The organism is Syntrophomonas sp. (genome assembly GCF_028707975.1).
GTDB lineage: Bacteria > Bacillota > Syntrophomonadia > Syntrophomonadales > Syntrophomonadaceae > Syntrophomonas.
This window is the reverse complement of record NZ_JAQVZX010000004.1, coordinates 1-57,671: the sequence shown is the minus strand read 5'-3', so window position 1 is coordinate 57,671 and position 57,671 is coordinate 1. Positions and strand designations below refer to the sequence as shown.

Annotated in this window: 50 protein-coding genes, 1 other RNA gene and 1 other annotated feature; of the genes, 50 read left to right on the top strand and 1 reads right to left on the bottom strand. The window is 46.1% G+C overall.

The window, feature by feature from the left end:
• Positions 1-32 precede the first annotated feature (32 nt).
• The 36 genes from recJ to PHP87_RS01110 all read left to right on the top strand — a co-directional run bounded on the left by recJ (position 33) and on the right by PHP87_RS01110 (position 42,209).
• Complete coding sequence (recJ, locus tag PHP87_RS01285; RefSeq protein WP_299917544.1) at positions 33-2,912, top strand: single-stranded-DNA-specific exonuclease RecJ; 2,880 nt, start codon at positions 33-35, stop codon at positions 2,910-2,912.
• Between the two features lie 5 nt (positions 2,913-2,917).
• A complete protein-coding gene (locus PHP87_RS01280) occupies positions 2,918-5,122 on the top strand; it encodes a bifunctional (p)ppGpp synthetase/guanosine-3',5'-bis(diphosphate) 3'-pyrophosphohydrolase (RefSeq protein WP_299917541.1) in 2,205 nt (734 codons plus the stop codon).
• Positions 5,097-5,546 carry a D-aminoacyl-tRNA deacylase gene (gene dtd / locus PHP87_RS01275; protein ID WP_299917560.1) on the top strand — a complete coding sequence of 150 codons (450 nt, stop codon included), beginning with the start codon at positions 5,097-5,099 and terminating at the stop codon, positions 5,544-5,546. Before PHP87_RS01280 ends, dtd begins: the two co-directional genes overlap by 26 nt.
• Before the next feature lie 226 nt (positions 5,547-5,772).
• The gene (locus tag PHP87_RS01270; protein ID WP_299917538.1) at positions 5,773-6,396 is read left to right on the top strand and encodes an MBL fold metallo-hydrolase; all 624 of its coding nucleotides are present in this window, start codon (positions 5,773-5,775) and stop codon (positions 6,394-6,396) included.
• Positions 6,397-6,581: 185 nt separating this feature from the next.
• Positions 6,582-6,835: a binding site (T-box leader), on the top strand.
• Between the two features lie 350 nt (positions 6,836-7,185).
• Entirely contained in the window at positions 7,186-8,028 is an 843-nt protein-coding gene (gene aroF, locus PHP87_RS01265; protein WP_299917534.1) for a 3-deoxy-7-phosphoheptulonate synthase, read from the top strand.
• Positions 8,028-8,861: a prephenate dehydratase gene (gene pheA / locus PHP87_RS01260; RefSeq protein ID WP_299917531.1), complete on the top strand. Its 834-nt coding sequence runs from the start codon at positions 8,028-8,030 to the stop codon at positions 8,859-8,861. Before aroF ends, pheA begins: the two co-directional genes overlap by 1 nt.
• 206 nt (positions 8,862-9,067) lie before the next feature.
• Positions 9,068-9,496 carry a radical SAM protein gene (locus tag PHP87_RS01255; protein WP_299917528.1) on the top strand — a complete coding sequence of 143 codons (429 nt, stop codon included), beginning with the start codon at positions 9,068-9,070 and terminating at the stop codon, positions 9,494-9,496.
• Between the two features lie 296 nt (positions 9,497-9,792).
• Positions 9,793-11,061 (top strand): histidine--tRNA ligase, encoded by a 1,269-nt coding sequence (gene hisS / locus PHP87_RS01250; RefSeq protein WP_299917525.1) that lies wholly within the window; start codon positions 9,793-9,795, stop codon positions 11,059-11,061.
• 14 nt (positions 11,062-11,075) lie between these two features.
• The gene (gene aspS, locus PHP87_RS01245; RefSeq protein WP_299917522.1) at positions 11,076-12,836 is read left to right on the top strand and encodes an aspartate--tRNA ligase; all 1,761 of its coding nucleotides are present in this window, start codon (positions 11,076-11,078) and stop codon (positions 12,834-12,836) included.
• Positions 12,837-12,932: 96 nt separating this feature from the next.
• Positions 12,933-13,107, top strand: a non-coding RNA gene (ssrS, locus tag PHP87_RS01240) — 6S RNA.
• 5 nt (positions 13,108-13,112) lie between these two features.
• Positions 13,113-13,835 carry a tRNA threonylcarbamoyladenosine dehydratase gene (locus tag PHP87_RS01235; protein ID WP_299917519.1) on the top strand — a complete coding sequence of 241 codons (723 nt, stop codon included), beginning with the start codon at positions 13,113-13,115 and terminating at the stop codon, positions 13,833-13,835.
• 368 nt (positions 13,836-14,203) lie between these two features.
• A complete protein-coding gene (locus PHP87_RS01230) occupies positions 14,204-15,523 on the top strand; it encodes a phenylacetate--CoA ligase family protein (protein ID WP_299917517.1) in 1,320 nt (439 codons plus the stop codon).
• 11 nt (positions 15,524-15,534) lie between these two features.
• The gene (locus PHP87_RS01225) at positions 15,535-15,963 is read left to right on the top strand and encodes an ACT domain-containing protein (protein ID WP_299917514.1); all 429 of its coding nucleotides are present in this window, start codon (positions 15,535-15,537) and stop codon (positions 15,961-15,963) included.
• A 316-nt stretch (positions 15,964-16,279) separates the two neighbouring features.
• Positions 16,280-16,711, top strand: coding sequence for a division/cell wall cluster transcriptional repressor MraZ (mraZ, locus tag PHP87_RS01220; RefSeq protein WP_299917513.1), 432 nt, complete (start codon positions 16,280-16,282; stop codon positions 16,709-16,711).
• A 13-nt stretch (positions 16,712-16,724) separates the two neighbouring features.
• Positions 16,725-17,684, top strand: a complete 960-nt coding sequence (rsmH, locus tag PHP87_RS01215) for a 16S rRNA (cytosine(1402)-N(4))-methyltransferase RsmH (RefSeq protein ID WP_299917510.1) — start codon at positions 16,725-16,727, stop codon at positions 17,682-17,684.
• Between the two features lie 87 nt (positions 17,685-17,771).
• Positions 17,772-18,272 carry a hypothetical protein gene (locus PHP87_RS01210; protein ID WP_299917507.1) on the top strand — a complete coding sequence of 167 codons (501 nt, stop codon included), beginning with the start codon at positions 17,772-17,774 and terminating at the stop codon, positions 18,270-18,272.
• An 18-nt stretch (positions 18,273-18,290) separates the two neighbouring features.
• On the top strand, positions 18,291-20,408 hold the full coding sequence (locus PHP87_RS01205; RefSeq protein WP_299917504.1) for a stage V sporulation protein D: 2,118 nt from the start codon (positions 18,291-18,293) through the stop codon (positions 20,406-20,408).
• An 86-nt stretch (positions 20,409-20,494) separates the two neighbouring features.
• On the top strand, positions 20,495-21,955 hold the full coding sequence (locus PHP87_RS01200) for a UDP-N-acetylmuramoyl-L-alanyl-D-glutamate--2,6-diaminopimelate ligase (RefSeq protein ID WP_299917557.1): 1,461 nt from the start codon (positions 20,495-20,497) through the stop codon (positions 21,953-21,955).
• Positions 21,955-23,388, top strand: a complete 1,434-nt coding sequence (gene murF, locus PHP87_RS01195) for a UDP-N-acetylmuramoyl-tripeptide--D-alanyl-D-alanine ligase (protein ID WP_299917501.1) — start codon at positions 21,955-21,957, stop codon at positions 23,386-23,388. The genes PHP87_RS01200 and murF overlap by 1 nt, the downstream gene beginning before the upstream one ends.
• 76 nt (positions 23,389-23,464) lie before the next feature.
• The gene (mraY, locus tag PHP87_RS01190) at positions 23,465-24,439 is read left to right on the top strand and encodes a phospho-N-acetylmuramoyl-pentapeptide-transferase (protein ID WP_299917499.1); all 975 of its coding nucleotides are present in this window, start codon (positions 23,465-23,467) and stop codon (positions 24,437-24,439) included.
• A gap of 13 nt (positions 24,440-24,452) precedes the next feature.
• Positions 24,453-25,814, top strand: coding sequence for a UDP-N-acetylmuramoyl-L-alanine--D-glutamate ligase (murD, locus tag PHP87_RS01185; RefSeq protein ID WP_299917497.1), 1,362 nt, complete (start codon positions 24,453-24,455; stop codon positions 25,812-25,814).
• 35 nt (positions 25,815-25,849) lie between these two features.
• A complete protein-coding gene (gene spoVE / locus PHP87_RS01180) occupies positions 25,850-26,944 on the top strand; it encodes a stage V sporulation protein E (protein ID WP_299917494.1) in 1,095 nt (364 codons plus the stop codon).
• Positions 26,945-27,107: 163 nt separating this feature from the next.
• Positions 27,108-28,199, top strand: a complete 1,092-nt coding sequence (gene murG, locus PHP87_RS01175) for an undecaprenyldiphospho-muramoylpentapeptide beta-N-acetylglucosaminyltransferase (RefSeq protein ID WP_299917491.1) — start codon at positions 27,108-27,110, stop codon at positions 28,197-28,199.
• Between the two features lie 192 nt (positions 28,200-28,391).
• Positions 28,392-29,789 (top strand): UDP-N-acetylmuramate--L-alanine ligase, encoded by a 1,398-nt coding sequence (murC, locus tag PHP87_RS01170; RefSeq protein ID WP_299917490.1) that lies wholly within the window; start codon positions 28,392-28,394, stop codon positions 29,787-29,789.
• Between the two features lie 19 nt (positions 29,790-29,808).
• Positions 29,809-31,074 carry a UDP-N-acetylglucosamine 1-carboxyvinyltransferase gene (murA, locus tag PHP87_RS01165; RefSeq protein WP_299917488.1) on the top strand — a complete coding sequence of 422 codons (1,266 nt, stop codon included), beginning with the start codon at positions 29,809-29,811 and terminating at the stop codon, positions 31,072-31,074.
• 373 nt (positions 31,075-31,447) lie between these two features.
• Positions 31,448-32,191, top strand: a complete 744-nt coding sequence (locus PHP87_RS01160; RefSeq protein ID WP_299917485.1) for an FtsQ-type POTRA domain-containing protein — start codon at positions 31,448-31,450, stop codon at positions 32,189-32,191.
• A gap of 18 nt (positions 32,192-32,209) precedes the next feature.
• The gene (locus PHP87_RS01155) at positions 32,210-32,929 is read left to right on the top strand and encodes a DUF881 domain-containing protein (RefSeq protein ID WP_299917483.1); all 720 of its coding nucleotides are present in this window, start codon (positions 32,210-32,212) and stop codon (positions 32,927-32,929) included.
• A gap of 2 nt (positions 32,930-32,931) precedes the next feature.
• Positions 32,932-33,267: a small basic family protein gene (locus tag PHP87_RS01150; RefSeq protein WP_299917481.1), complete on the top strand. Its 336-nt coding sequence runs from the start codon at positions 32,932-32,934 to the stop codon at positions 33,265-33,267.
• Positions 33,268-33,340: 73 nt separating this feature from the next.
• Positions 33,341-34,573, top strand: a complete 1,233-nt coding sequence (ftsA, locus tag PHP87_RS01145; protein ID WP_299917479.1) for a cell division protein FtsA — start codon at positions 33,341-33,343, stop codon at positions 34,571-34,573.
• 19 nt (positions 34,574-34,592) lie between these two features.
• Entirely contained in the window at positions 34,593-35,657 is a 1,065-nt protein-coding gene (gene ftsZ / locus PHP87_RS01140; RefSeq protein ID WP_299917476.1) for a cell division protein FtsZ, read from the top strand.
• Between the two features lie 283 nt (positions 35,658-35,940).
• The gene (spoIIGA, locus tag PHP87_RS01135; RefSeq protein WP_299917473.1) at positions 35,941-36,822 is read left to right on the top strand and encodes a sigma-E processing peptidase SpoIIGA; all 882 of its coding nucleotides are present in this window, start codon (positions 35,941-35,943) and stop codon (positions 36,820-36,822) included.
• Between the two features lie 336 nt (positions 36,823-37,158).
• Complete coding sequence (sigE, locus tag PHP87_RS01130) at positions 37,159-37,881, top strand: RNA polymerase sporulation sigma factor SigE (protein ID WP_299917470.1); 723 nt, start codon at positions 37,159-37,161, stop codon at positions 37,879-37,881.
• Between the two features lie 227 nt (positions 37,882-38,108).
• Positions 38,109-39,011, top strand: coding sequence for an Rpn family recombination-promoting nuclease/putative transposase (locus PHP87_RS01125; RefSeq protein ID WP_299917467.1), 903 nt, complete (start codon positions 38,109-38,111; stop codon positions 39,009-39,011).
• Positions 39,012-39,729: 718 nt separating this feature from the next.
• Positions 39,730-40,503, top strand: coding sequence for an RNA polymerase sporulation sigma factor SigG (gene sigG, locus PHP87_RS01120; protein WP_299917555.1), 774 nt, complete (start codon positions 39,730-39,732; stop codon positions 40,501-40,503).
• Between the two features lie 14 nt (positions 40,504-40,517).
• Positions 40,518-40,655 carry a hypothetical protein gene (locus tag PHP87_RS01115; protein WP_299917465.1) on the top strand — a complete coding sequence of 46 codons (138 nt, stop codon included), beginning with the start codon at positions 40,518-40,520 and terminating at the stop codon, positions 40,653-40,655.
• Between the two features lie 162 nt (positions 40,656-40,817).
• Positions 40,818-42,209 (top strand): site-specific DNA-methyltransferase, encoded by a 1,392-nt coding sequence (locus tag PHP87_RS01110; RefSeq protein WP_299917462.1) that lies wholly within the window; start codon positions 40,818-40,820, stop codon positions 42,207-42,209.
• A gap of 196 nt (positions 42,210-42,405) precedes the next feature.
• Here the strand turns inward: PHP87_RS01110 and PHP87_RS01105 are convergent, their stop codons facing one another.
• Positions 42,406-42,600, bottom strand: coding sequence for a hypothetical protein (locus PHP87_RS01105; protein ID WP_299917459.1), 195 nt, complete (start codon positions 42,598-42,600; stop codon positions 42,406-42,408).
• Between the two features lie 522 nt (positions 42,601-43,122).
• On the opposite strand from PHP87_RS01105, the gene dprA reads away from it, so the two are divergent.
• The 14 genes from dprA to PHP87_RS01035 form a co-directional block, all read left to right on the top strand.
• Entirely contained in the window at positions 43,123-44,211 is a 1,089-nt protein-coding gene (gene dprA, locus PHP87_RS01100; RefSeq protein ID WP_299917455.1) for a DNA-processing protein DprA, read from the top strand.
• A 47-nt stretch (positions 44,212-44,258) separates the two neighbouring features.
• The gene (topA, locus tag PHP87_RS01095) at positions 44,259-46,337 is read left to right on the top strand and encodes a type I DNA topoisomerase (protein ID WP_299917452.1); all 2,079 of its coding nucleotides are present in this window, start codon (positions 44,259-44,261) and stop codon (positions 46,335-46,337) included.
• 1 nt (position 46,338) lies between these two features.
• Positions 46,339-47,649: a methylenetetrahydrofolate--tRNA-(uracil(54)-C(5))-methyltransferase (FADH(2)-oxidizing) TrmFO gene (gene trmFO, locus PHP87_RS01090; protein WP_366942870.1), complete on the top strand. Its 1,311-nt coding sequence runs from the start codon at positions 46,339-46,341 to the stop codon at positions 47,647-47,649.
• 60 nt (positions 47,650-47,709) lie between these two features.
• Entirely contained in the window at positions 47,710-48,621 is a 912-nt protein-coding gene (xerC, locus tag PHP87_RS01085; protein WP_299917554.1) for a tyrosine recombinase XerC, read from the top strand.
• A 65-nt stretch (positions 48,622-48,686) separates the two neighbouring features.
• Positions 48,687-49,223 carry an ATP-dependent protease subunit HslV gene (gene hslV / locus PHP87_RS01080; RefSeq protein ID WP_299917449.1) on the top strand — a complete coding sequence of 179 codons (537 nt, stop codon included), beginning with the start codon at positions 48,687-48,689 and terminating at the stop codon, positions 49,221-49,223.
• 19 nt (positions 49,224-49,242) lie between these two features.
• Positions 49,243-50,643: an ATP-dependent protease ATPase subunit HslU gene (gene hslU, locus PHP87_RS01075; RefSeq protein WP_299917447.1), complete on the top strand. Its 1,401-nt coding sequence runs from the start codon at positions 49,243-49,245 to the stop codon at positions 50,641-50,643.
• Between the two features lie 159 nt (positions 50,644-50,802).
• Complete coding sequence (gene codY / locus PHP87_RS01070) at positions 50,803-51,591, top strand: GTP-sensing pleiotropic transcriptional regulator CodY (protein WP_299917444.1); 789 nt, start codon at positions 50,803-50,805, stop codon at positions 51,589-51,591.
• 162 nt (positions 51,592-51,753) lie between these two features.
• Entirely contained in the window at positions 51,754-52,170 is a 417-nt protein-coding gene (gene flgB, locus PHP87_RS01065) for a flagellar basal body rod protein FlgB (protein ID WP_299917441.1), read from the top strand.
• A 6-nt stretch (positions 52,171-52,176) separates the two neighbouring features.
• On the top strand, positions 52,177-52,644 hold the full coding sequence (gene flgC / locus PHP87_RS01060) for a flagellar basal body rod protein FlgC (protein ID WP_299917438.1): 468 nt from the start codon (positions 52,177-52,179) through the stop codon (positions 52,642-52,644).
• Between the two features lie 14 nt (positions 52,645-52,658).
• On the top strand, positions 52,659-52,967 hold the full coding sequence (gene fliE, locus PHP87_RS01055; RefSeq protein ID WP_299917435.1) for a flagellar hook-basal body complex protein FliE: 309 nt from the start codon (positions 52,659-52,661) through the stop codon (positions 52,965-52,967).
• 29 nt (positions 52,968-52,996) lie between these two features.
• Positions 52,997-54,622: a flagellar basal-body MS-ring/collar protein FliF gene (gene fliF / locus PHP87_RS01050; RefSeq protein WP_299917552.1), complete on the top strand. Its 1,626-nt coding sequence runs from the start codon at positions 52,997-52,999 to the stop codon at positions 54,620-54,622.
• A gap of 12 nt (positions 54,623-54,634) precedes the next feature.
• Positions 54,635-55,645, top strand: a complete 1,011-nt coding sequence (gene fliG, locus PHP87_RS01045; protein WP_299917549.1) for a flagellar motor switch protein FliG — start codon at positions 54,635-54,637, stop codon at positions 55,643-55,645.
• Positions 55,638-56,480, top strand: coding sequence for a FliH/SctL family protein (locus tag PHP87_RS01040; protein ID WP_299917432.1), 843 nt, complete (start codon positions 55,638-55,640; stop codon positions 56,478-56,480). Before fliG ends, PHP87_RS01040 begins: the two co-directional genes overlap by 8 nt.
• The coding region (locus tag PHP87_RS01035) for a FliI/YscN family ATPase (RefSeq protein WP_299917429.1) at positions 56,473-57,671 on the top strand (1,199 nt) is incomplete at its 3' end. The genes PHP87_RS01040 and PHP87_RS01035, both read left to right, overlap by 8 nt.

The window sequence follows — 57,671 nt, the reverse complement described above, 5'->3', positions numbered from 1 at the left end:
CTGTTCCAGCAAAGATATGGTAGAATAAAAACATGAAACCCTGGATTTACCTGGATCTGATTGGAGAAGGGCATGGGGAGTTAGTGAGCAGACAGCGAGGAGAAATGATGGCAAGTTGGATACATAGGAAATATGATGAAGCGATGGCGGAAAAGCTGGCCGGGGATCTGGAAGTTTCCCGCCTGCTGGCCGAAATACTGGTGAAGCGGGGGATTTGCGGAACTGAGGAGGCCAGCCGGTTTTTGTATGGGAAGCTGGAGGATCTCAGTGACCCCTTCCAGCTTAAAGATATGGATTTGGCGGTGGCCAGGATAGAACAGGCCATAGCGGCGGGCGAAAGGATAGTGGTCTATGGCGACTATGATGTTGATGGAGTATGCAGTATTGTTATACTGCTGGAATGCCTGCAGCTGTTGGGAGCCAATTGTAGCTATTATGTCCCCGACCGCTTCTCCGAGGGTTATGGATTAAATAGCGATGCCATAGAAAAGCTGGCCGGTGAAGGCTGTCGGCTATTGATAAGCGTGGATTGCGGCATATCATCGCTGGCGGAAGGCCAGCAGGCTGGTGATTTGGGAATGGATCTCATTATAACCGACCACCATACACCGCTGGATGAGCTTCCTTTAGCCGTGGCCATAATTAACCCCAAACTGGGGGGAGAAGCAGGGTGCAGGGATTTGGCGGGGGCAGGGGTAGCCTTTAAGTTGGCGGAAGCCCTGTGCCGGCAAAAGATGGAGCAGGAAGAGCTCTACAACTGGCTGGAGCTGGTAGCCCTGGCTACGGTAGCGGATATTGTCCCGCTACGGGGTGACAACCGGATAATGGTTAAGTATGGCTTGCAAAAGATTGAGCAATCGAGCCGCCAAGGCTTGCGGGCCTTACTGCGGGAAACAGTCCTGGAAGACAAGACGCTCAGGACCTGGCACATAGCTTTCGTATTGGGTCCACGATTGAATTCAGCCGGGAGGCTTAATAGCGCCAGAAATAGCATTGAATTGCTCCTGGCCCAGGACGAAGAAAGGGCCGCTGCGCTGGCGGCTTTTTTATGCCGGGTTAATGAAGAGAGAAAAGGAATTGAGGAGACGATATTTCAGGAAGCAGTGGCCGAAATCGAACAGCATATTGATCTGGAGAAGGAACCAATACTGCTATTGGGTGGAGAAAACTGGCATGATGGGGTTATTGGCATAGTGGCTTCACGGCTCAGCGAACGCTACCGGCGGCCTTGTATTTTAGTTTCCTGGGAGGGTGACTACGGCAAGGGATCAGCCCGCAGCATAGCGGGAATGGATATATTTGCGGCCCTTGATTACGCTGGCGGCTTTCTGCAGCAATTCGGGGGACATAAAATGGCGGCCGGTTTAAGGCTGGAGCGCAGGAACTTCTCTGCTTTTAAAGGAAAAATTCTGGAATGGGCGGCGGCTCAAGGGCTTTCATCGCTTAAACCTTCCGAGCGAAAGATAGATGCTGAAATCAAGCCGGCTGACATTAATGAAGCTTTGCTTCAAGAACTGGAGCTTTTGCAGCCTTGTGGGGAAGGTAATCCGCTACCGCTTTTTTTGTTGCGCCGGGTGGCGATTAAATCGGCTGCTCTTATAGGCAAAGGGCGGGAGCATTTCAAACTTAAAACGGAAACGGAACGGGGTGAACTGGAGGGCATAGCTTTCAACCGTCCGCAATATATGGAATTACCGTGGCGAAATTCCTGTCAGGATCTGCTTTTTGAATTAACGGAAAATGAATTCCGGGGGCATAAAAGGATACAGCTCAAAGTGAAAGACATAAAATGCAGCTTTATGCCGGATAGGATTAGCACAGTCCAGGATAAATTGCAAAGGGTTGCAGAGCTGTTGGTTGCTAGTATGGAGGAATTGAAAAAGGGCAGGCCCGTTCTTTTTATTTATCCTACATCCCGCATACTAAAGCGCAGTCTGGTTGTTTTGGAGAATTATTTTAATAGAACTGTTTTGCAAGCGTTGCACGGTTTGATGGATAGCGGCGAGAGACTGGAGACGGAAAATATGTTCAGGCAGGGACGGCCCCGCATCTATCTGATGACCCGAGCTTATTGTCGGTATTATTTAAGAAAAAACACTTTTCCCCAAAATCTCCGCCTCGTTCTGGAGTTATGGCCAGGACAAGGGAAGTTGCTGGAATATGATCAAGGTCTTCAACGAGAAAACTTATATCCCCAGATAGAAGAAATTTGCTGGCAGAAAGCAGATTGGGAAGCGGACTCCCCTTCCCCCGCCTGGATATATACCAATAGAAAAAAGACGGTGGAAAGCTTAAAGCGGCGATGGCCCCAGGCTATTGTTCAAAGCGGAATAAGGGAGCTTGAACGGATACGAAGCTTGTATCAATCAGGTCTTAAGGCTGGAGCCTCCGTATTCTTATCGGACGGGGTATTTGCCGGCATATTTCCCCAAAACCGGCTTAACGAAAGGCTGTTTTTCGCCGATGTACCTTTTAGTATTTATGAAGCTTTTTCCGTCCGGGGGCAAATGACTGCCAGCAGCGAGGAGCCGGTACTAGCTTTGTTTGATAGCCAGGGTATAAAAAGCAATTGGGATTATCTAAACCGGGTCTATCCTGATTTGGCGGAGGTTAAAGCCTGGTTCCGCCAGTTGATCGAATTGCAACAGAATCCAATTATATTCGATTTGAATAACTGGCCGGCGTTATCCGAAAAGTTTACCCGGGGAAAATTACTGTCGGTTCTGCATATATTGAGGGAGCTGGACTTGTGCCGTTGGCGAAAAGAAGGTAGTATTATTGAAATAAAGTTGCATAAGCCTGATAGTTCTACAATTAATCTCGCCAATTCCCCCTATTATCTAGAAGGACAGGCGGAAAAAAAACACTATCAAGAACTAGAAAGGCAAATAGATAAATCTCTAAAATGGTGATGAACATGAGTTGTGAAGCTCTAATCAAGAGAGTAAGTGAATATGATCCCGATAATGATTTTGCTATGATCGCGAAAGCCTTCAGGGTGGCGGAGCAAGCTCACCAGGGGCAAAAAAGGATTTCCGGGGAGCCATACATTATTCACCCGTGTGAAGTTGCTCTCATATTGGCGGATATTGAAATGGACATTCCTTCGATTTGCGCTGCCCTGCTGCACGATGTTATTGAAGACACTCCGGTGAGCTATTTGGACATACTCAAGGAGTTTGGTGAAGAAATCGCCTTGCTGGTAGATGGTGTCACCAAGCTTACCCGAATAGATTTTAAATCTCGGGAGGATGCCCAGGTTGAAAACCTGCGGCGGATGTTCATTGCCATGGCACGAGATATTCGGGTAATCATTATAAAGCTGGCGGATAGACTCCACAATATGCGGACTCTAAGCTACCATGGTGAAGCTAAACAAAAAGAAATCGCCCGTGAGACTATGGAGATATTTGCTCCGCTGGCTCATCGTTTAGGCATATTTCGTTTTAAATGGGAACTGGAAGACCTGGCTTTTTATTATGTGGAACCGGAAATGTACTATGAGGTGGCCAAACGACTGAAACAGAAACGCCGGGAGAGGGAGAATTATGTCAATGACCTGGTGGAGCAAATCAAAGTTGGTCTTCATCAGATTGATATCGATGCTGATATTAAAGGCCGCCCCAAAAATATATTCAGTATTTACAAAAAGATGATTAAACAGGGAAAAGATGTTGAAGAAATATATGATAAGATAGCCATTCGAGTTTTAGTTGAAGATGTCCGGGATTGCTATGGGGTGCTGGGTATTATTCATACCATGTGGAAACCGCTGCCCGGTCGTTTCAAAGACTATATTGCCACGCCCAAGGCTAATATGTATCAATCACTGCATACCACCTTGATTGGTCGGGGGGGTGAGCCTTTTGAAGTGCAGATCCGTACTGTGGAAATGCATCGTACTGCTGAATATGGTATCGCTGCACACTGGCGTTACAAGGAGGGCTACAATCCGCGGGAGCGAAAATTCGATGAAAAGTTATCCTGGTTGAGGCAGATACTGGAATGGCAGCAGGAAATCAAAGACAGCAGTGAGTTTATGGAATCTTTAAAGATTGACCTTTTTGATGATACGGTCTTTGTTTTCTCACCCAAAGGGGCGGTTTTTGAACTTACCAAAGGTGCTTGCCCGGTGGATTTTGCTTATCGGGTTCATACCGAGGTAGGGCACCAATGTACCGGTGCTCGGGTTAACGGGCGTATTGTACCACTGGATTTACCGCTGGAAAATGGGGATATCGTGGAGATTTTAACTTCCAAAAACTCGACTGGCCCCTCCCGCGATTGGTTGAATTTTGTCAAGACTTCTTCAGCTAAGAGCAGAATAAGGCAATGGTTTAACCGGGAAAAGCGCCAGGAAAACATTATCCGGGGTCAAGATCTGCTGGAGAAGGAATTAAAGAAACAACACTTGAACCCCAAAGAGCTACTTAAGGAAGATAAACTGTTGGAAGTGGTAAAAAGACTAAGCTTTAATGCGGCGGAGGATTTGCTGGCAGCCGTTGGGGACGGTGTGCTTTCCGCCCTGCAGGTGGTGAACAAGCAAAAGGAAATCTATTTTCCCGACCTTCAGGTGGAGGATATAGTTCCTGCTGCGGAGGAAAGCAAGACTGCGGCCAAGGATCGGGTAACTACCGCACTGCGCATAAAAGGTGTGGATGATGTGGCCATGAGGCTGGCCCGCTGCTGTAATCCCTTGCCGGGAGACCGGGTTCTGGGTTATATTACCCGGGGGCGGGGGGTGTCGGTGCACCGTGAAGATTGTCCTAATATGCAAAACTATCTGCAGAATGAGAAAGACCGTATATTGGAAGTTGAATGGGCGGATAGCAGCGGTATCTATTATGTGGAACTGGAAGTAAAGGCTTTTGACCGGGTGCGGCTGACCACAGATGTGATGAATGAGATTGCCGAAGCCAGAATTCAGATTAATTCGGTTTTTTCCCGGAGTACCAAAAACAACCAGGCAGTAATAAACCTTAAACTGGAGATCAAGGATATGAGCCGGCTGCATGCCGTGATTCAGCGCATCCAAAATGTTAAAGATGTACTGGAAGTGCGGAGGGTTCTGCCGGGGGAAATGCGAGGTGAATCGCTTGCGGGCCATAGTGCAAAGGGTTAGCTTTAGCACGGTAAGGGTAGAGGGTGAGTTGCGAGGAAGAATAAAGCAGGGTCTTATGGTTTTGCTGGGTATTAAGAAGGGGGACAACAAGGCCGATGGTGATTACCTGGTGGATAAGATGGTTAATTTACGGATATTCCCCGATGAAGAGGGGAAGATGAATCGTTCTCTGCTGGACATCCAGGGGGAATTACTCCTGGTAAGCCAGTTCACCCTTTATGGTGATGCCCGCAAAGGCCGCAGGCCCAGTTTTTCTGAGGCTGAATTGCCGGAATTAGCCGAACCGCTGTTTGATTACTGTGTTGATTGTCTTCGGAACTGGGGTGTGCAGGTGGAAACCGGAACCTTCGGAGCGGAAATGTCATTGAGCATTGAAAATGATGGACCTTGTACCATTTTACTGGATAGCGAAAAGTTGTTCTAACGGCCTTGTGCCATAAAATGAGTTTTCCACAACCACCGATGAAAAGTGAGTTATAAGCGCTTGTTATATAGTGAGAAGGGGTAGGAAATAACCCCCTTTCCTTCTGATGTCTGACGACCGACGACCAAGTAAGAGGCTTATGATAAACCTTGGACGGGAGCAGGGCCTTCTGCTTTGTTAAAGGCTTATCATAGGCCATTTAAACATTTTCGAAAGGAGTATTGATATGATATTAAGGGGTTTGGAACTAAGCAGTATGATGGTCAACTGCTATATTGTCGGGTGTGAAGAAACCAAAGAGGTGGCGGTCATAGACCCAGGGGGGAATGCCCGGGCCATACTGAATCTGTTGGAGGAAGAAGGACTCAAAACGCTGTATATAATCAATACTCATGGCCATATCGATCACATCGGAGCCAACCAGGCCATAAAGGATGCTACCGGGGCCAAAATCCTCATTCATGAAAGTGATGCTAAAATGCTGGTTAATCCCGTTTCCAATTTTTCGTTTATGATGGGAAGTAAGGTTATAAGTCCTCCCGCCGATCAATTGATCAAGGAAGGCGATATTATAAAGATAGGTAATACTGTGGAGTTAGAAGTGATTCACACTCCTGGACATAGCCCGGGAGGGGTTTGTCTTAAAACGGGAAATATTATTTTTGTAGGAGATACTTTGTTCCAGGGTTCGATTGGGCGTACAGATTTCCCGGGCGGCTCTTACAAGCAATTGATTCAAAATATTAAAGAAAAGCTCTTTCGTTATGATGATGAAACTGTTTGTTATCCCGGACATGGACCGGCAACGACTATTGGCTTTGAGAGGATGCACAACCCGTTTTTGACTTGAGCAATCAAATAAGTCAAATAAGTCCGGGGATAGGCCCCGGACTTATTTGACACAAGCACCGGTGAAAATGCAGGGCAACCCCTCATGTCCGGCACTCAACCCCTCACACCTCACTTTTTTTGTGAAGTATTTGCAAATGCCTTTACAAATACTTAATTCTTGTGATAATATCAAAATATATATTTCAAAATGCGATGAAGAAGTAAAGTAGCTTCGCGGAGTTATGCAGAGAGGAGATGCCACCGGCTGTAAGCATCTCTATAAGGAAGCGGAGTGAAGTTCACTTTGGAGCACCCGGCTGAAACGCTTGGCAAGTAGGTCGTGGCGGAGCTTCCACCGTTAAAAGGGAGGGGATATCGGATTAACCTGTATCTTTTAAGCGGACCTGTAATGGTAATTTGGGTGGTACCGCGGGCAGCAGAAGCTTCTCGTCCCAGTAGGATGTGAAGCTTTTTTATTTCCGCTCAGTTGCTTGCTTTAATGTTGCAGCGATAGTGCTCTTTAAGCTTTCATCATCTTCCAACCAGAATCTTAAATCGCTTAAAATTTCACTTACAGTAGTCCCGTATCCTTTATGGAGTGGGCTTTAGCCAAACTGGGTGGTACCGCGGGAAGTCAAGCAGACCTCTCGTCCCTTTGGGGATGAGAGTTTTTTTGTTTAGGTGAGGTGTGAGGGGGGGCATCCGTGCTTGTATTCTGCACTTTGCGGGAGCGTCTGAGGCTCCCTACGGTCGCTATTAATGTTGCCGGTATGGGTGCTGGTTAATAATAGGTAAAGGAGTGTTGGAGATGAAAAATTTGCTAGCCCAAAAAGATGGTGAATTACTGGTATCCCGCATTTATCAGAGTGAATCAACTCAGATTGAAGTGAAGGGCTGTAAGATTGGCGGAGAACAGTTGATGGTCGTAGCCGGACCTTGTGCGGTGGAAAGTGAAGAAGTTTTAAAAGAAACGGCCTTCAAGGTGCGGGCAGCGGGAGCAGCTATGCTGAGGGGGGGAGCTTTCAAACCCAGGACTTCTCCCTATAGCTTCCAAGGGTTGGGGGAGAAGGGCTTAAAACTACTCGCCCGAGTGGGTGAGTATATGAACATGCCGGTGATAAGCGAGATAATGGATAGCGAGGATATCGGGCTATTGGCCGATTATGCGGATATCTTGCAAGTAGGGGCGCGCAATATGCAGAACTTCGCTTTGTTGCGTAAATTGGGGCAGCTCAAGAAGCCGGTGGTTTTAAAGCGGGGCATGTCCGCCAGTATTGAGGAATGGTTGTTGGCGGCAGAATACATTCTGGCCGGAGGAAATTCCCAGGTGATACTATGTGAACGGGGTATTCGTACTGTCGAGCCCTGGACACGCAATACCCTCGATCTTTCCGCAGTGGCTCTGGTCAAGCAGCTGTCGCACTTGCCGGTTATGGTAGATCCCAGCCATGCTACCGGGGTAAGGAGCCTGGTAAGCCCCATGGCCAGGGCAGCCATTGCAGCAGGTGCGGACGGTTTGATGGTGGAGGTACATCCACAGCCGGAAAAAGCCCTTTCCGATGGGGAACAATCATTGACCCCCCGGGGCTTCAGTACTATGATGCGCGAGATTGAACCAGTGGCCCGAGCTATAGGAAGGAGGTTAAGGTAATGGCCTATGCTATTTTAGGCCCGGCAGGAACATTCAGTGAAGAAGCTGCTCATTTGTACTGGAGCGAGCAGGAGGATTATGTCCTGGCGCGGAGCATTCCTGAAATATTTACTTTACTAATTACGAAACAGGTTGAAGGGGCTTTAATACCGATAGAAAATTCCCTGGCAGGCTCCATAAACCTGTGTATGGAGGCGCTGGAATCGAGCAATGTATATATAATGGGTGAAATTAGTATTCCGGTAAGACAGCAGCTGATGGCAGGAAAAAAACTGGACCTTGCTGATATTGAACTCCTGGTTTCGCAGCCCACGGCATTGATGCAATGCCAAAATTTCATTAAGAGCTATTTGCCGGAAATAAGGCAGGAAATAACCGATAGTACCACACGGGCGGCGAAAATTGTTAGGAGTGAGGAAAGGAGAGCGGCATGTATTGGCAACAGCCTGGCCTGCAGCCTCTATGGCCTGGAAGTGATTCAGCACAATATCCAGGACGGGGACAATTTCACCAGATTTGTTCATGTTCAATCTGGTGAAGCACCAGGACAAGAGGGGGAGAAAAGCAGCATAGTTTTTACTCTGCCTGATCGACCGGGAGCCCTTTATCATACACTGGAGATATTTGCCCGCCGCAACCTGAACTTGATTAAAATAGAATCGCGTCCGGGAAAACTGCTAAAGGGCAGCTATTCTTTTTACATCGAGGTTGAGAACCGGTCTAGCAAAGCCAGGATTGAGGAACTGCTGAAGGAATTGCACAAACAATGCACTTCGGTAAAATATCTGGGTTCGTACTCCTCCTGTCGTCCGGAAAAAACTTTGCAGGACTAAGCTGGGAGCCATGCTTCGCTAACGCTCGCTTGTATATTTATACAACCCTTATGCAAGAAGAGGAGTTTTTGGAGTAGAGTCAAGCTTAAGCTGTTTGAAGAAAGAAGTTCCTTTACCACTGCTGAACTTAAGAGCTACCAGGGAGACATATCTCCTTTCCTGAACACTTTGTTTAGAGAAATGGATGTCATTGGGGATTATTTGGCATGATAGGGGAATTTCAGTTCGATGTATTTAATATTGGTGGAGGTACCCCTACAGTGCTCTCTTCTCAAGATTTGGAGAGTTTATTAGCTATTGTGCAGCAACAATTTATATCTACTGCCTGCGAAGAGATTACTGTAGAGGCAGGCAGACCCGATACTCTTTCTCTGGAAAAACTCCAGCTGATGCAGGAGGCCGGAGTGAACCGGGTTTGCATTAATCCTCAAACCATGAATGATGCTACCCTCAGAAGGATAGGGAGGAAGCATGATGCGGAAGGAGTGGTGCAATCGGTAGAATGGGCAAGAAAAGCAGGAATTAAAAAAATAAATATGGATCTTATCGTAGGACTTCCCGGAGAAGTCATCCGGGAAATTATGCATACAGCAGAAGAAATTAAAATTGGAACCGGAGAACATTACGCTCCATAGTCTGGCCTGGAAAAGGGGATCGCCTATGGCGCTGCTGGGAGGCAAGCAGAGTATCGCGAACAGCGGGTAGGCGAGGTGGAAAGTAGTATCGAAGCGGTGGAAAGGCTCATAACGGGCAAAGTTGACAAGCTTCAGGCCTTAAATTAGAATTATCCAAGGAATGGTTTCGCTGCAAAGAACCCTGGAGTCAAGGATAATCGCTGAGCTTGGAGAAACATTGAACTAAGCTACAGCGATCTGCTGGTAGTAAAAAACTTGCAGCGGAACCTGGCAAATTACTGACCGGAGGGGTATATATGCAAGTCAAAGCCCCCAGGGGAACCTATGATATCTTACCCAATGATTCTGTTAAGTGGCAGTATATAGAAAAAATTATGAAGGATAGCGCTGAATCTTTTGGCTTCAGAGAAATTAGAACTCCGCTATTCGAGCATACCGAGTTGTTTCAGCGGGGTGTAGGCCAGGGAACTGACATTGTCAGCAAGGAAATGTACACTTTTAATGACCGTTCCCAGCGCAGCCTGACCCTGCGACCCGAGGGTACCGCCCCCTGCGCCCGGGTCCTAATTGAGCATGGAGTTTTCAGTGGAGTAATGCCGGTCAAGTGGTACTACCAGGGACCCATGTTTCGTTATGACCGCCCGCAGACCGGAAGATACCGGCAATTCCACCAATTCGGGGTAGAGGCTTTTGGCAGCAATAATCCCTATCTTGATGCCGAAGTCATCATCTTGTTGGTAGAAATATTTTCTCGTCTGGGTTTATCAGATTATGAATTACACTTAAACTCGGTTGGTTGTTCAGTATGTAGGGATGCCTACCGGCAAAAGCTGCTGCACTACATTGCCCCGCTTAAAGAGCGGCTGTGCCAGGACTGCCGGCAAAGATACTTCCAGAATCCTTTGCGGGTTCTGGACTGCAAAATCGAGGCTTGTCACCAGGCTATAGTCGGATATCCCACCATTTATGATAGTCTTTGCCCTTATTGCCAGGAGCATTACAGCCGGGTCAAAGTTGCCCTGGAGGATAACGGGATAAGCTATATTCATGACAACAATCTGGTTCGCGGACTAGACTACTACAGCAATACTGCTTTTGAGATTCACCTTCCCGGCATCGGGGCGCAGAGCGCGGTCGGTGGTGGGGGGAGATATGATGGTCTGGTAAAAGCGCTGGGCGGACCAGACATTCCGGGAATCGGTTTTGCCCTGGGGATGGAACGCTTGTTGCTGGCCCTTGATAGGCTGGGTAAACGCGAGTTTTCCCAACCCTCACTGGATGCTTTTGTGGTAGTGATGAATGATTCCTATGAGATGCAGGGATTGCAACTGCTTAATGAACTCCGCCGTAAAGGTATCAGGGCGGATAAGGACTATGGGGGCCGAAGTGGCAAGGCTCAAATGAAGTATGCTGGCAAAACTGCTGCCAGGTTCGTGGTTCTGGTGGGTGAAGAGGAAGTGGAAAAGGGCTTCTGGACCCTGCGGGATATGCAAAATAAAGAACAGTTTCAGCTGGGTCAGGAAGAATTGATTAGCAGCATTAGATGTGTTATAGAAGCGAAGTAGGAGGAGAAACATTGATGAAAAGAACTCATAATGCCACCGAGCTGGATACTCACTTGGTAGGACGGGAAGTAGTGCTTAATGGCTGGGTAGACACCAGAAGGGATCATGGCGGTTTGATTTTCGTTGATTTGCGGGATAGATCCGGCATTATTCAGCTGGTATTCAGTCCGGAAGTTCAGCAGAAGGCTTTTCATCTCGCGGAACAGGTCAGAAGCGAGTATGTGATAGCCGTGCAGGGTAAGCTTTCTCTTCGGCCTGAGGCCACGGAAAATCCCCAGCTAAAAACCGGCAAGGTCGAAGTTTATGTAGATGAGATGGAAGTTTTAAGCCCGGCCAAGACTCCTCCTTTTTATATTGAGAATGATATAGATGTTGATGAAAACCTGCGCCTAAAATATCGCTATCTTGATTTACGGCGGCCTGAGATGCGGGACAACCTGCTGTTAAGACACCGGGTGGTCAAATGCATGCGCGACTTCCTGGATGCCCGGGGATTTATCGAAATAGAAACTCCTATTTTGATGAAAAGCACTCCTGAAGGGGCCAGGGATTACCTGGTACCCAGCCGCGTTCACCCCGGCGAATTCTATGCTTTGCCCCAATCTCCGCAGATATTCAAACAGATACTTATGGTGGCCGGAATGGAGAAATATTTCCAGATTGCCCGTTGTTTCCGGGATGAGGATCTTAGAGCTGATCGTCAGCCGGAGTTCACTCAACTGGATATGGAGCTGTCTTTCGTTGATGAAGAGGACATTATCATACTGGTAGAAGAAATGATGGCCGAAATCTTTCTTAAAACTATGGGTAAGGTGATAGAAACCCCATTTCCGCGTCTGGCCTATGATGATGCTATGATAAAGTACGGTTCGGACAAACCCGATTTACGCTTTGGCCTGGAGATAGTGGAGCTCAGTGAAATGCTGCGGAATACCCAGTTTAAGGTCTTTGCTTCGGCTCTGCAATCCGGAGGTGTGGTCCGGGCGCTGAATGCTAAAGGATGCGCTTCATTCACCCGCCGGGAAATTGACAGTCTGGGAGCTATGGCGGTGGAAAACGGAGCCAAAGGCATGGCCTGGATACTGGTGCAGGAAAATGAACTGCGCTCACCCATTACCAAGTTTTTAAGTGAAGAGGAAATCAAGCAAATTTTGGCGGCAACGGGAGCTGAAGCCGGCGATCTTATTCTTTTTGGAGCGGATCGGGCTGATATCGTAGCCCGGGTCCTGGGCAGCCTGCGCCTGGAGTTGGGTAGAAAGATGGGCCTTATTGATGAAAACAAGTTGAATTTTGTCTGGGTTACCGATTTCCCCCTCCTGGAATACGATGAGGAGGAAAAACGCTACCAGGCCAAGCACCACCCTTTTACCTCACCACGCCTGGAAGATATTGACCTGCTGGATAATGAACCGGGACAGGTGAAGGCCCGGGCTTACGACCTGGTTCTTAATGGGACTGAATTAGGTGGAGGAAGTATCCGTATACACCGGCGGGAATGGCAGGAGAAGATGTTTTCTATACTGGGTTTGAGCCAGGAGGAAGCCCGGGATAAATTCGGTTACATGTTAGAGGCTTTCGAATACGGTACTCCACCTCACGGCGGCATTGCCTTTGGAGTGGATCGTCTTCTGATGCTTATGGCTGCTAGAGACAGTGTAAGGGATGTAATGGCCTTCCCCAAAACGCAGAGCGCCTCTTGTCCCATGACTGAAGCTCCTTCTGAAGTAAGCCCCAGGCAGCTGCGGGAATTGGCCCTTAGGATTAGAGAAAAATAGCAGAAATGGAAATGGTGGCGAATAATAACAGAGCCAATGTCTTGAAGAAGCCGATGTTCTGTGATATTATTTACCTGAGAAAAGACATGAACAAGGAAATCCCTGCTGTGTGCGTGAATAGCTGTTAAGTTTTTGCCAACACAAAAATTAAGGGAGCCTGTCTCCGTCTATGGCTTGTAAGCCCGCTTCAGCGGGACACAATAAATAAGCGGGAGGGCACCTACCTGCTGAGCAGGTTAAAACTACGGCATCACGGCTCGGTGGGGTTTTTGTGCGATGAGTGAAAGAATTTTTCACCGGACAGAATTATTAATAGGCCAGGAGGCCATGAGGATGCTTCGCGATTCCTGCATGGTGGTAATTGGGCTTGGCGGTGTTGGTTCATATGCGGCTGAAGCTATTGCGCGCTCCGGAGTTGGCAGGATTATTTTATGTGATCCTGACCGGGTTGAGGCCAGTAATATCAACCGGCAGCTTGCTGCCCTTAATTCCACTCTGGGGGAGTTAAAAACCGAAGTAATAGGCGCGAGGTTACGGGATATCAATCCTCTACTCCAGCTAAGCAAGTATCCAAACAGGTATTGTGAAGAAAGTAGTACTGAGATCCTGGGTCAAGAAATTCATTTTGTCCTGGATGCTATTGACACCCTTCCTGATAAGATTCATCTGATTAAAACCTGCCTGTACAGGAAGATTCCTGTAATCAGTTCTATGGGTACAGCCAACCGGCTTGATCCCCTCCTGCTTACTATTGCCGATATTAAAGACAGTTCAATATGTCCCGTGGCTCGAAAACTGCGAAGAGAGCTGCGCCGGGAAAATATCCTGCAGGGAGTTCCGGTGGTTTACTCGCGGGAGACCCCGGTTAAAACCACTTATTCCGGTGAAACCAGGCTGGGCAGCATATCTTTTGTTCCTGCTGCTGCCGGTTTATTGCTGGCCAGCTATGCGGTCAAGCAGTTGATAAAAAATACTAACCCCCCATGCCCGCATCCTTAATAGCGACCGTAGGGAGCATCAGTGGTGCCCGCAGGGTGCAACACCAGAGTACCCGCAGGGTGGAGGACATAACCACCAATGAAAATGGGGGTATTACAGGGGGTTATTGGACGCTGATTTGCGCAGATAACTCACTCTGCATAAGTGCTTGTGACCTCGGGACATGGGGGTTAATACGAAAATAGAATTCCTCCTATTTTCATTGGTGTTGTGGCCCTGCACCCATCACCCTTCGGGTACGCCTGGTGCTCCATCCTTCGGATGTCACTATTAAGGTTGCGACCATGGGGGGTTAGTGAGCAAAGTTGAGGGGTAAAGGGTAAATAAGTTGTCAACAACCCCGTCCCCATGTCAAGGGAGGAAAATTAATGAAGGAGGTAGAAATAATGCTGTACTGGGACCAGGAAAAAGAATGTATGCCCCGGGAAGAGCTGGAAAAACTACAACTAAGAAGGTTAAAAGAAACTGTATTCAGAACCTATGCCTTCGTTCCTACTTATAAGGAGAAGCTAAGCCAGGCTGGTATCACAGCAGGAGATATTCAGAGCCTGGATGATTTAAAGCGACTACCATTTACCACCAAGCAGGATTTGCGTGATAATTACCCCTTTAGTCTTTTTGCCGTACCTATGAGCGAAGTGGTCAGGATTCATTCCTCTTCCGGAACCACTGGAAAACCTACGGTTGTTGGTTATACCAAACGAGATATTGAAATATGGGCTGAGCTGATGGCGCGGGCTTTGACCAGTGCTGGAGCTACGAAAAACGCGGTAATTCAGAATTCATACGGCTATGGACTGTTCACTGGCGGTTTGGGAGTACACTATGGAGCTGAGAGAATTGGGGCTTCGGTTATCCCTACTTCCGGCGGCAATACCCGCCGGCAGGTGATGCTGATGCAGGATTTTGGAACCACGCTGCTTACCTGTACACCCTCCTATGTTTTATTCATGTACGAAGCTATGCAGGAGGCTGGTATTAATCTGCGGAATTTAAAATTAAAAGCGGGGGTATTCGGAGCCGAACCGTGGTCAGAGAGCATGCGCCGGGAAATAGAGAATAAACTGGGGATAGATGCTTTTGATATTTATGGTTTAAGTGAAATTATTGGTCCTGGAGTAGCCATTGAATGCTCCTGTAAAAATGGTCTACATATTGCTGAGGATCATTTTTTAGCCGAGATAATTGACCCTGTAAGCGAAGAAGTTTTGCCGGATGGTTGTCCGGGTGAACTGGTTATTACCAGCATTACCAAAGAAGCGCTGCCTTTGATCAGATACCGGACCCGTGACCTCACTACCATCGTGAGAACATGTTGTGATTGCGGGAGAACCCATGCACGGATGCAAAAGGTTCTCGGTCGTTCTGATGACATGGTAATTATTCGGGGGGTAAATGTTTTTCCCTCCATGGTGGAAAGCGTTCTGCTCAACATTCCCGGAGTGGAACCTCATTACCTGTTGATAGTGGACCGGAAGGGCAATCTGGATCAACTGGAAGTGCAGGTAGAGGTTTCCGAGCGTTTATTCAGTGATGAAGTGCGCAAATTAGAAGAACTGGGGGGGTTAATTCGTAAAGATTTGGAGAGCAATTTGGGCATAGGGGTGAAAGTAAGGTTGGTCGAACCCAAGTCCATACCCAGGAGTGAAGGTAAAGCTCAAAGAGTGATAGACAAGAGAAATTTGTAAGGAGGGAAAGCATGGCTAAACAGATTTCGGTATTTTTGGAGAATAAGGCGGGAAGGCTCTCTCATGTTACCCGGGTTCTGGGGACTGCGGGAATAAACATCAGAGCCCTGTCAATTGCGGATACTTCTGATTTTGGCATATTGCGTTTGATAGTCAATGATCCGGATAGAGCCTATCAGGTTTTGAAGGAAAACGGTTTTACCGTTAGCGAAACGGATGTATTGGCAGTTCAGGTGTCTGATTCCCCCGGTGGACTGGCAGCGGTACTGGAGCAGATGCATGAGGATAATCTTAATATTGAGTATTTGTATGCTTTTATTGGGACATCAGGCGATGATGCTCTGGTAATTCTAAAGGTAGAGGACAGCAAAAAAACTACGGAAATATTCCGGCAAAAAGGGATTAAGTTCCTGGAAGAAACCCAGCTCTACCGCCTATAAATCATTATTATTGTCAAATATTCTGGGCCGAGTAAGGAGACTCGGCTCTTTTTTTGTCTATTTTTTGGACATTAGGCTTAGGACCAGGGGCTGGTTTTTTATGGGGCAAGAGTGCAATTTTTTCTTTGCAAAAAAAAATGCCGAATGCGCTCAAATAAAGTAAGCACAAGGCTTTGGACTTGATGAGGAGCCGATATGGATATTAGTAAATAATTTCACAAAGAAGGATAATGCTTGGGGTGAATAGAATAAGGTGGAGTAAAGTGGAGTAAAGTGGAGCAGAATCCCAATAAGTAGCTCAGAAAGGGCAGAACAGATGTTCTTGGGCGAATATCAACATTCACTGGATGAAAAGTGCAGAATTACGATCCCGTCAAAATTCCGCGAAGAGCTTGGCTACAAATTCGTGGCTACCAAGGGATTGGACAATTGCATTTTTCTCTATCCCCAGGATGAATGGCAGGATATTGAGAAGAAATTGCGTTCACTTCCGTTCACGCGGGCGGATGTCCGTTCTTTTGTGCGCTTTTTTTTCTCAGGAGCTTCGGAGTTGGATTTGGATAAGCAAGGTCGGTCGGTACTGCCGCTCAACCTCAGGGAATATGCGGAGATTGACCGGGATGTAATAATAATTGGTGTAGGTACCAGGGTGGAGATTTGGTCTACAGAAAAATGGACAGACTATAACGAGAATGCGCAGTCATCCTACGAAGAAATTGCGGAAAGTCTGGTTGATCTGGGAATATAGGAGTGTTTAGCTTTTGCATATACCCGTTTTACTCGATGAGGTTATAGCCAGTTTACTGATTGACCAACAGGGCAGCTATGTTGACTGTACGCTGGGAGGAGGGGGGCATCTGGAAAGGCTTCTCGAGCACCTGAAGGCTGGTGCCAGAGTACTGGCTATTGACAAGGATGTGGCTATTCTGGAGCAGAGCAGGCAGCGTTTGCAGTCACCAAATATCACCTTTGTGCATGGAGACTTCCGGGATTTGAAGGAAATATTGAAGCAGGAAGGGATCCTGGAGGTAGATGGGATATTGTTAGACCTGGGGGTATCTTCGTTTCAACTGGATATGCCGGAGAGAGGTTTCAGTTTTCATGAAGATGCTGACCTGGATATGAGGATGAATCAGGAACAGGATTTAAAGGCCTGGGAGATAATAAACCGCTATCCGGAAAAAGAGATTGCGCAAATACTATTTGATTTTGGAGAGGAGCGTTATTCCCGGCGCATAGCCGTAGCCATAACGAAATATAGAAAGACAGAGTCCATAGACAGCACTCTGCAACTGGTGGAAATAATCAAGGCGGCGGTACCAGCTGCCTACCGCCGGGAAAAACACCCGGCGCGTAAGAGCTTCCAGGCTTTGAGAATAGCGGTCAATAGCGAATTGGAAGCTTTAAGGGAAGTTTTACCGCAGGCTTTGGAAGCATTGAATGTAGGGGGCAGGTTATGTGTTATCACTTTTCATTCTCTGGAAGACCGACTGGTCAAGGAATTCATGAAAAATAGGGCCAAGGATTGTATTTGTCCCAGTCAGAGCCCGATTTGCACCTGTGGGCACCAGGCGGAATTAAAAATAATAAGCCGTAAACCGATAGTGGCCTCAAAAGAGGAATGTGAGGCTAATCCCCGGGCTCGAAGCGCCAAACTGCGGGTGGCAGAAAAATTATCGGGGGGGACAACAATCGGTAAAGAAGAGCTGTGGGGTACTTAAGCGATGAGATGAGGTTTAAAGAAATCACCCCTCACTTTTCATACTTGGTATTGAAAGTTCTATATTTAGGGGAGGAAGAATAAAGATATGTTACAGGCAGGCCATAGTTTAGCAAGGGTTTTAGATACCGGGGGGGCTGTTAGGCAGGAGGTTCAGAGCAGGCAGGCAAGAAAGATACGCAGGACTTTTAAGAAAATCGATTGCCGGAAAACCTGGTTGTTAAAAGGCGGACTGTTCTTTTTTGTATGGGCAATATTGGTGGTTTTTCTTGGCATAACGATTTCCACTATGGGTTACCAGATTGTGGGATTGGAAAAAGATATTGAAAAACTGCAAGCCTCCAACCAGCGTATTGAGTATGAAATAGCCCAGAAAAGTTCTCTGGATAGGATAGAACTATTGGCTACAAAGGATTTGGGCATGGTAAAAGCGGAAGAAGATTTAAACTTTGCGGTGGTGATTCCTTCCGAGCGGAGAGGGGAGACAGCTGTGAAACAAGATTCTGTAAATGTTGCCAATCGTGATCAGGAAAAGGCTTTAAAAAAGATCTATGATAATTTGATTCGTTTGGCCGCACGAAGCAACTAAAGAACGAGGTGGATATTGATGCAAACCACCGGTTTTATAGTAAGAAAGCGTATTGCTACGCTTTTTTTCTTCTTTGTCATTATATTTTTATTACTGGGGAGCAGGGTCTTTTGGGTACAATTCGTCAAAGGGGCTGAGCTCTCGGAAAAAGCGCTGCAAAACCGGATGCGGGATGTGCCGGTAGAATCCAAAAGAGGTATAATCTATGACCGCAATGGCAATGAATTAGCTATTTCCGTAAGCGCTGATTCGGTCTATGCCATTCCGGCTGAAGTTTGCAGTAAGGGGCAGCAAAAGGAGATTGCCGCTAAGCTGGCGCAGGTCTTGGAAATGGACGAGGAAAGCTTGCTGCGGCGAATCAGCCGGAATAGTTCTTTCGAATGGGTAAAACGACAAATTGATCCGGAAAAATCGAAAATAATAAGAAAAATGGATTTACCGGGAATCGGGCTTACGGAAGAAAGCCGCCGCTACTATCCCAAAGGTACTTTAGCTAGTCATGTGCTGGGCATTGCCGGGATAGATAACAACGGACTGGAAGGGGTCGATTTTTACTACGACAAACTGGTGGGAGGCACCAAAGGCCGCATAATCATAGAGCATGATGCCGTCAACCGGCCTATTCCGGAAGCTACGCATAAGTTTATCCCTCCGGTTGATGGGGCTAATTTGATATTAACCATTGATGAAAGCATTCAGTATATTACGGAAAGGGAACTCGACAAAGTCTTTAACGAAAGAAAAGCTAAATCAGCTGCGGCCATAATAATGGATGTTTCGACCGGAGAAATACTGGCGCTGGCTTCCCGGCCTACTTTTGACCCCAATGATTTTTCGGCCTATCCGGCCAGCAATCGCCGTAATTATGGCATCAATGACAGCTATGAACCGGGGTCAACTATGAAGATAACTACTGCGGCCATGGCTTTGCAGGAAGGTGTGGTGAACGCGGAAAGCCGGTTTTATTGTCCTGGTTATATTAAGGTGGGTAAAGAGGTTATTGGCTGCCCGGACAGAAAACCCCACGGCAGCCAGAGCTTTGCCCAGACTATTGAGAAATCTTGTAATGTAGCTTTTATACAGATAGGTTTGGAGTTAGGCCTGGAAAACTACTATAAATATCTCAAGACTTTTGGTTTTGGACAAAAAACCGGTATTGACCTGCCCGGTGAAGCGGAAGGCATTCTTATTCCCCGGGCTTCAGCGCAGCAGATTGAACTGGCCACCATGGCCATGGGGCAGGCCAATGCGGTAACTCCCATACAGCTGCTGACAGCGGTGGGGGCGGTGGCCAATGAGGGTAAACTGATGAAGCCGCATATATTGAAGCAGGTTATAGATGATAAAGGAAATGTTATTAAAAAGGTTGAGCCCCAGGTAGTAAGGCAGGTTATTTCCCCCGAAACCGCCCGGGAACTTTGTGGAATGCTGGAAGGTGAAGTGGTAAATGGGACGGGACGGAATGCTTATTTGGAGGGCTATAAGGTTGCCGGGAAAACAGGTACGGCCCAAAAAGTAGGCCCTGATAGGAGATACATGAGCAATGAGCATGTAGCTTCTTTTGTAGGCTTTGCTCCGGCTGACCAGCCAAAGTTGCTGAGTATCGTAGTGGTTGATGCTCCCAAGGGTTACCCCTATTATGGGGGCTGGGTGGCGGCCCCGGCTTTTCGGGAAATCCTGAAGGATTCATTCAATTATCTGGAAATACCCAGGTATAATTCCGGCAAGGATGAGCAAAGCATAGAGCAAAAGGAACAGCTTATAGTGCCTGATGTAGTTAACCTGCCTGTATCAGAGGCCAGTTCCCTGATCAAGTCGCGGGGTTTGAGAGTCGAGATCGATGGTAACGGTACTGTGGTGTGGCAGCAGACTCCCCGGGCCCATAGCAAAGTGGAGCGGGATTCTGCGGTTATAATCCACCTTTCTCCCTTTGAAGGGGGAAAGGAAGGCGCCGAGGTTACTATTCCCGATTTACAGGGGAAATCAATGAAAGAGGTGGCCAGAATACTGGCTGATCTGGGGCTTCATTTAGTACCGGAGGGATATGGCCTGGCTTATCAGCAAGTGCCTGAGGCTGGGAAGGTAGTAACCAGTGGTTCCAGCATAAGGGTTAAGTTCCAGCCAGTGGGGGAATAAGGAAAGTGAGGGGTCAGGGGTTTTAAGATTCCAGAGTGCCCGGTATGCTGGGAGTATGAGAAAAAGGGGGACTGGTTTTGAAGCTGGTGGAAATAATCGAAAATTTAACCATAGAGCTGCAGGATGGTCCTTTAGATAGGGAGATTAGTGGAATTACTTATGATTCCAGACGAGTTAAGCCGGGAGATATTTTCGTCTGCATAAGTGGTTTAAAGAGTGATGGACATCTGTTTGCCGGGCAGGCAATTGAGAATGGAGCTGTGGCGATTCTGGCAGAAAGACAGCTGGATACGGGAGGAAAAGCGACTTTACTTATCACCCCTAATACGCGTAGTGCCTTGGCTTTGCTTGCTTCCAATTATTACTGCAGACCTTCCTCTTCCATGAGGGTGGTTGGAGTTACTGGAACCAATGGCAAGACTACCACAACCCATTTGATTAGAGCTATTTTAGAAGAGGCTGGTAAAAAAACCGGCATAATGGGAACTCTTTATGCCCAGGTCGGTGAAATTCGAAAAGAAATGCAACATACTACCCCGGAAGCCCTGGAGATTGAGGAATTTATGGCCTTATGCCGGGAGGAAAAGGCCGACTATATAGTAATGGAAGTCTCATCACACGCTTTGCAGCTGCAGCGGGTGGCAGAGATAGATTTCAATGTGGCGGTATTTACCAACCTGACTCAGGACCACCTGGATTTCCACCAAAATATGGATAATTACCGGGCGGCCAAGCTTCGGCTTTTTCAAATGATAAAAGCAGAAGGACAAAATTTTGCCATTATCAATAACGATGACCCCTGGGCCGAAGAGATTTTTCAGGCTGCCGCCATTCTTTGCCGTAGTTATGGAATAAAAAAGAGAGCTGATTTTCAGGTCGGCGAACTCAAAATTGACTTGAATGGCAGTAGTTTCCGGCTACAGTACGGAGATAAAAGCCTTATTATAAACATGAAACTCATTGGTCTTTTTAGTATTTACAATGCCCTGGCGGCCATCAGCTTTGCTCTGCAGGAGGGGATCGATCCAGGCTTAATTCAATCGGCTCTGGCCAGGGTGGAGGGGGTACCGGGGCGTTTTGAAAAGGTCGACTGCGGGCAGGATTTTGCGGTGATTGTGGACTATGCGCATACTCCCGATGGTTTGGAAAATATTCTCCAAACGGCCCGGGAGCTAGGAAAAAAGCGCTTGATTTGCGTATTTGGCTGTGGGGGTGACCGGGATCGGGGTAAAAGACCGCTTATGGGTGAAATAGCCGCCAGATACAGCGATTTCTGTGTGGTAACTTCTGATAACCCGCGTAGTGAGGAGCCCTATGCCATTATTGCGGAGATAATTCCCGGGATGGATAAGGTGGAAAAGTCCCGTTATGCTATAATTGCCGACCGCAGAGAAGCTATAAGACATGCTATTCACCTGGCGCGAACGGGTGATTTGGTGGTTATAGCCGGGAAAGGGCATGAAAACTATCAATTGGTGAAGGATCAGGTCCTGGAATTCGATGACCGGAAAGTGGCAGCGGAATTCTTGAGAGGAAAGGTAAAATAATGCATTTGGAGCTGGGTTTTGTTGTCGATGGTATTAAAGGAAAACTCCTGGCGGGGAATGAAAAGACCATAGTTAATGGGGTGGAGATTGATTCACGCCGCGTTAAACCCGGCTATCTTTTTTTTGCCTTCAAAGGAGAAAGTTCTGATGGACATGATTTCCTGGAGGATGCGTGGAGAAATGGGGCCGCGGCGGTTATTGTCTCAAGAAGGGACTGCTTGACCAAAGCTGGCCCCGGTAAAGCTTTAATACTGGTTAATGATACTCTGGATGCTTTGCAGGATCTGGCTGCTGCTTACCGGCGCAGCTTTAATATACCGGTGGTGGCGGTTACGGGCAGTGTTGGCAAAACCAGCACCAAAGATCTTTTAGCCCTCTGCCTGCAATCCCGCTTTAAAACCTTGAAAACCAGTGGTAATTACAACAATGAAATTGGCCTCCCCTTGACTTTATTGCAACTGGACGAAACTCATCAGGTGGCGGTGCTGGAAATGGCCATGAGGGGGCAGGGGGAGTTGTTGCAGCTGGCTGCTATAGCTCAGCCAAGCTCGGCCCTTATTAGCAATGTGGAAAAAGTACACCTGGAAACCCTGGGCTGCCTGGAGAATATAGCCCGGGCAAAAGCAGAAGTAATGGCTACTCTTGGGGCCGGTGACTTGGCTCTTATTAATGGAGATTCACCGCTGCTGGAGGAAGCGGTTCGGCCTTATGCGGCCAAAAAGTACCGCTTTGGCTATAGTAAATCTTGTGATTTTCGCATAGAGGAAACTATTATAAAAAACCAAGGGATAGAAATAAGACTTACCTGCCTGGGTCAGTCGGAAAAATTGTTCTTACCATTACCTTCAAGGAGATGGGCTATGAATGCAGTAGCTGCTGCAGCCATGGCGTTTTTGCTGGGGGTTCCCATGGAAGAAATAAAGTCCAGCCTGCTTAATTTCAATCCGGGTTCTCAGCGCCTGGAGATTATTCCTCTACCTGCCGGGGGAAAGATAATCAATGATACTTATAATGCTAATCCGCTTTCCATGATTAATGCCCTGGAAACTAGCCGGGAGCTGCGGGAAAAAGGCAAATTGGTAGCGGTTTTGGGAGATATGTTGGAATTGGGTGATTACGAGCAGGAGGGACACCGGGAAGTTGGTCGCCATGCGGTTAAGAACCAGGTGGATCTTTTGATATGCATAGGGGAACGGGCGGCATGGATGGCGGAAGCGGCCCGGGCTGCAGGTATGGCAGGAGAGCAGGTCAAGCATTACCTTTCCAAAGAAGAAAGCATAGAATTTCTTAAACAAAGCCTGAGTAGTAGTGATACCATATTGTTTAAGGCTTCCCGGGGAATGCAGCTGGAAAGCCTGGCGGAAGAAATCTATTTGGAAGACGGAAGACGGAAGACGGAAGGTAGAAGACAGGAGGCAGGGGACGGAGATTAGATGATCGTTAGGTGTCGTATATACCAACCAGAAGAACCGTCCCTGTGGCTGTTTTACTTAAGCGGGAGGGTATCCTTTGCAGAATTATTTAAGTAATGCATTTTTGGCAGTAGCTATTGCCATTGTGGTTTCAATAATAATGGGACCTATCATGATACCATTTCTTAAACGGCTCAAAGTAGGGCAGAGTGTTAGAGAGGAAGGCCCCAAAGCTCATTATGCCAAAGCAGGCACCCCCACTATGGGGGGTATAATTATTATTACCGCCGTAATGCTGGCCAGCTTCATTATGGCGGGTAGCAGTACTGAAGCCCTGGGAGCGGTGCTGCTTATGTTGGCCTTCGGTTCAGTAGGCTTTTGGGATGACTATATCAAGGTGGTATTGAAACGTTCCCTGGGGCTTCGTGCCCGAGAAAAACTGGGATTGCAGCTACTGATAGCATTTCTCTTCGGGCTTTTGCTGATCCTTTATTTTAAACGGGGAACCGCTATACTTATGCCTTTTACTGGTCATGTTGTGGAACTGGGTTGGTGGTATCTTCCCTTTATTGTTTTTGTTGTGGTCAGTACGGCCAATGCGGTGAATCTTACTGATGGTTTGGATGGACTGGCTTCCGGGGTAAGTTTTTTCGTAAGCCTGGCCCTGGGGGTTATTTGCGTTATGACAGGGCATTATAGCCTGGGCGTTTTTTGTGGCGCACTGGCTGGAGCTTGCCTGGGTTTTCTAATATTTAACCGCCATCCTGCCCGGGTTTTTATGGGAGATACCGGTTCCATGGCCCTGGGAGGAGCAGTGGCTGCGGTGGCGGCTTTAACCCGCTCGGAAATAGCTTTGATTATTATTGGCGGGGTCTATGTGATTGAAACCTTAAGTGTTATCTTACAGGTTATATCCTACCAAACTACGAGAAAGAGGATATTCCGCATGGCTCCCTTGCACCATCATTATGAGTTGAAAGGCTGGCCGGAAACCAGGGTGGTAAGATATTTCTGGGGCCTTTCCTTTGTTTTTATGCTCCTGGGGATTTGGAGCTTTTGGGGAGTAGGCTAAGGGAGGAGATGGATTGAACTTTAGCGGTAAGAGGATACTGGTAGTAGGTATGGCCCGCAGTGGAATGGCGGCGATAAAGGCCCTGGATAAGCGCGGCGCCCAGCTTAGCGCTTGTGATGAAAAAGAAGCCCGAACCCTGGCTCCGATTCTGGATGAATTGGAAAAACAGGGCATAAGGTATTATGCAGGGGGATATCCGGAAGTGAAGCGGCAGGATTTTGATCTGCTGGTAGTAAGCCCGGGAGTTCCGCTGGAAACAGCAGCAATCCGGCAAGCCCGGGAGCAAGGAATCCCGGTAATTGGAGAGGTGGAACTGGCTTATATCCTGAAACCAAAGACAGTTGAGTTCCTGGCCATAAGCGGAACCAACGGCAAGACTACTACTACTTCCTTACTTCACTACATTTTGGCCCAGGCCGGGAGGAATGCACTGGCCGGCGGCAATATCGGCATTCCCTTGACTACTTTGCTGGACAGTATCTCTGCAGGGACAATTGTGGTAGAGTTGTCCAGTTTTCAGCTGGAGAGCAGTTCAAGCTTCCGGCCTTATATCTGCGGCCTGCTAAATATCACTCCTGATCACCTTAACCGGCACAAGACGATGGAAAGATATATCGAGGCAAAAGCCAAGATATTCGCCCAGCAAAAGCCAGGTGATTATGCGGTATTTAATTACGAAGATTCCATACTCAGGGAAATGGCCCGAAGTTGCCCTGCCCGGACCATCTTTTTTTCCTGTGAACGGGAGTTGGAGGAAGGGGCTTTTATAAACAATGGGGCCATAAGTATAAAGAGGGCAGGTAATATTCAGGAAATAGCCAGAATAGATGAAGTCTCGCTACGGGGAAAGCATAATCTGGAGAATATTTTAGCTGCCACTATGATGGCCAGTATTGCCGGGGTGAGCCCGGAGGATATACGCCAGGCCCTGGCCAGTTTTCCCGGAGTCAGGCATCGGATGGAGGAGCTAGGTCTTTATGATGCTGTCCTTTATGTTAATGACTCCAAGGCTACCAATCCCGAGGCGGTGATGAAAGCCCTGGACTCTTTTAACCAGCCTATTATTTTGATAGCCGGGGGCAGAAATAAGGGCTCCAGCTTCTCCCAGCTGGCCGAGTTAATAAGGCAGAAAGTAAGAGAATTAATCCTGCTGGGGGAGGCCCGGGAAGAAATAAAGGCTGCAGTCATCGATGCCGGTTTCCGGAATATACATGAGGTAGAAGACCTGCAAGCGGCTGTAATCAAGGCCCATGAGTTGGCGCGAAAGGGTGAAGTAGTACTGCTCTCTCCGGCTTGTGCCAGCTGGGATATGTTCGCAAGCTATGAACAGCGGGGGGATCTCTTCTGCGAGATGGTCAAGTCTATTTCCAAGTAGTTCTCTTATTATTGCTTTTGCTAGGGGGGGAAAGCTTGAGAGCAAAAAAAGGACCGCCTGATTTTATCTTGTTTATTACCACACTGGCCCTGCTGGGGATAGGGCTGGTAATGGTGTTTAGTTCCAGTGCGGTTACTTCGAATATCAGGTATGATGATGCCTATCACTTTTTTAAGCGCCAGTTATATTGGGCGATTTTGGGCATAATGGCTATGATGGTAATAATGAAAATAAATTATGCCAAGCTTAAAGGCCTGGCCTTCCCCTTGATGATTGTTTCCCTTATTTGCCTGGTTTTGGTAATTACTCCCTTGGGCATTGAGGTAAATGAATCCAACCGCTGGCTGGGAGTGGGTTTTTTGCGTTTTTCCCCTTCGGAACTGGCCAAATTGGGAATGATAATGTTTTTGGCTCGGACCATGGATCAGAACCTTTCCTCTATTCGTTCTTTCTCGAAAGGAGTACTGCCCTACTTGCTTTTGGTGGCCTTGGTTGGGGGATTGATTATGCTGCAGCCTGATTTGGGAACCGCTTTTGCTATTGCGGCCACGGTGTTTTTTATGTTGCTGGCCGCCGGGGCCAAATGGTCTCACCTGGGGGCGGTTTTTATGGCCGGATTAGGTACGATATTGGCGGCTATAGCGGTTGCTCCCTACCGTTTGGAAAGGCTGGTTGCCTTTTTAAATCCCTGGAAATATGCGGGTGATGAAGGCTATCAGACCATTCAGTCCCTTTATGCCCTGGGCTCGGGAGGTTTGTTTGGAATGGGTTTGGGACGGAGCCGGCAAAAATTTTTCTATCTTCCGGAGCAGCATACGGATTTTATTTTCGCCATTTTGGGCGAAGAATTGGGTTTTGTGGGAGCATGTCTGGTTCTGCTCCTTTTTCTGCTTTTTGCCTGGCGGGGGTTTAGAACGGCCATTAAGGCTCCGGATACCTTTGGCAGCCTCCTGGCCGCCGGCATTACCCTGATGGTGGTTTTCCAAGCCCTGGTCAACATCGCGGTGGTTGCGGGTGCCCTGCCGGTCACGGGGATAACTTTACCCTTTATCAGCTATGGGGGTTCATCATTATTGTTCACCCTCTGTGGTGTAGGCTTGCTGCTGAACATCTCCCGCTATTGCAACTAATCGTCGGATGACGGAGGGCGGAAGACGGAAGTCAGAAGACGGAAGGCGGAGGGGATTATTTCCTACCCCATCTTACTATATAACAAGCGATTATAACTCATTTTTCATAGGTGATTGTGCCCCTTGGGGGGGGGTAGTTCAAAAGAGCAGGAGGTAGCCGTTAATGAAGTTTATTATTACCGGGGGAGGTACCGGAGGACATATTTATCCAGCTCTGGCTATAGCCAGTGGTATAAAAGAAAGGCAGCCGACAGCGGAAATTTTGTATGTAGGTACGAAAAATGGTTTGGAGGCCAGGATCGTTCCCCGGGCGGGCTTAAGATTTGCCACTGTCGATATATCAGGTATCAACCGTTCCTCCATGCTTAAAGCCTCGCGCTCCCTGGTCAAATTTCCCCGCAGTTTTTTTCAGGCTTGGGATATAATAAAGGAATTTAAACCTGATACCGTGATAGGTACTGGCGGTTATGTTTCTTTTCCGCTTGTACTGGCCGGTACTTTTTTTGCGTGCAAGACAGTGATACATGAACAGAATGCCATTCCGGGGCTGGCCAACCGAAATTTGGCCCGGAGAGTGGATTATGCTCTTTTAAGCTTTGCCGAAGCTGCACCCTATATGAAGGCCAAATCCATGAAAATAACTGGTTTACCGGTAAGGTCCGAGATATTGCAGGTTAGGCGGGATGAAAGCATAAAGAAGCTGCAGCTTGAACCAGGTCTTTTTACCCTGGTGGTTTTTGGTGGTAGTCGTGGGGCCATGACTTTAAACCAGGCTATGTTGAAAGCGGTGGATCGTTGGCCGGAAGGGAGTATGCAAATCATATGGATTACCGGAGATACGGCCTATAATGAAATTAAACAGCAGGTAGAAGAACGTTTGCCGTTTAGCAAAAGGCGTTTTCTCCAGCTCTACCCCTATATGTTCAATATAGAGGAGGCTTTGGCAGCGGCTGATCTGGCCGTATGCCGGGCGGGGGCAGGTACTCTTTCCGAGTTGGCTATTCTTGCTTTGCCGGCAATTTTGGTTCCCTATCCATATGCGGCGGAAAGTCACCAGGAGAAAAATGCTCGAGCTTTGCTAGCAAAAAAAGCCGTGGAAATGGTTATTGATGAGTTCCTGGATGGGGATACTCTCTATAAAAAGATTAATGAATTAAGGGAAAATCCTGCTCTTTTAAAGGAAATGGGGCAGAATATGGCTAGCGAGGGCCGCCCCAATGCCCTTAATGAAATCTTGGACATAATATTTGAATAAGAGGGCGCAGTGCATATTTATGCAAGCATTATGCAACAAAAAGGTTTTTGCCGGGGAATCAATATTACATTTACCTGGGATAGTGGTAAAAGAGGCTTTAGGCCTGGGACAAGCAGCTGAAATGTAACCACTTCTATTAATTATGCATACTATAAAATGTAGCAGACAGATGTTGGAGAAGGAGATGAGGGAATGGCTTTCACTCCAGGACAATGGATTCACATGGTAGGAATTGCTGGAGCAGGGATGAGTGGCATAGCCAGGGTTCTTGTGCAGCAGGGGTTTAAGGTCAGTGGTTCGGATCTGCAAGCCAACGATACTACCAGAAGGCTTAAAGAATTAGGTATCGAAATATTTAAGGGTCATTCTCCATCCAATCTTAAGGAAGGGGTGGATTTGCTGGTTATATCCTCAGCCGTACCTCAAGATAATATTGAGCTAAGGCTGGCCCGGGAAAAAAAGATTCCGGTAATAAAACGGGGAAAGATGCTGGCCCATTTGGCCAATGCCAAAAAGGCAGTGGCAGTTGCTGGAGCTCATGGAAAGACCACAACAACATCCATGTTGTATATGGTTTTGGCTAATTGCGGAACTGACCCTTCTTTTATTGTAGGGGGGGAGTTGCAGGGAAGTGAGCTGAACGCCAAAGTGGGAACAGGAGATTATTTTGTGGTTGAAGCTGATGAAAGTGATGCCTCTTTTCTTGATCTCAGACCTTATATCGCGGTAGTAACTAATGTTGAAGATGATCATCTGGATTATTACAAGTCGGTGGATAATATAAGAAAAGCTTTTCAGCAGTTTGTTGAGCAGCTTAGCCCGGAAGGCTTTGCCATGCTCTACGGAGGAGATGCTTTCAACCGTAGTTTAATTGAAGAATTGAAACTAAAAAAACGCCTATTGTTGTATGGAGAAGAGCTGTCTGACGATTATTATTTTCTGAACTGGGAGGCTCGTGGTTTAGGGTCATGCTTTGATGTTTATAACCAGGAACGGGGATATCTGGATCGCTTTGAATTGGCGGTGCCGGGAAAACATAATGCTCTGAATGCTTTAGCTGCTATAGCCAGTTCATTGGAGTTGGGACTCGAAATGGAGCCAATAAAATCAGCTTTGAAAAACTTCCACGGGGCCAGGCGCAGGTTTCAAATCCAGGGTCAGAAAGCTTTGGTTACGGTAGTAGACGACTATGCCCACCACCCCACAGAAATCCGGGCGACAATTGATGCGGCCAGAAACTTTCATTCAGGACGGGTGGTAGTGGTATATCAACCTCATCGTTATTCACGCACCCGTTTGTTGGGTCGCCAATTAGGTGAGGCCCTGGTTGATGCCGATCTGGCGATAATCACCGATGTTTATTCGGCTGGGGAAGAAAGTGTTCCTGGGGTTAGCGGGGAACTGGTTTACCATGCAGCCCGAAATGTGGGCTGCAAATCAGTGTATATCCCACAGGGAGAAGAGATTATTCCGTACTTGCTTCGAAGCAGTAAGGAGAATGATTTGATTATTACCATGGGGGCTGGTGATATATGGGAACTGGGCCTGCAATTGCTTGAGGTTCTTCCAGAGTCTGTCCTGAAGGTTTAGTTCTGGTGGAGGTGTTAGCTTGAATAGCTTGAGGCTCAGAGGTGGCAGGCGGCTAAAAGGGCAAGTCGAAATAGGTGGTTCTAAAAATGCAAGCTTACCTATTATGGCCGCCAGTTTAATGTCAATGGGTGAAGTGGTATTATCCGGGGTGCCCGATTTAGAAGATATAAATGTGATGTCCCAGGCGCTAGAAATACTTGGAGCAAAAGTAAAAAGAGAAGCTGATATATTGGTAATAGATGCCAGAACTATTGACGGCTATGAACTCCCGGAGAGTATTTCCCGGAAGATGAGAGCGTCCAATCTGGTGATGGGAGCATTGTTGGGGCGCTTTAAACGAGCCCGGGTGGCTTATCCTGGAGGTTGCGCCATAGGGGTCAGGCCGATGGATCTGCATTTAAAGGGCTTAAGGAATCTTGGTTATGAATTGACCGAAGAATATGGTTTTATGGAGGGGAGAGCCCAAGGCATCCTGGGTAAAGAAATACTACTTGATTTCCCCAGCGTGGGGGCTACGGAAAATATTATAATGGCAGCGGCTCTTACTCCTGGTATTACTACTATAAGAAATGCAGCCCGGGAGCCTGAAATCATTGATTTGCAGAATTTTCTCAATGCTATGGGGGCCAGAATCAGAGGAGCGGGACTGGATACGGTTCAAATAGAAGGGGTAGAAAGGCTTGGTGGGGTAGAGTATCGAGTAATACCTGATCGCATTGAGGCCGGGACTTTTATGGTAGCTGCAGCCATCAGCCGTGGTGAGGTATATTTGGAAAATGTGGTACTCGAACATTTACAACCATTAATTGCCAAGCTAAGGGAGATTGGGGTAGAAGTTATCCCCAAGCGCGCTGGGGTCAGAGTAATAGGAAACCATAAATACCGTCCGACAGACATTAAAACCATGCCCTATCCAGGTTTTCCTACTGATATGCAGCCCCAGATGATGGCCCTGTTTGCCTCCATTCCTGGAACTAGTATCATAGTTGAAACCATTTTCGAAAATCGCTATATGCATGTTCAGGAACTCAGGCGTATGGGAGCCGACATTAAACTTGAGGGTCGCATTGCAATTGTGAAGGGGAAAACGCTACTTGAAGGAGCTACAGTAGAGGTTACTGACCTTAGGGCTGGAGCTGCGTTGATCCTGGCTGCTTTATTTGCTAATGAAGAGACCGTAATAAGCAAGGTGGAACATATAGATCGGGGTTACGAGAAAATCCACGAGAAGCTGGGGAAATTAGGGGCAGATATACGCCGGGTGCAGGAAATGCCTGGAGATTAGAGTGAGGTGCAAGAGGCAGGGAGTAGAACTTTTGGTCGTAAATATTATTTTGCTTGTATAAATATACCGCTCCAGCGTCCTTAATAGCGACCGAAGGTCTACGTCTTTGTGCATTTAAATAAATATTTTCTTATTAACCCCCCATGGCCGGGGGCCATAAACACCAATGAAAATAGGGGTATTACAGTAGGTTATTATAGACGCTGATTCATGCAGATATATTATGATATATATCAGAAGGACCGTCCCCATGATATATTTCTTCGATTCATTCCTTTAAATAGAATAGTTACTTTTTTTACCGGGTAATAAATGATTTTATTATGGATTTCTGCTATAATCTTCACAGTAATTGTGGGGATAGGAGAAGATTATGAACAAGGCTGTCTCGCGCAAATTTTTTGGTATCTCCATATTAATTTTGCTGGTATTGGTTTCACTATACCTTTTTCTCCATAGCTCATTTTTTAACATAGAAAAAATTACCATAGCCGGGTTGAAGGTAGTGTCCGAGGATGAAGTCGTTCGCCTGTCCGGTCTCAGCAAGGGACAAAACATATTTGAAATAAATGATAAATTTGTCAGCAAAGCCATAGAAATCCACCCGGTAATAAAAAAGGCTACTTTGGTAAGGCACCTCCCGCGGCAAATTGAAATACAGGTGCAGGAACGAAAAATCTGGGCTCTGGTTCCCTACCATGATCTCTTGTTGTGCATTGATGAAGATAGTATCTGTATAGATAAGTTGCAGAATTATTCCCTTATCGACTACCCGTTAATTACTATGGACAACCTTCCTCCGCGGGTGAATCTGGGACAGGCTATCGAGCCGGAGGGGGTTGAAATGATAAAAGCCCTTTATGATGCATTATCGGTTAAGAGCAGAAAAGGCATTTCTGATTTTCATTATATAAACAAAAGCAAGGAAATAGTTTTTTACACCAAAGAAGGAACCGAAGTTAATTTTGGGGATCTGGAAAGATTAGAGGAAAAGACCAAATTTGTAGAACAGGTTTTTGAGATTGAAGCTGAGCTGGATGAGAAAGGTACTGATGTTTTGGAATATATTGACCTGCGATTTAAAGGCCAACCGGTTTTAAAAACCAGGAATGAATAGGAATAGAGGGTGGTTCTTTTGCGTAGTAAAGGCGCTCAAATTTCTATAGCTATTGTCTGTCTGGTATTGGGTGTAATGTTGGCTATTCAATTCAAGACTACGGAGAGTTATCAGGCCAACCTGGTTCCGGCCAGGGTTGAGGATTTGGCGCAACAGGTGCAGAGTGTGAGCGAAGAAAGAGATGCTCTGGTAGAGGAAGTACTATCTTTGCGTGAAAAGCTCAAAAATGTACGGGAAACTGACCAGGCTATGGCCGACCTGCAGGCTGATTTGCAGGATGCTAATATGAGTGCGGGTTTTATAGAAGTAGAAGGACCTGGTGTCATAATAACGGTCAACGATAATCCCCGCGAGATTCCACCTGGTGACAATCCTAATTTCTCATTGGTTCATGATTCAGATCTCTTGATGTTGGTTAATGAATTAAAGACCTCGGGGGCGGAAGCCATTTCCATCAATGGTGAACGGATTACGGCAAAATCAGAAATTAGGTGTGCAGGCACTTTGATTCTGGTCAACTGGAATAGGATCGGTCCACCTTTTGTAATTAAGGCTATAGGTAATCCGGACATGTTGGAAAGTGGAATGTTGATTAAAAACGGTTATATGGAATCCCTGAAGGTGCTGGGAATACAAGCTACTATTGAAAAGGTGGAGAAGGTTACAATTCCTGCTTATAGCGGAAGTGTAAAATTTGCCTTTGCTAAACCGGTTAAATACGAGGAAAAGGCGGAATAATTATGTGGCTGCTGGTACTCTTTTGTCTATTGATAGGCTTGCTAATTGGTATGCAGGTGCCGGTTTTTCTGAGCGTGGTCTATGCCAAGTATATGTCAATTGCAGTGATTGCAGCCCTGGACGCTGTTTTTGGTGGGATTCGGGCTTATATGGAAGATAATTTCGATACCACCATTTTTGTTAGTGGTTTTGTTGTCAATACTCTCCTGGCAGCAGGGATGGCTTATTTGGGAGATAGGTTGGGGGTTCAGCTTTATCTGGCGGCAGTGGTGGTTTTTGGCGTTCGCATATTCCAGAATTTAGGAATAATTCGTCGATATCTTTTGAAAAAATATTGAATAAAAACCGGGGTGCAAAAAAGGAAAAAACCGTATCTTTGGCGTACTAAGAAAGAAGGAATCTTTCTAAGGGGTGCTTGGCATTAATAGAAACATAGTGGTGGCTCTGGATGTCGGAACCAGCTTTATTAAAGCAGCGATGGCCGAATTTAGCCTGGATCAGGAAATAAATATCCTGGGGGTTTCCCAGGTGCCGTCTTTGGGTTTGCGCAAGGGCAATATTGTTGATATCGAAAGTACAGCCCGGTCTATTGATAGTTGCCTTAATGATTTGGAAAGGTTGACCGGGGTTGATATAGCCAGTACTCTTCTGGGGTTTTCCGGGAGCAGTGTCTATGCTATTAATAATCATGCGGTAGTGGCGGTGGGTAACCCCAGTTATGAGATTACTCAGGATGATAGACAAAGAGTACTGCAATCTGCCTGTAATATCGCTTTGCCACCTGATAAGACCATTGTACAGGCAGTGGAGAGACAGTATATAGTAGATGGCTATGATGGAGTGAAAGACCCGATAGGAATGGTTGGCAGCAGACTAGAACTGGAGACAACCATAATTGTTGCTGCTACGGCAGCTATTCAGAATATGCACCGGAGTATGCAGCGTATTAATTTACAGCTGGAAAAAATAGTATATAACCCTTTGCTGGTGGCGGAGGCTGTTCTCTTGCCTACAGAAAAAGAAATGGGTGTGGTACTGGTGGATTTCGGAGGGGGTACTACCGAGATTAGCTTTTTTGAGGCGGGTAGTCTCCTCTATACTTCGGTGTTGCCGGTTGGGGGCGAGTATATTACCCGGGATTTGGCCATTGTGTTAAGAACCTCGTTGGAAGAGGCCACCAAAATTAAAGAAAGAAATGCGGTGGCAATGCCTCAGATAGCCAGGAACGATGTTATGATAAATGTGAAAAATGTTCAAGGCAAAGAAACCCGGCAGGTGTCGCAAGAGGTGGTAGCTGAGATTATATCAGCCCGGGTTATGGAAATTGTGGAAATGATCTATGCGGAGCTAAAACAATTCGGCTGTTTGGATCGGATCCCGGGAGGGATCGTAGTAACGGGGGGAGAGGCTGAACTAAGCGGCCTGGTAACTACCATAGAGGATTATGGCAATATTCCCACGCGCTTGGGAATCCCCGAGAACTTAAGAGGAATTCCGGTTGATTTCAATCGCCCCCAGAATGCGGTAATTCTTGGGGGATTGATTTATTCATCCCGGTATTTAAATATTAATTGTGATAACAAGCACGGTTTAGCAGCTCTTTTCGACCAGCTTAGCAGGTGGTTTAAAGAATTATTCAGGTAAAGGTGGAGGAGGTTTTTAAATGCCATTGGATTTTGATGTAGAGATGCAGCAGTTCGCCAAGATCAAGGTAATAGGTGCTGGTGGTGGGGGAAATAATGCAATCAACCGGATGATAGAGGCGGGGCTCAAAGGAGTGGAGTTCATTGCTGTAAACACCGATGCTCAGGCCTTGTTTCTTTCCCGGGCGGAAAAGAAAATTCAGGTGGGGGAGAAGCTCACCAAGGGACTGGGGGCTGGTGCCGATCCGGAAGTGGGAATGAAAGCCACCGAGGAAACTGCTGATGAGATAAAAAAAGCTTTGCAGGGTTCGGATATGGTTTTTGTAACTGCCGGTATGGGTGGAGGAACTGGAACTGGTGGGGCTCCGATAATTGCTAAAATTGCCAAAGACCTTGGGGCTCTAACGGTTGGAGTGGTTACCAAACCATTTACTTTTGAAGGGCGCAAAAGAAACTCTCAAGCTGAGCGGGGAATTGAGGCTTTGCGGGAAGCAGTGGATAGTCTCATAACTATTCCTAATGACCGGCTGCTGCAAGTGGTGGATAAACATACCGGATTTAATGATGCTTTTAGAATAGCGGATGATATACTGCGGCAGGGAGTTCAGGGAATATCAGACCTTATTGCTGTGCCGGGAGTGATTAATTGTGATTTCGCCGATGTACAGACGGTGATGCAGAATACCGGTTCTGCTCTGATGGGGATTGGGAAGGCCAAGGGGGAAAATAGGGCGTCAGAAGCAGCGCGTGAAGCTATTTCCAGCCCCTTGCTGGAAACTTCGATTGAAGGGGCCAAGGGCGTATTGTTTAATATCAGTGGTGGTACTGATCTAACCCTTTTTGAAATAAATGAGGCGGCGGAGATAATTCACCAGGCAGCAGATGTAGAAGCTAATATAATCTTTGGTGCCAATATTGACGAAAAGCTTGAAGATGAAGTGCGAGTTACCGTGATAGCAACGGGTTTCAATGTTCCCCGGTCCCAGGGTGGCAGCGATTCTACTAAATTGAGGGGGTTGGATTCACCTCCTAGTTTTCTAGATAAGAATGACCTGGAAATCCCACCTTTCTTAAGGCGTAAGTAAAGTCTCTCCTCTAAATTAAATAGACGATTTTTATGAAACCGGGAATAATATCCCGGTTTTTTACTATTTATAAAGTATTAAAACTATCTCATTGTATTGAATTGCAACATAATGCCCCAGGTCGCTCTTGTTATAATATGGTAGGCATTTATTATTATGGCAGGAATATAAATTGAATGGCGTAAATATTAAGAACTCATGGGACATTGCGACCAAGTTTCGTCTTATCTCGGCGCGTATTATATCCCCTGCCCCTTATCCAAAAGATATGGAGGGGTAATTAATGGCTATTCCCGAGGTTTATGCAGATCTTAGTTTTGCAATAAACTTTATAATGGATTTTTGTATACTATGGGCTACAGTTAGATTGATTGGCAGCCAGGTGGTATATAAGCGTATCGTTTTTGCTTCTTTTCTTGGGGGAATATATGCTCTGGCCTATATAATTCCCGGGATGGAATGCTGGTTCTCTTTACCTTTCAAGATTCTATTCTCCTGCCTCATGATCATTATCGCCTTATACCCGCAAAACTGGGCTGAATTTAGCAAGGCCTTCCTATATTTTTACGGCATAAACTTTATCGTGGCTGGAGCTACCATTGCTATTTCATATTTATTTGCGAGTAAGCAATCGGGCACAAATTTTTCCTGCTTATGGCTGCTGGGGGGAGTATTATCAGCCCTTACTATCGGATTATTTGGACAAAAGTATCTACTAAAACAAGTTCTTCCCGCCCTACTTCATTTTGATGTTGAATTAAGATTTAATGATTTTCATTGCCAGGGTAAAGGTTTTTTGGACACTGGCAACAATCTTCGCGATCCTATCACCAATCGTCCGGTGATAGTGGCAGAATACCAGTTGCTAAAGAACTGCTTACCTGAGGATCTACGAGAAGTGCTGGAGATTAAGCAGGATGAAAATACTATCTTGGATGCTCTTGGCGATTGTAGCTGGGCAAACCGCTTGCGCTTGATCCCCTTTTCCTCCATAGGCAAAAGAAATGGCATCCTGCTGGGAGTACGCGCGGATGAGATAGTTGTTAATAATGGCAGCAAAGACGTTTTCCACCAGAATATGGTGGTGGGAATCTACCGGGAAAAACTTAGCTCCCAGGGGGAGTACCAGTTTTTGATCCCTGCCGAAATAATTGAGAATGTTTAGAAGAATGCAAGGGTGACTCTACTGCAAAAACCCCTTTTTGTTGCATAAGGGTTGCATAAATATATAAAGCGAGCGTTGGCGAAGGTGAAAGCGGGCGGTCGAAGACCGCCCTTACAATGCCTTGCAGTCGCTATTAAGGTTGTTGCGCCTGATTCGGAACGACACGGGGGTCGTTCCCTACATAGCCTGCGATCGCTATTATGGGCGCTGAGCGGTATATTTATGCACGCTAATGCATATTTAAAACCTTTTGCAGCAACATCAAGGGTACCTACGCTGCCCAAGGAAAATAGTTTACCCAACCAAATAATTAAGAATGCTTAGGAGGATGGAAAGATGGATATTTTGGAAAGACTAAGGAGTTGGCGCTTGTTTCTTATCAAGGTATACCTTAAGAAAAAATTACCCCAATTTATTCATTATATTGGTTCAACAGAAGTTCTTCCAGCACCGCTGCGTGAACAAGAAGAAATGGCCTTGATTTCCCAGCTTGATCAGGGAATTATGTCCGTAAAGGCAACACTGATTGAGCATAATCTGAGGCTGGTGGTGTATATTGCCAAGAAATTTGAGAATACAGGTATAAACATTGAGGATCTGGTTTCCATTGGTACTATTGGACTTATTAAGGCGGTTAATACTTTCCAACCCAAAAAAAATTTTAAACTGGCAACCTATGCCTCGCGTTGTATTGAAAATGAAATACTGATGTATCTTCGTCGGAACATAAAGAATCGAGTGGAAATATCCCTGGATGAACCTTTAAATGTGGACTGGGATGGTAATGAACTTTTACTTTCTGATGTGCTGGGTACTGAAAACGATATGATTTATAAACAAATTGAGGGCGAAGTGGAAAAAAGTCTTTTGTGGAAAGCTATGCACAAATTAAATAACCGGGAAAAGACTATTATTCAGCTTCGTTTCGGATTAGCAGACGGAGACGAAAAGACGCAGAAGGAAGTAGCCGATATCCTGGGGATTTCTCAGTCCTATATTTCTCGCCTGGAAAAACGGATATTGAAAAGGCTGCAAAGGGAAATTCGCAAAATCGAATAAAATATAATCTTAGTCAAGATAGATTCCGGCATAGGATGTTGAGCCTAAGGCCAGGACTCCGTCTACTTGCCAGTCAAGTTTGTAGTAGCCTGAACTGTTGTACTGATAGGCAGTGCCCAGCACGGTGAGAAGGGATTTATCCCGATAAACCGGATGCATTTTAAAAGAACAGTTCCAGAAATCGGATGTTTTATGATAAAATAAACATAAAAGAGGTGGTGACTGGCTTGCCCGAGAGACTGGATCCCAAAGTAGACGTGGTCTTTAAACGGGTCTTTGGTTCCGAAGAAAACAAAAGCATACTGATAAGCTTACTAAATGCTGTATTGGGTTGGACCGAAAAACAACAGATTGCAGCAGTGAAAATATTAAATCCTTACCTGGAACAGGAGTACATTGACGATAGCTACGGTATACTTGACATAAAGGTTCAATTGGGTAGCGGGGAACTGGTGGACATAGAAATGCAGATTGGTGACCGGGCTAATATGGAAAGGCGCAGCACCTTTTATATATGCCGAATATTCGGAGACCAGAAAATCACCCGAGGGAGATATCAGGATCTCAAAAGAGCCATAGGTATAAACATACTGGACTTTATCCGTATCAAAGATAGTCAACGCTACCATAGTAGTTTCAGGCTGCGGGAGCGCGATGAAAATATAGATTTGACCGATGCTATAGAGATACACTTCATCGAATTGCCCAAATTGAATGAAGAAATGGCAAGTTATGATAACCCGCTGGATCGGTGGGTAATGTTTTTGAAAGGGTGGGATGACATGGAACTGCTGGAGAGATTGTCGGAAGAAGACCCGGCCATAGCACAGGCCAGGATAGCTCTGGAAAAAATGGCATCTGATCCCCGAGCCAAAGAAATCTATGAACAAAGATTAAAAGCCATCATGGACAGAAATTCCGATCTCTATGAAGCTGAACTGAAAGGTAAGAGAGAAGGCAAGAGAGAAGGCAAGAGAGAAGGCAAGAGAGAAGGCAAGAGAGAAGGCAAGAGAGAAGGCAAGAATGAGACAGCCCGCGCTGCTTTGTTGGAAGGACTGGAGCCGCCCATTGTTGCCAAAATCACAGGCCTGCCACTGGATACTATACAGAAGCTGAAAGCCAAACTATAACGAGGTGAAATATGTCCCCCGCTAAGCGATCGGGTTCCTATTAACAAAACAGGCGGCAGGTTCTAATCCCCCGCCTCGTTGCAGCGGTGTGTTGAAACTGCTCCGCAGTTTCTTCCGATGCTTAAAGCTAGGAAGGGGTAACGGGGAAAATACCTGGATTACTGCCTCTTCCAACATTTTGTAGATCTATCCTCCATATTTTTGGTAGAGCCGGACGCCCGGAGAGCGAGCGACCGGCTTACTTGCGTTTGAAACTTATACTGTAACCGATAACGGGTATACCACCGCCATTAGTGGTGCGCAAAAACTCGCCCCCTTTCGCCTGCTCGCCTTCGCCGGTGCAACCTAAATAGTGACATCCGAAGAGATAACATCAGGAGTGCCCGCAACCTTAATAGCGACCACAGGGAGCACTAGACGTACCCGAAGGGTGAAGGGTGCTGCATCCATGCTTCGCCCACGCCCGCTTTGTATATTTATGCAACCCGTATGCAATAAAAGGGGTTTTGCAGTGGAGTCAATAAAACATAATAATCCTTTCCCCAGCTTATTTTCTTAAATAGATCAGCTTTAAATTCTGTTAACTAGAATAATATTGCCCAGCCGGGTAAATAATTCTATTAAAGATATGATGCAAGCCAAAGCTTTTCTTCTTAATATCCAGATAAGTAGATAGTTTTTGCGAGCATAAAGATATAAGAAAAAGGGGAAGGGGTGCATTTTGATCAACAAGGTTGAAATCTGTGGTGTAAATACATCCAAGCTCCCGGTTCTGAAAAATGAAGAGATGAAGATACTCTTTACGGAAATGCATCAGGGTGAGGTCCAGGCCAGAGAAAAATTAATTCAGGGTAACCTTAGATTGGTTTTAAGTGTAATTCAAAGGTTCACTAATAGAGGCGAGTATGTCGATGATCTTTTTCAAGTTGGCTGCATAGGTTTAATTAAATCAATAGATAATTTCGACTTAAGCCAGAATGTACGCTTCTCTACCTACGCGGTACCGATGATTATCGGAGAAATAAGACGCTATCTGCGGGACAATAACGCAGTCAGGGTGTCTAGGTCATTGCGGGATATTGCCTATAAGGCTTTGCAGGTAAGAGAAAAACTGATAAATGACAACTCAGCCGAGCCTACGGTAAGCCAGATAGCACAACATCTTGATGTTAGCCGGGAAGAAGTAGTGTTTGCTTTGGATGCAATCCAAGAACCGGTATCCCTATTCGAACCAATATACAATGATGGTGGTGACCCCATTTTGGTAATGGATCAACTCAGTGATGAACGGAATGGGGACGAGCAATGGCTGGAAGAAATATCTATCAAAGAAGCTATGAAGAAGTTGAATGATAGGGAAAAACATATAGTGTCATTGCGATTCTTTGCTGGTAAGACCCAAATGGAGGTAGCGGAAGAAATCGGTATCTCACAGGCTCAGGTTTCCCGCCTGGAAAAAGCAGCATTAAAACAGTTGCGAAAATATGTATAAGGAGGATAAAGGCTATGAGAAGCAAGATACTGGTGATTTTCCTGGTAGCTATGATTTTGTCACTCTTGGTGCCCATCGCAGGCTGGTATTATGATGTCGAACAAGCCTTCACTCCGAACAATCTTATTCGCATAAATGTGGTGTCACGCTAGTATTTGTTTAAAGCTTGCTCACCCTGAACATAAAGCCGGCCTTTTGACAGTATCAGCAGATAAAGCAGATTATTTGAAGAGTCCTGCACAGCAGGGCTTTTTCTATGATAGAATGAAGTTGCTATGATATATGCTTACAATAGCTAGAAGGGGACAGTTGAGATGGAATCTCTTACCGGGGTAAGGTTGGTATGGGAAGGTAAAGAGAATGAGATTATAAAAAGGCCGCTTGAATATTGCAGCAGGGTAGAAGTGGTTTATCCTCATCCTTTGTTTCAGAGCAATAATTTGTTTGGTGAAAGGCTGGATATTCCGCCACAGTTGGATCCAGCTTCATTGAATCACATGTACCGGGGGGATAATCTGGCAATACTTGATCTCTTGCTGCAGCAAGGCTTTGCGGGGAAAATAGACCTCATATACATAGACCCGCCTTATCTGAGCAATAGCAACTATAATTCCCGGATAAGCATAGAGCTTCAGGGCCAGAAACAGGTGATAGAAAGATTGGCCTTTAAAGATCGGGATGAGGATTTAGTTTCCTACCTGCAGCAGATTTACCAGCGATTGAAGCTTATGAAAATGTTGCTCTCGGAGCAGGGGAGCATTTTTGTCCACCTGGATTGGCACAGCAGTCATTATGTCAAAATATTGCTGGACGAAATATTCTTAAGCGATAATTTTGTTAATGAGATTGTCTGGTGTTATGGGGGAGGAAGTGGAACGAGGAGGCATTTTCATCGTAAGCATGACCTGATTCTCTGGTATAGCAAGGGAAAAGATTATACTTTTAATCCCCAGTACCGGCCTTATACTGAAGGAACCTTACAAAGAGGACTTACCAGGGTTAAGGGCAAGAAATATAAATTGCATAAGGAAGGGGCGCTTTTGCAGGATTGGTGGGTAGATATAAATAAGATACTGAGTCCTACTGCTCGAGAGAATTTGAAGTTTCCTACCCAAAAACCGTTAGCTTTATTAAAGAGAATAATAGCTTCCGCTTCTAATCCGGGGGATTTAGTTGCCGATTTTTATGCTGGCTCCGGAACTACGGCTGAAGCCTGTGAAGAAATGAACAGATCTTGGATTTGCTGTGATAGCAGTAAATTAGCCATACAAAGCAGCCGCTATCGTTTGCATAGAAAAAAAGCTCGTCCCTTCCAGATAACAGAATTAATCGTTGAAGGTAGTGATGAAGGCAATGAAGGGCAAGAACAAGGAGAATTGGAGTTAATAGTACCAGAAGTTTGTTCTTATGATGAGAAGCAGGCTATGGTGAAATTAGGGATTTCTCGCTATGATTCTCCTTGTTTTCCTCTTGAGAATCGGAATTTTGTTTCATACCTTGATTTTTGGGAACTGGATTGGGATTATGATGGCTGTTTTTCTTCGCAATTACAAGTTATAAGAAAAAAGCCTGACTATAATCTCCCTTTGCCGCTGCAGTTAAGTATTCTATTACCTGAACAAGAGGAGTACCGTATGGCCATAAAAAGCTATGATATCTTTGGTAATTCGATAATAAAAAGCTTTACATCCCCAGGATGCAAATAAGGGGACGGCTTTCGTTAACCATCCCCGTATTTGCTAGATTCTTATGCGATTCTGCTTTAATAAATGCCAAATATCGCTTTCCTTGTAATCCCCTACCGGAAGCCAGGTTTCTGCAAAGACTTCCTCATCATTTAGTTCTTCCTTCCGCATTAAGGTTTTTCCAGATCTGTTTTCTGGATTCTTATAGCTCCCAATTTTAATCATCATAATTCTGACGGCCCTGAATGCTTTTGGCCAGATTATGGCCCAGCATATAGACTCCAGCGATAGAGACAGCATGCAATGCCCACCAACCGGGCTCCATAAAACTAAAGGTTCCTGGATCGACTTTGTCCTGGTGCATAAGCTTCTTGGCAAATGAATTTCTTCTATCCATTAGATCAGCCAACATGAATAAAACCTCCCTAAAATTATTAACCTCCATTGCTATTTTTCCCGCTAAAGAAAGCTTCTAAGAAAGTAAATAATCCCACAGTCGCCAGCTTAAAAAACTATTATTTTTGAACTCACTATAAAAAAAATAATGTCACTGCAAAAAGTAATAAATATGCATTAGTGTGCATAAATATACCGCTCAACAACCATAATAGCGATCGCAGGGTATTTAGGGGACGACCCCCGTGTCGTTCCGAATCAAGCGCAACAACCTTAATAGCGACTGCAAGGCATTGTAAGGGCGGTCTTCGACCGCCCGCTTTCACTTTCGCCAACGCTCGTTTTGTATATTCATGCAACCCTTATGCAACAAAAAGGGTTTTTTGCAGTGGAGTCAATATTAATATACTTTGCGCATTCATTAAGAGACTCAGCCAGGATATACTCTTGCCAAGATTAGATTTTTATGTTATCAATGGCTTTAGGATTTTTCCCATAGCTGTTGTCTGACAGATATGCAAAAATTAGAGGGTAAATTATGATAAGAACAGAAAAAGCAGCATTATGCTTTCTCCATGTCATTAAAGGGATAGGTAGCAAAAGCCTTTGGAAAATTAAAGATAGTTTTGGTAGCTTTGAGAATTGTTTAAAATCTGATTCCTCTGCTCTCTATGCTGCACTGAAACCGGAAATTGCGCAGGCTATTATTTCCCGACGCCAGCAAAGTAGTATATTCTTTTATTTAGAGCAGCTTGAAGATAAGGGAATCAATCTGGTGAGCTTTGAGGAGCCGGATTATCCACCAATGCTAAGAAATATCTACAGTCCTCCGTTTATGCTCTATTTTCGGGGTTATATGGAAAGTCTGGAAGAACTCTGTCTGGCTGTTGTTGGCTCCCGGGCAGCCAGCGATTATGGCAGGACTACGGCTAGAAAACTGGGCAATAACCTGGCTTCCCGGGGAATAAGCGTGGTAAGTGGCATGGCCCGGGGTATTGATGCGGAAGCACATCGTGGGGCCCTTGATGCAGGCGGCAGAACTGTTGCAGTATTGGGGAGCGGTCTTAATGTTATTTATCCACGGAGTAATACGCGACTATACCATGAAATAATTGAGCATGGAGTAGTAATCAGTGAGTTTCCTCTGGACACCAACCCTGATGCGAGGAATTTTCCCATGCGTAACCGCATAATATCCGGTATTAGCCGGGGGGTGGTTGTGGTCGAAGCACGGGCCAGAAGCGGGGCTTTGATTACAGCAGATTTTGCCCTGGAGCAGGGAAGGGATGTCTTTGCTGTTCCCGGGCCGATCAATCGGGAAAGCAGTTTGGGGGCTAATAATCTAATCAAACAAGGAGCTAAATTAATAACGGGGGTTGAAGATATTATCGAGGAGTATTATGATATCACAATACCAGAAAGTGAGTGCCCGGTGCAGGAGCAATTACTATTTCTGGACGAACAGGAAAGAGTGCTTATTAATTGCCTGGCTGAAAATTCCTTGCTTTTTGATGATATAATAGCCAGTACCGGTTTCACCATAGGGCAACTCAGCAGTCTTTTGTTGAAGTTGGAATTGGCAGGCATAGTAAAGTCTTTGCCGGGCAATTACTATGGTAAAGTGTGAAACTCTTAGGATAAAACAATAGAAGTCAAACGGAGAGGTGATTATTTTTGGCAGGAACTACATTGCTCATTGTGGAATCGGCGGCCAAAGCCAGAACCCTGGGAAAATTTTTGGGCAAGGGCTATAAAATAAAAGCATCGGTTGGACATGTGCGTGACCTACCCAAGAGTAAATTGGGAGTCGATGTGGAGAACAATTTTGAACCCCAGTATATTACTATCCGTGGCAAAGGGGATATCCTAAAGGATATTAAGGACGAATCCCAGAAAGCCAGCCGGGTTTTACTGGCAACGGACCCTGACCGTGAAGGTGAAGCTATAGCCTGGCACCTGCAGAATGCCATGAAAATCCCGCCGGAGGAAAATTGCCGGATAGAATTCAATGAGATTACCCGCGAAGCTGTAAAAAAGGCCATTAAGAATTCGCGGCCGGTGGATTTGAGCCGGGTGAATGCTCAGCAGGCCCGCCGGGTTCTTGACCGCCTGGTAGGCTACAACCTGAGCCCTTTGCTCTGGAGTAAAATTCGCAAGGGCCTGAGCGCAGGTCGAGTACAATCAGTGGCTTTAAAACTAATTTGTGACCGGGAAGAGGAAATTAGGAACTTTATCCCTCAGGAATATTGGACCATAGAAGCTATTTTTGCTGCCAAGGCCAAGAGTTGCTTTACTGCTCGTCTGGCTAGCTACCAGGGGAAGAAAATCGAAATTAGCAGCGAAAAAGAGGCTAAGCTGATAAGAGAATACCTTGAAGAGGCAAGTTTTTCAGTGCTCAAGGTGGTGAGAAAGGAAAAACGCAAGAATCCTAATCCTCCTTTCATTACCAGCACTTTACAGCAGGAAGCTTCCCGGAGACTAAATTTCTTCTCCAATCGAACCATGCGGGTAGCCCAGGAATTGTATGAAGGTTTGGAAATCGGGAAAGAGGGAACGGTAGGGTTAATTACCTATCTAAGAACTGATTCTACCCGGGTGGCCAGCTCGGCGCAAATGGAAGCCCTGGACTTTATTCGCTCCAAGTTTGGCGCGGAATATGCTCCGGCCAGCCCCAACGAATATAAGAGCAGGAAATCAGCCCAGGATGCCCATGAAGCTATTCGTCCTACGTCTGTTCAGCGGACTCCGGAAAGTGTAAAAGCTTTTTTAAGCCGGGATCAGTATCGCCTGTATCAATTGATATGGAATCGCTTTGTTTCCAGCCAGATGACCCCTGCTGTCTATGACACCTTGACGGTAGACATCCAGGCAGGAGATTATGGTTTTAGAGCCAGTTCATCTCAGCTGAAATTCATTGGCTACAAGAAGGTCTACAGCGAAAATGAGGAAGAAGAGCAGAAGAACAGCATCCCGCAGCTCAAAAAGGGAGATCAGGTATTGTTGCACGAGCTAAAGCCAGAGCAGCATTTCACTCAGCCTCCACCCCGTTATAGTGAGGCTAGTCTGATTAAATTACTGGAAGAAAAAAACGTTGGCCGTCCCAGTACTTATGCTCCCACTATCGATACCCTTTTAAAGCGCAACTATGTGGAAAGGCAGAACAAGCAGTTTATCCCCACTGAACTGGGCTTTATTGTAGTGGATTTACTAAAGGAGCATTTTGCCAACATTCTGGATTTGGAATTCACCGCCCGGATGGAGGGTGAACTGGATCTGGTAGAGGAAGGAAAACTGGAATGGAAAAAGGTGGTAAGAGATTTTTACGAACCCTTTCACGCCGACCTGGAGAAGGCCCGGGAATTGGCCCAAAAGATTGAGATTAAGGATGAAGAGGCCGGAAAGGAATGTCCGCAGTGTGGGCGACCAATGCTTATAAAACACGGACGTTTTGGTAAATTCATGGCATGTTCGGGTTTTCCTGAATGCCGCCATACTCAATCAATAAACCAGGAACTGGGGCTGGAATGCCATCTTTGCCAGGGTTCTATTGTAGCTTTAAAAAGTAAAAAAGGCCGGACATTTTATGGTTGCAGCAATTATCCCCAGTGTAGTTTTCGCTCCTGGGATAAACCAACGGGGAAAACCTGTCCCCACTGTGGAGATGCGATAGTTGAGAAGGTCAATAAAAAGAAAGAAAGCACACAGATTTGTCAGAATCCTGAGTGTAGGAAGAAAGCGGAAATGGAGGACTGATTTGCTGCAGGTCAATGTAATCGGTGGGGGATTAGCGGGTTGCGAAGCGGCCTATTATCTAGCGCAAAAGGGCATAAAAGTCCGTCTCTGGGAAATGAGGCCGCAAAAAACTACGCCCGTACATAAAACAGCAGATTTAGCGGAACTGGTTTGCAGCAATTCCCTTAAATCCGAACAGCCCAATACTGCTCAGGGCTTATTAAAAAGAGAAATGAGGATATTGGGATCTCTCTTGCTGTCATGTGCGGAAAGGGCCAGGGTGCCAGCGGGATCTGCTCTAGCAGTGGATCGGGAGCTTTTTGCGCGGCTGGTAAGCCAAACTATTCTTTCTTGTCCCAGCATTGAATTATGCCGGCAGGAGTTAAGCTCAGTGCCAGCGGGGGAATTATCTATTGTTGCTACCGGTCCTCTAACCTCCGAGGCACTGGCTTCTGATTTAAAGCAACTTGGCGGAGAGGAAAACCTTTTTTTCTATGATGCAGTGGCCCCTAGTATTACAGCGGGAAGTCTGGATATGAACAAGGTTTTTAGGGCTTCTCGCTATGGTAAGGGAAGTGCTGACTATCTGAACTGTCCCCTGGATCGCGAAGAATATGAACTGTTTTATGAGAATTTAATTAATGCTGATATTAAGGCGGGACACAGTATTGATAAAGGGCTTTTTTTTAATGCCTGCATGCCCGTAGAAGTATTGGCCCGTCTGGGTAAGGATGCATTGAGATACGGTCCTATGAGGCCAGTGGGCCTGGAGATACCAGGAAGCTCAAAAAGGGCTTATGCTGTACTACAACTGCGTCAGGAAGACCAGGCCGGAACTATATATGGAATGGTTGGCTTTCAAACCCGTATGCGCTGGGGGGAACAGATTCGGGTTTTTCGCTTAATTCCTGGTTTGGAACAGGCTGATTTTGTTCGCTATGGAGTAATGCATCGCAATACTTATATCAATAGTCCCAAGCTATTGGAGCCCAGCCTGCAATGCAAAAAGAGGCCGGAGATTTTCTTTGCCGGACAGATTACCGGGGTTGAAGGTTATATGGAGTCAGCTGCTACTGGAATTATTGCCGGAATTAATGTGTCCAGGTGGCTACAGGGAAAAGAGCTATTGATCCCTGATAAAGCTACTATTATTGGAGCTTTGCTGGATTTCATCAGCAACTCTAGCAGTAAGGACTTCCAACCGATAAATGCCAATTTTGGCCTCATGCCGCCACTGGATCCGCCGATAAGAGACAAGTCCCAAAGGTATCTGGCCTATGTAGAACGGGCGTTGAACAAAATGAGAGAATTTTCAGAATCTTTGTTAAACTAGTTGTAAAGTAATAGTTATTATGCTAGCATTTTTTTATAGCTTACAGAAAAGAGGGGTAGTATCCTGCTTTTTCAATATATTGAGGCATTCATGAATCATATGCGAGTGGAAAAAACTGCTTCCAATCTTACCTTGCTGAGTTATAAAACCGATTTATCTCAGTTTTTTGCTTTTCTATCCCAAAAGAATGGGATAGCTCCTGAGCAAGTTGGAGCCGAGTTGCTAAACCACAATACGCTTAGACAGTATCTGGCACAAATGCAGGAGAAGGGTTTATCACGTGCCACCATGGCCCGAAAACTGGCAGCCCTCAGATCCTTTGTCAAGTTTTTATGCCGGGAAAATATACTGACCGACAATCCCATAGCCGCTGTTTCCACACCTAAACAGGAGCGGAAGTTGCCCAAATTTCTTTATACCCGGGAAATAGACCTGCTGATGAACGCAGCGGATAAGACAACGGTAGCAGGTAAAAGAGATTGGGCCATATTGGAAACCCTCTATGCTTCCGGCCTACGGGTTAGCGAGCTTACCCAGTTGGATAAGCGGGACATTGATTTTCAGGAAAATTATGTTAAGGTTTTAGGCAAGGGTGGCAAAGAAAGAGTTGTCCCTCTGGGCAGTAAGGCTAGAGAGGCTTTATTACTTTACTTGGAGAAGGGAAGAGGCTATATGGAAGTCAAGGGTCATCCCTGCCCAGCCCTGTTCCTTAATAAAAATGGTCAGCGCTTAAGTCAGAGGAGCGTCCGCAATATCATAAACAAATATGTCTCAAGTATTGCCATAAATCAGAAAATCAGCCCCCACACCCTGCGGCATTCCTTTGCTACCCATTTGCTTAACAATGGTGCTGATTTACGGTCAGTTCAGGAATTGTTGGGCCATGTTAAATTGTCCACTACCCAGATTTATACCCACCTGACCAGAGAGAAGATAAAAGATATTTACCAGGAGACTCATCCACGGAAGTAAAATTTTATAGGAATTATTTCATTCCGTCTTCTTCATGAGCCTTAGCGAAAGGAATGGTTATATATATGTTTCAAGCAACTACCATAATTGCGGTGAGAAAGAATCAGCAAACGGCCATAGCTGGTGATGGCCAGGTAACCCTGGGTCAGAATACCGTCATGAAACAGAATGCCAAAAAGATAAGGAGGCTCTATGAAGGCAAGGTAGTAGCCGGTTTTGCCGGGGCGGTCGCGGATGCCTTCACCCTTTTTGCCAAATTCGAAGAAAAACTCAAGCAGGCCGGGGGCAACCTTAGCAAGGCAGCGGTGGAAATCGCCAAGGAATGGCGCTCTGATCGGATTCTCCGGCGTCTTGAAGCTCTCTTGATTGTAGCAGATGCGGAGAGGATTTTTCTCATTTCCGGCAGCGGTGAGTTAATAGAGCCTGATGATGGAATTGCGGCCATTGGTTCGGGAGGGGCCTATGCTCTGGCTGCAGCCCGCGCCTTGAATAGTTTTAGTGAGCTGGATGCTCGGGAAATTGCGGTTGAATCCTTGAAAATAGCTTCTGGTATTTGTGTCTATACCAATGACCAGATTTCAGTAGAAGTAATCGAAAAATAGCCATAAAGGGGGGTTCGTATTGTTCAAGCTTACTCCACGGGAAATAGTCGAAGAATTGGATAAGTATATAATTGGCCAGAGAGAGGCCAAGAAAGCGGTGGCTATAGCCTTGAGAAACCGCTATCGCAGGAAACTGCTTTCGAATGAACTCCGGGAGGAAATCTACCCTAAGAATATTATTATGATTGGCTCTACTGGAGTAGGCAAGACCGAAATTGCCCGACGCCTGGCCCGGCTGGTAAAGGCTCCTTTTATCAAAGTGGAAGCCAGCAAGTTCACCGAGGTGGGTTATGTTGGCCGGGATGTTGATTCCATGGTTCGAGATCTGGTGGAGACTTCGATTCGCCTGGTCAAGCAGGAAAGGTTGGAAGCGGTGGAGCAGAAAGGCCGTCAGATGGCAGAGGAAAGAATCATTGATTTATTGCTGCCCTTCGATGGAATGAAGACCAAGAGTCCCAAAAATCCGTTTGAATTTCTGCTGGGGTCAATACAGGAGAGGGAAGAAGTGGACCATGAAAGCGAACGGCGCCATAGAGAAATTGGGCAACAAAGAGAGATTCTCCGGCAAAAAATTAATCGCTTGGAGTTGGAAGATGAAATTATTGAAATTGAGGTTGAAGAGAAGAACCCTTCTTTTATGGAGATTTTTTCTGGTTCAGGGGTAGAGGAGATGGGTATTAACCTGCAAGATATGTTTGGAAACCTTATGCCCCGCAATAAGAAAAAAAGAAAAGTAAGTATTGCCGAAGCCCGAAGGATTTTAACTTATGAAGAGAGCCAGCGTTTGCTGGACATGGACGAAATTCATCGCGAGGGCATTAAACGAGCGGAAGAAGACGGCATTATATTTTTAGACGAGATAGACAAAATAGCCAGCAAAGAGAACAGTTACGGTCCCGATGTATCGCGCGGCGGAGTACAGAGGGATATACTGCCTATAGTTGAGGGATCCACGGTAGTAACCAAATATGGACCTGCCCGGACCGATCATGTTTTATTCATTGCTGCTGGAGCTTTCCATGTATCCAAGCCCTCGGATCTGATTCCTGAATTACAAGGTAGGTTTCCTATCCGGGTAGAGTTGGAAAGCTTGAAAAGGGAGGACTTAAAGAGAATACTAACTGAGCCCCACAATTCTCTCATAAAGCAATATATAGCTTTATTGTCAACGGAAAAGCTAAGCATAGATTTCACCCCTGAAGCTATTGATTATATTGCCGAAAGGGCTTATGAGGTCAATTCCCGAACTGAGGATATAGGAGCCCGTCGTTTGCATACGGTAATGGAGAAGCTCTTGGAAGACCTGCTCTTTAATTCCCCTGACATGGCGGGGGAGAAGCTAGTTATTAATATAGATTATGTTGCCGAGAGACTGGACCGTATAGTTGAAGACGAGGACCTTAGCCGCTATATCTTATAGAAGTATGTATCAATAACCCTGGGCTATGGGTGTTTAGAAAGAAAAGTCGTCGGTCGTTGGAAAGCGAAAGACGGAAGGGTTAACTTTTATTCCTATCGATTGTTATCTGCCCCCGGCCATGGGGGTTAGTTAATTATCTATTTTAAAGGAGGTTGTTGCATGTCAAAAAGTCTATTGGAAAAATCTAGAGCCATCAATAAAATTCTCCAAAAAATTGCGGGTCACCCGGTAAACTTTTTCGAGATAGCCGATGTACTATGCAGGAACCTGGAATGTACGGTTTTTATTGTGGGCAGGAGGGGGCAAATAGGAGGTTATGCTTTTGCCGAAGGGGCTATATGTCAGGATATACAGCAGTTGATTAAGCATGCGGAGCGTTTTCCGGAGAGTTTTAACCAGGAATTGCTAAACATTTACGAAACCCAAACCAACATAATACTAAAGGATGGGCGTAAATGCCTTTTTAATCCGGATAATGTCAACTGCAGTTGTTCAGCGCGAATTTGGTCCATTACCCCGGTTTTTGGTGGTGCCAGGAGGATTGGCACCCTAATTTTTATGAGAGATAAAGTTAAATTTACGGAAGAAGATATTGTTTTAATCGAATATGGTGCCATGGTGATGGCCAATGAGATAATGCGTATCAGAACCGAAAGGATTGAGGAAGAAGCACGGAAAAAAGCCTCAGTGCAAATTGCCCTGGCCACCCTCTCCTATTCCGAAAAAGAGGCCATAGACCACATCATCGCCGAGCTCAAGGGAAAAGAGGGACTGCTGGTAGCCAGCCGGATTGCGGATAAAGTAGGGATTACTCGTTCCGTGATTGTAAGCGCTCTACGCAAATTCGAAAGTGCCGGGGTAATTGAGTCTCGTTCATTAGGAATGAAAGGGACTTATATCAAGGTTTTGAATGACTACCTGTTTGAGGAATTAAGGAATCATGCTTAAGGCATGTCGAAGGATATCTAAAAATAGCACAACAGTCCTGGGACTAACCGCGAGGTTAGTCATTTTTTTTGTTATTAGGCAAATTATAGAAAGGGCAGGGAAGGAAATAGCGTATTTAGGTAGAAGTATAGAAGATGGGTAAATTATGTTAGGGGTGATGCTATGCTGGAAAAGATTCTAGAATCCAAGACGCATTCCTTGCTTAACAAAGCCATGGATGTAGGCACTTTGCGCAACGATGTTATCGCTGACAATATTGCCAATGTTGATACTCCCAAATTCAAAAGAAGAGAAGTCATTTTTGAGGAAAAAATGAAAAAGGCCTTGGAAGGAACCGCAGTTCAGCGCGAGCTAAATCTAACCAATTCTCGGCATATCCAAATCGAAGGGAATACCCCGGATGTAAAACCCGAGATTCGGGTTTTGGAGGATCTCACTTTTCGCAATGATGAGAACAATGTGGATATCGATACCGAGATGGCTAAAATGAAAAAGAACAGCATCAATTATGACGCAGTCAGTCGCAGTATGAGTAACGAGATTCGTTTATTGCGGATGGCTATTACCGGAAGGGGGTAGTTGATATTGGGATTCTTGAATAGTATAGATATCAGTGCGTCAGGCCTTACTGCTCAACGCTTGCGCCTGGATACCATAGCCAGTAATATGGCCAATGTGGAAACCACCCGGGTGGACAGGCGAACCGGTCCTTATCGTAGACAGGTGGTGGTCTTTGAAGCACGGAATGCTGCGGCTCCAAAAAAGCGCTTCCAGAAGTTTCTGGAAGAACAGACTGAGGTTTTTAATGCCGTCAATTCAGGTGTAAGGGTTAAGCAGATCCGGGAGATAAATGAAAACGAAGCACCTTATCGCCGGGTCTATGATCCGTCCCACCCAGAAGCAGATAATGAAGGCTATGTAAACTACCCCAATGTGAATATAGTTGAAGAGATGATAAACATGATATCCGCAACTCGGGCCTATGACGCTAATGCGCAGGTGATAGAAGCTACCAAAAGCATGGCTATGAGAGCTCTGGATATTGGAAGGTAAGGGGGGACTGCTAAATGAATTTAGGTGCTCTGGATAGCATTACGCTGGCGGGCGTTAACCCGAGTCAACCCCCAGCAGCGAAAAATTCACCGAGTAGTAAGGAAAGTGGTTTTTTTAACTATTTGAAAGATGCCTTGCAGGAGGTGGATGAGCTGCAGAAAGAAGCGGCTAGCAGTGCAGAGAAACTGGCTCTGGGTGACGAAACCTACCTCCATAATACCATTCTGGCTTATGAGAAAGCCAACCTGGCCTTGCAGTTGACGGTGGAAATTAGGAACAAGGTAATGGAGGCATATCAGGAATTAATGCGCATGCAGATGTAAGATTGCTTTGGGGAGTTTGATATTTGATAATGGAGAGCTTTAAGGAGAATCTCAAGCAGATGGCTGGGCGGGCCTCAGAGTTCTGGCAGAACATGAACCTGAACCAGAAGGTACTGGCTGGTGGAGGGGTATTGCTCATTTTGGCGGCCGCTATAATCCTGGTAATAAGCAGTTCCCAGGGTACACCTTATGATGTACTATATGCCGAATTAGATAAAAAAGATGCTTCCCAGATAATGGCCAAGCTGGATGAAGACAAGGTGCCTTACAAGTTGGAGGACAGCGGCACCACCATACTGGTTCCTCCTACCCTAAAGGATAAAACCCGCCTCACTTTGGCCAGCGAAAACCTTCCCCGGGGGGAGACCGGTTTTGAATTGTTTCAAGAAAGCAAATTCGGGGAAACTCAAATCGACAAAAAAGTTAAATACCAGGTGGCATTGCAGGGAGAATTGGCGCGTAGCATCCAGAGTCTGGACAAAGTAAAAGCGGCCAAAGTCAACCTGGCTTTACCCGAGCCTACACTTTTTTCTGACAACGAAGAGTTGCCCAAGGCTTCGGTAGTAGTTAATACCAGGGAAGAAGGAAAACTTAGTCCCAAGGAGATTCAGGGGATAATCAACCTGGTAGCCAATAGTGTAGACAAGCTCACCCCCGAAAATGTGGTAATTATTGACCAGAACGGCAACCTGGTATCAGAAAACCTGCCTGTAGCGGATGGAGATACCAGCGAGACGGTAAAATGGCAAATGGCCGTGAAGAGACAGTATGAAAAGGAAAAACAGGATGCCATACAGAGCATGTTGGATAAGAGCCTGGGCCAAAACAACTCGGTAGTTCGGGTTAATGCGGAATTGGATTTTGATAATAAAGAGCAGAAAGATGAGCTCTATACTCATGATGATGCCGGGCCTTTCGTACGCAGTGAAGAGATAAAAAAGGAATCCGGAACCGATACCACCCAGCCCGTTGTAGGTGTACCCGGAACCGACACCGATATACCTCAATACCAGGAGGTAAATGCTGAAGGAGGGGTATCTACTTATGACAAGAGCAGCAAGATTAGGAATTATGAAATAAACAAGACCGAGAAAGTAACCAAAGTCGCCAAAGGGGATGTCAAGTATGATTATTTGACGGTAGCAGTACTGGTCAATAGTAAAGCAACCGAACCCTTGAAATTAGGTGAAACAGAAGAAGAAAAAATAGCTACTATTCGAAATATAGTAGCCACTGCTTGTGGTCTCAGGGAAAATCGGAAAGACGAGAATGTGCGACTGGAAGATAATATATCGGTGGCCTTTGTTGATTTCTATACCGAACCCCAGGCGGAAGCTCCCGGGGGAACAATGGATCAAATAATGCGTTCCCCTCTTACCCCGTGGTTATTAGCGTTCTTAGTCGTCCTCATAATTCTCCTGGCCTGGTGGTTGATGCAGCGCCGCGCGAGAAGGCGGGCTGAGGAAGAAGCCGAAGAAGAGGCCGATATTGATACATTGATCCAGGAGGAAATAAGGTTGGAAGACCTGATAGATGTCGGCTTGAGTCCAGAAGAAAAAGAAAGGCGTAAGATTAAAGAAGAGATTGACCGAATTATAAATGAAAATCCCGAAACCGCAGCCCAGGTACTCAGAACCTGGCTGGCAGAAGATTAGAGGTGGTCACAACTGGCAGTTAAGACTAGTCTCAGCGGAAAGCAAAAAGCGGCAAACTTTTTAATATTTTTGGGTCCAGAGAAGTCAGCCCAGTTATTTCGGCATATGAATGAAGAAGATATTGAACAGTTGACCCTGGAAATTGCCAATGTTCGCAAGGTGCCCACGGAAAAAATGGATGAAATATTCCGCGAGTTTTACGAAATGTGCCTGGCCAGCCAGTTTATTGGCCAGGGAGGAATTGACTATGCCAAAGAAGTGCTGGAAAAGGCTTACGGCATGGAAAAAACTATGGAGATTATCGGGAGGATATCCTCTTCGTTGCAGGTTCGTCCTTTCGATTTTATTCGTAAGACCGAACCCTCTCATTTATTGAACTTTATTCAATCTGAACACCCCCAGACCATAGCATTGATATTAGCATATCTGGAACCGGAAAAGGCTTCCATTATTCTCGGGGCTCTTCCTCCAGATAGACAGGCAGAGGTAGCCAAAAGGATAGCCATAATGGATACCACTTCGCCCGAAATAATTAAGGAAGTGGAAAGGATCCTGGAGCGCAAGTTGTCCTCCATAGCACCACAGGAATTGACTGCTGCCGGCGGAGTCAAGGCAGTGGTGGAGATTATTAATCGAGTTGATCGAAGTACCGAAAAGACCATTATGGAAACCCTGGAGGTGCAGGATCCCGAGCTGGCAGAAGAGATCAAAAAATTAATGTTTGTATTCGAGGATATTGTCATGATAGACGATCGTTCGGTGCAAAGAGTCTTGCGCGAGGTGGAATCACAGGATTTGGCCCTGGCCCTGAAGGGTGCCAGCAACGAAGTATCCCAGAAGATATACCACAATATGTCCACCCGGGCCTCGGATATGTTGCGCGAAGATATAGAGTTCATGGGACCGGTAAGATTGCGTGATGTGGAAGAAGCCCAGCAGCGCATTGTTAATATTATTCGCCGTTTGGAGGAATCTGGTGAGATAGTAGTAGCCCGTGGCGGAGGGGATGAGGTAATTGTCTAAAGTTATTAAGGGTTCCGATCTGTTCTTATTTCAGCCCAAGGTAATTGATCTTACTTCTATCTATGAATTAAAAAAACAGGTGGAGTCGGAAAACCTGGTGGTTCAGGAAGAAATGAGCCAGGAAGAATTGCTGGACAATGAAATAATATTGAAGCAGGTAGAATTGGAAGAGCTCAAGCAGGAAAGTAAAAGAATAGTTAACGAGACCGAAAAGACAGTAATACAACTGCTGGACAAAGTCCGGGAGGAGTCCCGAAGCATTATAGCCGAGGCCCGGGAAGAAGCTGAGGTGATCCGCCAACAGGCAGTGGAAGAGGCGCATGAACTGCGGGTTCACAAGCAGAAGGAAGGATATGAAGTTGGCCTCAAAAAAGCCCAGGAGGAAATCGAAGCTGACCGCCTGCTGGCTTTGCAGGAAAGCCAGAGGATACTGGAGGAAGCCCGTCAAAACAAGGTGCAGATAATGAAGTCCAGCGAAGCTGACATGGTACGTCTGGTTATGGCGGTAGCCAAGAAGATTATTGGAGGCGAGCTGGAAACCAACCCCCAGGTGATTATTAATATTCTGCGGGAAGGCCTGAATTACCTGGATAACCCCAAGAACATAACGGTTTATGTAAACCCCCGTGAAGTTGAGAAGATATTTGAAGTAATGCAAAGCGAATCTTTTAACGATATTGGTAGTAATGAGATCCCATTTAAGGTTTCGCCCGATAAGCGCGTAGAAGCGGGAGGATGTACCCTGGAGAGCGATGCCGGATCAGTCGATGCCCGCCTGGAAACCAGGATTGCCAGCGTAGAAAAAGCAATTCAGGAAGTGGCTTCTGATGAATAAGGCTTCGGCGCTTCCTTTGGAAAAATATTTGGATGCACTGGACAAAACCACCACCTGCCAGCTTAAAGGCCGGATATCACAGGCTATCGGCCTGACCATTGAAGCCACCGGCCCCCGGGTAAGAATGGGGGAACTGTGTTTTTTACAAACCAATTATAGTGATCGTCAGTTGATCCCGGCAGAAGTGGTTGGCTTCAAGGATAATAAGATACTACTTATGCCTCTGGGCAATCTTGAAGGTATCGGTCCGGGCAGCGGACTCTTGGCCAGTGGGACTACTCTTCGGGTTCAAGTAGGCATGGAATTGGTGGGCCGGGTTCTGAATGGAATGGGCGAACCAATCGACGACAAGGGTAGGATAAAGTCAGAGACAAGCTACCCGGTAACTAACCAACCGCCCAACCCCCTGAAAAGAAAACGTATCACTGAAGTCCTGCAGGTGGGAGTGAAGGCTATTGATGGTCTGGTTAGCATAGGTAAAGGCCAGAGAATGGGAATACTGGCGGGCAGTGGAGTGGGTAAGAGTACCTTGATTGGGATGATTGCCCGCAATACGGAAGCTGATATCAATGTTATTGCTCTAATTGGGGAACGGGGGCGTGAAGTCCGGGAATTTCTGGAGCGCGACCTGGGGGAAGAAGGCCTGGCAAAATCCGTGGTAGTGGTAGCAACATCGGATCAGCCTGCCCTGGTTAGATTGAAAGGTGCCTTTGTGGCTACCAGTATTGCCGAATACTTTCGCGACCAAGGCAAAGATGTGCTGTTGTTGATGGATTCTGTAACTCGTTTTGCCCTGGCCCAGCGTGAAATCGGTCTGGCCATTGGCGAGCCACCGGCTACCAGGGGTTATACTCCTTCGGTGTTTGCCCTGCTCCCTAAACTCTTGGAGAGGGCGGGAACCTCGGAAAAGGGAACTATTACGGGCTTGTATTCAGTGTTGGTGGAGGGCGACGACCTGAATGAACCCATTACTGATGCGGTTCGCGGAATATTGGATGGACATATTGCCTTAAGCCGAAGCCTGGCGGCCATGAATCTTTACCCGGCTATTGATGTTGGGCAGAGTATCAGTCGCGTTATGATTGACATTGCATCTCCTGAACATAGCGAAAATGCGAAGCGCTTCAGGAGCATACTGGCTACCTATGAAGAAGCTCGGGATCTCATTGATATTGGAGCCTATAAGAAGGG

Coding starts and splice junctions, on each gene's coding strand:
- recJ (WP_299917544.1), top strand. CDS start 33: ATGAAACCCTGGATTTACCTGGATCTGATTGGAGAAGGGCATGGGGAG.
- PHP87_RS01280 (WP_299917541.1), top strand. CDS start 2,918: ATGAGTTGTGAAGCTCTAATCAAGAGAGTAAGTGAATATGATCCCGAT.
- PHP87_RS01270 (WP_299917538.1), top strand. CDS start 5,773: ATGATATTAAGGGGTTTGGAACTAAGCAGTATGATGGTCAACTGCTAT.
- aroF (WP_299917534.1), top strand. CDS start 7,186: ATGAAAAATTTGCTAGCCCAAAAAGATGGTGAATTACTGGTATCCCGC.
- pheA (WP_299917531.1), top strand. CDS start 8,028: ATGGCCTATGCTATTTTAGGCCCGGCAGGAACATTCAGTGAAGAAGCT.
- PHP87_RS01255 (WP_299917528.1), top strand. CDS start 9,068: ATGATAGGGGAATTTCAGTTCGATGTATTTAATATTGGTGGAGGTACC.
- hisS (WP_299917525.1), top strand. CDS start 9,793: ATGCAAGTCAAAGCCCCCAGGGGAACCTATGATATCTTACCCAATGAT.
- aspS (WP_299917522.1), top strand. CDS start 11,076: ATGAAAAGAACTCATAATGCCACCGAGCTGGATACTCACTTGGTAGGA.
- PHP87_RS01235 (WP_299917519.1), top strand. CDS start 13,113: ATGAGTGAAAGAATTTTTCACCGGACAGAATTATTAATAGGCCAGGAG.
- PHP87_RS01230 (WP_299917517.1), top strand. CDS start 14,204: ATGAAGGAGGTAGAAATAATGCTGTACTGGGACCAGGAAAAAGAATGT.
- PHP87_RS01225 (WP_299917514.1), top strand. CDS start 15,535: ATGGCTAAACAGATTTCGGTATTTTTGGAGAATAAGGCGGGAAGGCTC.
- mraZ (WP_299917513.1), top strand. CDS start 16,280: ATGTTCTTGGGCGAATATCAACATTCACTGGATGAAAAGTGCAGAATT.
- PHP87_RS01210 (WP_299917507.1), top strand. CDS start 17,772: ATGTTACAGGCAGGCCATAGTTTAGCAAGGGTTTTAGATACCGGGGGG.
- PHP87_RS01205 (WP_299917504.1), top strand. CDS start 18,291: ATGCAAACCACCGGTTTTATAGTAAGAAAGCGTATTGCTACGCTTTTT.
- murF (WP_299917501.1), top strand. CDS start 21,955: ATGCATTTGGAGCTGGGTTTTGTTGTCGATGGTATTAAAGGAAAACTC.
- murG (WP_299917491.1), top strand. CDS start 27,108: ATGAAGTTTATTATTACCGGGGGAGGTACCGGAGGACATATTTATCCA.
- murC (WP_299917490.1), top strand. CDS start 28,392: ATGGCTTTCACTCCAGGACAATGGATTCACATGGTAGGAATTGCTGGA.
- PHP87_RS01160 (WP_299917485.1), top strand. CDS start 31,448: ATGAACAAGGCTGTCTCGCGCAAATTTTTTGGTATCTCCATATTAATT.
- PHP87_RS01150 (WP_299917481.1), top strand. CDS start 32,932: ATGTGGCTGCTGGTACTCTTTTGTCTATTGATAGGCTTGCTAATTGGT.
- ftsZ (WP_299917476.1), top strand. CDS start 34,593: ATGCCATTGGATTTTGATGTAGAGATGCAGCAGTTCGCCAAGATCAAG.
- spoIIGA (WP_299917473.1), top strand. CDS start 35,941: ATGGCTATTCCCGAGGTTTATGCAGATCTTAGTTTTGCAATAAACTTT.
- sigE (WP_299917470.1), top strand. CDS start 37,159: ATGGATATTTTGGAAAGACTAAGGAGTTGGCGCTTGTTTCTTATCAAG.
- PHP87_RS01115 (WP_299917465.1), top strand. CDS start 40,518: ATGAGAAGCAAGATACTGGTGATTTTCCTGGTAGCTATGATTTTGTCA.
- PHP87_RS01110 (WP_299917462.1), top strand. CDS start 40,818: ATGGAATCTCTTACCGGGGTAAGGTTGGTATGGGAAGGTAAAGAGAAT.
- PHP87_RS01105 (WP_299917459.1), bottom strand. CDS start 42,600: ATGTTGGCTGATCTAATGGATAGAAGAAATTCATTTGCCAAGAAGCTT.
- dprA (WP_299917455.1), top strand. CDS start 43,123: ATGATAAGAACAGAAAAAGCAGCATTATGCTTTCTCCATGTCATTAAA.
- hslV (WP_299917449.1), top strand. CDS start 48,687: ATGTTTCAAGCAACTACCATAATTGCGGTGAGAAAGAATCAGCAAACG.
- codY (WP_299917444.1), top strand. CDS start 50,803: ATGTCAAAAAGTCTATTGGAAAAATCTAGAGCCATCAATAAAATTCTC.
- flgB (WP_299917441.1), top strand. CDS start 51,754: ATGCTGGAAAAGATTCTAGAATCCAAGACGCATTCCTTGCTTAACAAA.
- fliE (WP_299917435.1), top strand. CDS start 52,659: ATGAATTTAGGTGCTCTGGATAGCATTACGCTGGCGGGCGTTAACCCG.
- fliF (WP_299917552.1), top strand. CDS start 52,997: ATGGAGAGCTTTAAGGAGAATCTCAAGCAGATGGCTGGGCGGGCCTCA.